The organism is Oceanobacillus sp. CAU 1775, from assembly GCF_054482815.1.
In genome coordinates this window covers 114,574-167,411 of the sequence record NZ_JBTLRO010000007.1, presented here as the reverse complement: position 1 = coordinate 167,411, position 52,838 = coordinate 114,574, and the positions used below count along the sequence as shown (strand labels likewise).

General features: G+C 36.6%; 51 protein-coding genes (1 of these 51 running past the window's edge). 11 read left to right on the top strand and 40 right to left on the bottom strand.

What is annotated here, in order from left to right:
- Positions 1-325: 325 nt before the first annotated feature.
- The 15 genes from ACXYMZ_RS13175 to ACXYMZ_RS13105 form a co-directional block, all read right to left on the bottom strand.
- Complete coding sequence (locus ACXYMZ_RS13175; protein ID WP_458948871.1) at positions 326-811, bottom strand: competence protein ComK; 486 nt, start codon at positions 809-811, stop codon at positions 326-328.
- Positions 812-1,026: 215 nt separating this feature from the next.
- Positions 1,027-2,760 carry an ABC transporter ATP-binding protein gene (locus ACXYMZ_RS13170; protein WP_458948870.1) on the bottom strand — a complete coding sequence of 578 codons (1,734 nt, stop codon included), beginning with the start codon at positions 2,758-2,760 and terminating at the stop codon, positions 1,027-1,029.
- Between the two features lie 69 nt (positions 2,761-2,829).
- Complete coding sequence (locus ACXYMZ_RS13165) at positions 2,830-3,630, bottom strand: DUF4097 family beta strand repeat-containing protein (RefSeq protein WP_458948869.1); 801 nt, start codon at positions 3,628-3,630, stop codon at positions 2,830-2,832.
- The gene (locus tag ACXYMZ_RS13160; protein ID WP_458948868.1) at positions 3,623-4,183 is read right to left on the bottom strand and encodes an HAAS signaling domain-containing protein; all 561 of its coding nucleotides are present in this window, start codon (positions 4,181-4,183) and stop codon (positions 3,623-3,625) included. The genes ACXYMZ_RS13165 and ACXYMZ_RS13160 overlap by 8 nt, the downstream gene beginning before the upstream one ends.
- Position 4,184: 1 nt before the next feature.
- Complete coding sequence (locus ACXYMZ_RS13155; protein WP_458948867.1) at positions 4,185-4,505, bottom strand: PadR family transcriptional regulator; 321 nt, start codon at positions 4,503-4,505, stop codon at positions 4,185-4,187.
- A 179-nt stretch (positions 4,506-4,684) separates the two neighbouring features.
- A complete protein-coding gene (gene htpX / locus ACXYMZ_RS13150) occupies positions 4,685-5,557 on the bottom strand; it encodes a protease HtpX (RefSeq protein WP_458948866.1) in 873 nt (290 codons plus the stop codon).
- 101 nt (positions 5,558-5,658) lie between these two features.
- Entirely contained in the window at positions 5,659-6,258 is a 600-nt protein-coding gene (locus ACXYMZ_RS13145) for a response regulator transcription factor (protein WP_458948865.1), read from the bottom strand.
- Complete coding sequence (locus ACXYMZ_RS13140; RefSeq protein ID WP_458948864.1) at positions 6,255-7,391, bottom strand: sensor histidine kinase; 1,137 nt, start codon at positions 7,389-7,391, stop codon at positions 6,255-6,257. The genes ACXYMZ_RS13145 and ACXYMZ_RS13140 overlap by 4 nt, the downstream gene beginning before the upstream one ends.
- 123 nt (positions 7,392-7,514) lie before the next feature.
- Complete coding sequence (desA, locus tag ACXYMZ_RS13135) at positions 7,515-8,555, bottom strand: Delta(5) desaturase DesA (RefSeq protein WP_458948863.1); 1,041 nt, start codon at positions 8,553-8,555, stop codon at positions 7,515-7,517.
- 109 nt (positions 8,556-8,664) lie between these two features.
- A complete protein-coding gene (locus ACXYMZ_RS13130; protein WP_458948862.1) occupies positions 8,665-9,861 on the bottom strand; it encodes an MFS transporter in 1,197 nt (398 codons plus the stop codon).
- Positions 9,862-9,875: 14 nt separating this feature from the next.
- Entirely contained in the window at positions 9,876-10,283 is a 408-nt protein-coding gene (locus ACXYMZ_RS13125) for a MarR family winged helix-turn-helix transcriptional regulator (protein ID WP_458948861.1), read from the bottom strand.
- Between the two features lie 122 nt (positions 10,284-10,405).
- Positions 10,406-10,939, bottom strand: a complete 534-nt coding sequence (locus ACXYMZ_RS13120; RefSeq protein ID WP_458948860.1) for a DUF1648 domain-containing protein — start codon at positions 10,937-10,939, stop codon at positions 10,406-10,408.
- A 97-nt stretch (positions 10,940-11,036) separates the two neighbouring features.
- Positions 11,037-13,094, bottom strand: a complete 2,058-nt coding sequence (locus tag ACXYMZ_RS13115; RefSeq protein WP_458948859.1) for an ABC transporter permease subunit — start codon at positions 13,092-13,094, stop codon at positions 11,037-11,039.
- Entirely contained in the window at positions 13,091-13,597 is a 507-nt protein-coding gene (locus tag ACXYMZ_RS13110; RefSeq protein WP_458948858.1) for a hypothetical protein, read from the bottom strand. Before ACXYMZ_RS13110 ends, ACXYMZ_RS13115 begins: the two co-directional genes overlap by 4 nt.
- A 44-nt stretch (positions 13,598-13,641) precedes the next feature.
- Positions 13,642-14,529 carry an ABC transporter ATP-binding protein gene (locus ACXYMZ_RS13105; protein ID WP_458948857.1) on the bottom strand — a complete coding sequence of 296 codons (888 nt, stop codon included), beginning with the start codon at positions 14,527-14,529 and terminating at the stop codon, positions 13,642-13,644.
- Between the two features lie 276 nt (positions 14,530-14,805).
- Between ACXYMZ_RS13105 and ACXYMZ_RS13100 the strand changes: the two genes are divergently transcribed.
- The 5 genes from ACXYMZ_RS13100 to ACXYMZ_RS13080 all read left to right on the top strand — a co-directional run bounded on the left by ACXYMZ_RS13100 (position 14,806) and on the right by ACXYMZ_RS13080 (position 18,838).
- Positions 14,806-14,961 (top strand): hypothetical protein, encoded by a 156-nt coding sequence (locus tag ACXYMZ_RS13100; protein ID WP_458948856.1) that lies wholly within the window; start codon positions 14,806-14,808, stop codon positions 14,959-14,961.
- 13 nt (positions 14,962-14,974) lie between these two features.
- A complete protein-coding gene (locus ACXYMZ_RS13095; RefSeq protein WP_458948855.1) occupies positions 14,975-15,442 on the top strand; it encodes a cytochrome c oxidase subunit II in 468 nt (155 codons plus the stop codon).
- 15 nt (positions 15,443-15,457) lie between these two features.
- Positions 15,458-17,137, top strand: coding sequence for a cbb3-type cytochrome c oxidase subunit I (locus ACXYMZ_RS13090; RefSeq protein WP_458948854.1), 1,680 nt, complete (start codon positions 15,458-15,460; stop codon positions 17,135-17,137).
- 511 nt (positions 17,138-17,648) lie between these two features.
- Entirely contained in the window at positions 17,649-18,284 is a 636-nt protein-coding gene (locus ACXYMZ_RS13085) for an SCO family protein (protein ID WP_458948853.1), read from the top strand.
- Positions 18,284-18,838, top strand: a complete 555-nt coding sequence (locus tag ACXYMZ_RS13080; protein ID WP_458948852.1) for a hypothetical protein — start codon at positions 18,284-18,286, stop codon at positions 18,836-18,838. The genes ACXYMZ_RS13085 and ACXYMZ_RS13080 overlap by 1 nt, the downstream gene beginning before the upstream one ends.
- A gap of 64 nt (positions 18,839-18,902) precedes the next feature.
- Here the strand turns inward: ACXYMZ_RS13080 and cyoE are convergent, their stop codons facing one another.
- The 4 genes from cyoE to ACXYMZ_RS13060 all read right to left on the bottom strand — a co-directional run bounded on the left by cyoE (position 18,903) and on the right by ACXYMZ_RS13060 (position 22,049).
- Positions 18,903-19,808 carry a heme o synthase gene (gene cyoE, locus ACXYMZ_RS13075; protein WP_458948851.1) on the bottom strand — a complete coding sequence of 302 codons (906 nt, stop codon included), beginning with the start codon at positions 19,806-19,808 and terminating at the stop codon, positions 18,903-18,905.
- 101 nt (positions 19,809-19,909) lie between these two features.
- On the bottom strand, positions 19,910-20,392 hold the full coding sequence (mobB, locus tag ACXYMZ_RS13070; protein WP_458948850.1) for a molybdopterin-guanine dinucleotide biosynthesis protein B: 483 nt from the start codon (positions 20,390-20,392) through the stop codon (positions 19,910-19,912).
- Positions 20,393-20,396: 4 nt separating this feature from the next.
- Positions 20,397-21,686: a molybdopterin molybdotransferase MoeA gene (locus ACXYMZ_RS13065; RefSeq protein ID WP_458948849.1), complete on the bottom strand. Its 1,290-nt coding sequence runs from the start codon at positions 21,684-21,686 to the stop codon at positions 20,397-20,399.
- 123 nt (positions 21,687-21,809) lie between these two features.
- Positions 21,810-22,049 carry a DUF2249 domain-containing protein gene (locus ACXYMZ_RS13060; protein ID WP_458948848.1) on the bottom strand — a complete coding sequence of 80 codons (240 nt, stop codon included), beginning with the start codon at positions 22,047-22,049 and terminating at the stop codon, positions 21,810-21,812.
- Positions 22,050-22,246: 197 nt separating this feature from the next.
- Between ACXYMZ_RS13060 and ACXYMZ_RS13055 the strand changes: the two genes are divergently transcribed.
- Positions 22,247-22,939, top strand: a complete 693-nt coding sequence (locus ACXYMZ_RS13055) for a Crp/Fnr family transcriptional regulator (protein WP_458948847.1) — start codon at positions 22,247-22,249, stop codon at positions 22,937-22,939.
- Positions 22,940-23,147: 208 nt separating this feature from the next.
- Here ACXYMZ_RS13055 and ACXYMZ_RS13050 read toward each other — a convergent pair whose 3' ends face one another.
- Positions 23,148-23,699, bottom strand: coding sequence for a hypothetical protein (locus ACXYMZ_RS13050; protein WP_458948846.1), 552 nt, complete (start codon positions 23,697-23,699; stop codon positions 23,148-23,150).
- A 257-nt stretch (positions 23,700-23,956) separates the two neighbouring features.
- Between ACXYMZ_RS13050 and ACXYMZ_RS13045 the strand changes: the two genes are divergently transcribed.
- From ACXYMZ_RS13045 to ACXYMZ_RS13035, 3 genes are all read left to right on the top strand, one after another.
- Entirely contained in the window at positions 23,957-24,319 is a 363-nt protein-coding gene (locus tag ACXYMZ_RS13045) for a PadR family transcriptional regulator (protein ID WP_458948845.1), read from the top strand.
- Positions 24,306-25,307 carry an HAAS signaling domain-containing protein gene (locus tag ACXYMZ_RS13040; protein ID WP_458948844.1) on the top strand — a complete coding sequence of 334 codons (1,002 nt, stop codon included), beginning with the start codon at positions 24,306-24,308 and terminating at the stop codon, positions 25,305-25,307. The genes ACXYMZ_RS13045 and ACXYMZ_RS13040 overlap by 14 nt, the downstream gene beginning before the upstream one ends.
- A 98-nt stretch (positions 25,308-25,405) precedes the next feature.
- The gene (locus ACXYMZ_RS13035) at positions 25,406-27,580 is read left to right on the top strand and encodes a DNA topoisomerase III (RefSeq protein ID WP_458948843.1); all 2,175 of its coding nucleotides are present in this window, start codon (positions 25,406-25,408) and stop codon (positions 27,578-27,580) included.
- Positions 27,581-28,110: 530 nt separating this feature from the next.
- Here ACXYMZ_RS13035 and mnhG read toward each other — a convergent pair.
- The 14 genes from mnhG to ACXYMZ_RS12965 form a co-directional block, all read right to left on the bottom strand.
- A complete protein-coding gene (mnhG, locus tag ACXYMZ_RS13030) occupies positions 28,111-28,479 on the bottom strand; it encodes a monovalent cation/H(+) antiporter subunit G (protein ID WP_458948842.1) in 369 nt (122 codons plus the stop codon).
- Positions 28,466-28,741 carry a Na(+)/H(+) antiporter subunit F1 gene (locus tag ACXYMZ_RS13025; protein ID WP_458948841.1) on the bottom strand — a complete coding sequence of 92 codons (276 nt, stop codon included), beginning with the start codon at positions 28,739-28,741 and terminating at the stop codon, positions 28,466-28,468. The genes mnhG and ACXYMZ_RS13025 overlap by 14 nt, the downstream gene beginning before the upstream one ends.
- Positions 28,741-29,217: a Na+/H+ antiporter subunit E gene (locus ACXYMZ_RS13020; RefSeq protein WP_458948840.1), complete on the bottom strand. Its 477-nt coding sequence runs from the start codon at positions 29,215-29,217 to the stop codon at positions 28,741-28,743. Before ACXYMZ_RS13020 ends, ACXYMZ_RS13025 begins: the two co-directional genes overlap by 1 nt.
- 5 nt (positions 29,218-29,222) lie before the next feature.
- Entirely contained in the window at positions 29,223-30,707 is a 1,485-nt protein-coding gene (locus tag ACXYMZ_RS13015) for a Na+/H+ antiporter subunit D (protein WP_458948839.1), read from the bottom strand.
- On the bottom strand, positions 30,700-31,038 hold the full coding sequence (locus ACXYMZ_RS13010; RefSeq protein ID WP_458948838.1) for a Na(+)/H(+) antiporter subunit C: 339 nt from the start codon (positions 31,036-31,038) through the stop codon (positions 30,700-30,702). The genes ACXYMZ_RS13015 and ACXYMZ_RS13010 overlap by 8 nt, the downstream gene beginning before the upstream one ends.
- Positions 31,038-31,472, bottom strand: coding sequence for a Na(+)/H(+) antiporter subunit B (locus tag ACXYMZ_RS13005; protein ID WP_458948837.1), 435 nt, complete (start codon positions 31,470-31,472; stop codon positions 31,038-31,040). Before ACXYMZ_RS13005 ends, ACXYMZ_RS13010 begins: the two co-directional genes overlap by 1 nt.
- The gene (locus tag ACXYMZ_RS13000; protein WP_458948836.1) at positions 31,469-33,886 is read right to left on the bottom strand and encodes a Na+/H+ antiporter subunit A; all 2,418 of its coding nucleotides are present in this window, start codon (positions 33,884-33,886) and stop codon (positions 31,469-31,471) included. The genes ACXYMZ_RS13005 and ACXYMZ_RS13000 overlap by 4 nt, the downstream gene beginning before the upstream one ends.
- Positions 33,887-34,298: 412 nt before the next feature.
- Positions 34,299-35,693 (bottom strand): NCS1 family transporter, encoded by a 1,395-nt coding sequence (locus ACXYMZ_RS12995; RefSeq protein WP_458948835.1) that lies wholly within the window; start codon positions 35,691-35,693, stop codon positions 34,299-34,301.
- Between the two features lie 230 nt (positions 35,694-35,923).
- Positions 35,924-37,279 carry an allantoinase AllB gene (gene allB, locus ACXYMZ_RS12990; RefSeq protein ID WP_458948834.1) on the bottom strand — a complete coding sequence of 452 codons (1,356 nt, stop codon included), beginning with the start codon at positions 37,277-37,279 and terminating at the stop codon, positions 35,924-35,926.
- A 338-nt stretch (positions 37,280-37,617) separates the two neighbouring features.
- Positions 37,618-38,667 (bottom strand): ureidoglycolate dehydrogenase, encoded by a 1,050-nt coding sequence (allD, locus tag ACXYMZ_RS12985; protein ID WP_458948833.1) that lies wholly within the window; start codon positions 38,665-38,667, stop codon positions 37,618-37,620.
- A gap of 263 nt (positions 38,668-38,930) precedes the next feature.
- Positions 38,931-39,980, bottom strand: a complete 1,050-nt coding sequence (allD, locus tag ACXYMZ_RS12980) for an ureidoglycolate dehydrogenase (RefSeq protein ID WP_458948832.1) — start codon at positions 39,978-39,980, stop codon at positions 38,931-38,933.
- Between the two features lie 121 nt (positions 39,981-40,101).
- Positions 40,102-40,878: a (S)-ureidoglycine aminohydrolase gene (allE, locus tag ACXYMZ_RS12975; RefSeq protein WP_458948831.1), complete on the bottom strand. Its 777-nt coding sequence runs from the start codon at positions 40,876-40,878 to the stop codon at positions 40,102-40,104.
- A 30-nt stretch (positions 40,879-40,908) separates the two neighbouring features.
- Positions 40,909-42,150: an allantoate deiminase gene (allC, locus tag ACXYMZ_RS12970; protein WP_458948830.1), complete on the bottom strand. Its 1,242-nt coding sequence runs from the start codon at positions 42,148-42,150 to the stop codon at positions 40,909-40,911.
- A 304-nt stretch (positions 42,151-42,454) separates the two neighbouring features.
- On the bottom strand, positions 42,455-44,125 hold the full coding sequence (locus ACXYMZ_RS12965; RefSeq protein WP_458948829.1) for a PucR family transcriptional regulator: 1,671 nt from the start codon (positions 44,123-44,125) through the stop codon (positions 42,455-42,457).
- A 215-nt stretch (positions 44,126-44,340) separates the two neighbouring features.
- On the opposite strand from ACXYMZ_RS12965, the gene ACXYMZ_RS12960 reads away from it, so the two are divergent.
- Entirely contained in the window at positions 44,341-45,672 is a 1,332-nt protein-coding gene (locus ACXYMZ_RS12960) for an allantoinase (RefSeq protein ID WP_458948828.1), read from the top strand.
- Positions 45,673-45,722: 50 nt separating this feature from the next.
- Here ACXYMZ_RS12960 and ACXYMZ_RS12955 read toward each other — a convergent pair whose 3' ends face one another.
- On the bottom strand, positions 45,723-46,103 hold the full coding sequence (locus ACXYMZ_RS12955; protein WP_458948827.1) for a RidA family protein: 381 nt from the start codon (positions 46,101-46,103) through the stop codon (positions 45,723-45,725).
- A gap of 106 nt (positions 46,104-46,209) precedes the next feature.
- On the opposite strand from ACXYMZ_RS12955, the gene ACXYMZ_RS12950 reads away from it, so the two are divergent.
- Complete coding sequence (locus ACXYMZ_RS12950; RefSeq protein ID WP_458948826.1) at positions 46,210-47,070, top strand: alpha/beta hydrolase; 861 nt, start codon at positions 46,210-46,212, stop codon at positions 47,068-47,070.
- A gap of 606 nt (positions 47,071-47,676) precedes the next feature.
- Here the strand turns inward: ACXYMZ_RS12950 and arcC are convergent.
- The 5 genes from arcC to ACXYMZ_RS12925 form a co-directional block, all read right to left on the bottom strand.
- The gene (gene arcC, locus ACXYMZ_RS12945) at positions 47,677-48,615 is read right to left on the bottom strand and encodes a carbamate kinase (protein WP_458948825.1); all 939 of its coding nucleotides are present in this window, start codon (positions 48,613-48,615) and stop codon (positions 47,677-47,679) included.
- Positions 48,608-49,513 (bottom strand): oxamate carbamoyltransferase subunit AllH family protein, encoded by a 906-nt coding sequence (locus tag ACXYMZ_RS12940; protein ID WP_458948824.1) that lies wholly within the window; start codon positions 49,511-49,513, stop codon positions 48,608-48,610. The genes arcC and ACXYMZ_RS12940 overlap by 8 nt, the downstream gene beginning before the upstream one ends.
- Positions 49,514-50,776 (bottom strand): YlbE family protein, encoded by a 1,263-nt coding sequence (locus ACXYMZ_RS12935; RefSeq protein WP_458948823.1) that lies wholly within the window; start codon positions 50,774-50,776, stop codon positions 49,514-49,516.
- Positions 50,777-50,877: 101 nt separating this feature from the next.
- The gene (gene fdrA, locus ACXYMZ_RS12930; RefSeq protein ID WP_458948822.1) at positions 50,878-52,620 is read right to left on the bottom strand and encodes an acyl-CoA synthetase FdrA; all 1,743 of its coding nucleotides are present in this window, start codon (positions 52,618-52,620) and stop codon (positions 50,878-50,880) included.
- Between the two features lie 97 nt (positions 52,621-52,717).
- Positions 52,718-52,838 carry the 3' portion of a uracil/xanthine transporter gene (locus ACXYMZ_RS12925; RefSeq protein WP_458948821.1) on the bottom strand. The gene runs 1,232 nt beyond the window's last position, so 121 of the gene's 1,353 nt are visible here — the last part of the coding sequence; its start codon lies off the right edge, out of view; the stop codon is at positions 52,718-52,720.

Below are 52,838 nucleotides of genomic sequence, written 5' to 3'. Positions count from 1 at the left end.
GCTTCCAGCTTCCTTCAGATTCCAAATCACTTCGGACACCCTTGCCTTTAGCTAACAGTTCCTACTGCAAAGCCTGTAGTGGACTTTCACCACCAAGTTATAGCCCATGCTGGGCGCACAAGAAAAAAGCCGCACCTCATATTGGCGCAGCTTTGTAATTTATATTCTTTTAATTATCTTTAAGACTGGACTTTCTTTGGAGCGATGAGTTGATAAATTAGTCCTTTATATTTTATATCTAAGAAAAATGCGATAATCAATGCAATAATTGAAAGAAAGCCTACTAAGTTTTTCATTTCATCCCCTGCCTTTTCTCTATTTTACCTCATTCGTTTGCAGTTTGCATTTTTATATCAAACATATTCTTGCAGACCGCTGTTTTATAAAATTGTTGTTGTAAAATATAATGGGAGATATCAAGTTCCAAACTTGTGCCATTGATAAAATGAATAATTGATTTTGAGGGATTCTTTTTCCGATCTTCCTCCACACCTTTGATATGATGATAAAACAACCAAACACAATCTGGACTTACTGGTGAAATAGTGGGAAAAGAAAAGATATTTCTACTCGTGCTTATTGGTATAGGAACTTTATTTTTAAAGTTTGTTAATTTTTGAACAGCATTCTTCCTGCCTTCATAAGTTACAAATTCTTCGAGACATGATTTCTTGATAATTTCAAAAGGAGTCTGCTTTACATAAACCTTGCCGAGAGTAGTTAAAGCTACCGTATAGAAGTCAACTTTTTTTACTGGAATCAATGCAATCGTATTTTTTTCAATAATATAATTCAATTGGATTTGCTTCATTTCATCGTTTCCCTTCAACAATAATTTATAGAACTTATTGCAGATAGTACTAATTACCTTTCAAAACATATTATGTAGGTAAATAGATTTATTTTCAAGGGATAACTTACAAAATTATTAGTTATTTGGTATTTTTTATTAAATTACAAATATTAATGGATGTTGCCTATAAAATACCCCATCAAGCAGCATAACTTGATGGGGTACTTCGTAGATTAACTCAATTGTTGTTCAGCAAATTTCTGATATAGTTCATGTGTCTCAACTAATTCTTCGTGCGTTCCGGAACCAGTTATTCTTCCATTTTCTATAAAAATTATTTTGGTTGCATCTACAATTGTAGATAAACGGTGGGCAATTACAAATGTCGTTCTTCCCTTCATTAACCGAGACAATGCCTGCTGTACAGCATGTTCAGACTGACTATCAAGACTTGCTGTCGCTTCATCGAGCATTAAGATTTTTGGATCCCTCAGAAATGCACGGGCAATGTTAATACGCTGTCTCTGACCTCCAGAAAGTTTAACGCCACGCTCCCCTACCTCTGTATCTAGTTCTTTAGGAAAATCTCGAATAAATGAAGCGGCATATGCCATTTCCGCCACTTCCCACAGCTGATCATCGGTAATTTCCTCTGTGTTTTCTAATCCATACGTAAGATTATCTCTTATCGTACCAGCCATCATTGCACTTTCTTGTGAAACATAGCCAATTTGGCTTCGCCATGAATGTAGTGATAAATCACTTATTGGCGTATCTCCTATTCGAATTTCACCAGCCGATGGTTCGTAATATCGCTCTAGCATACCGAATAGCGTTGTTTTACCTCCACCACTTGGGCCAGCAAAAGCAATCATATCTCCTGGATTAGCAGTTAAGCTAACATCAGTGAGAACTGGCTCCCCTTCATCATAGCTAAACGACAAGTTGTCCACGTAAACTATTTCATTAGAGATATCTTTCTTTAAGCCATCCTGACCAGCTTCTTCTTTAATTTCAAGAATATCAATAATTCTCTCTGTCGCTCCTTTTGCTTTTTGTAATTCAGTAAAGAACATAGCAAATGAAGTGATTGGGAAAATAATTTGGAATAAATATAAAAGGAAAGCAACAAGCGATCCCGTTGACATTGTTCCTTCTGCTACACGAATTCCACCGTAGCCAATAATGATAACGATAACAAGCATCATTACTGTGTAAATCAAAGGACCGATTAAGGCAAAAATCTTCGCTTCCCTTAGACCATATCGATAAAGTTTATCAATTCCTTTATTGCCTTGCTCCTCTTCTACTTTTTCTGCTGTAGAAGACTTCATCAAGCGAATTTCACCTAATGTTTGTTGAATATCTCCTGTAAATACTGCCGTTTCATCCTGTAGCCCTTTAGATATTTTTGCCATTCTTGACCCCAACGGCATCATAATAATAAATGTTACCGGCACTGCAATAAGCATCAATAAAGTCATTTTCCAATCCATAATAAGTAAAATTATAATTGCACCAATAATCGTGATGATTCCTGTAATAAATTGTGGGAACTGATTAGATATCAAATCTTTTACTATACCCGTATCATTTACAACTCTACTCACCGATTGCCCACTAGGCGTTTTATCAAAAAAACTTACAGGTAAACGAATCAGTTTGAACCACATTTTCTCACGTAAGCGTGCAACAATCTTTTGTCCTACTGCCGCTAAAATATAAGTAGAGACCCCATCTATCACTGCTTGTAGAATAAAAACAACAACAATAATGATTATGAGTGTAACACTTAGCGCTTCTAGAGAGAAGCCATCAACAAGCTCTCTTGTTAATAATGGAATTGCTAAATTCACAAGCATTGTCAGGATACTTCCGACCAGTCCTGCAGCAAGTGCCCACTTCGAAATATTAGTCGAATAAATTAATCTTAAAAATGGTTTTATACCAACCTTTTCTTCTTTCATGTCTGTACTCCTTGTCTGTTAACCAAATGAAACACTGGAACAGTTTTTTACTATTCCAGTGCTCCATTCTTAATTTTCAACAGTTATACTACCATTCACTGTCTTTAAGTTAATTTTAATTTCACCATTACCAGTTGTACTTTGATTGCTTTTTATGCCGAATATTTTTGATGAATCATTTACAACTTCTGCTCTTATCTCGGCATTTTCTGGAGTTTCATCAACCTGAACCTTAATTCTACCATTGACCGTCTCAAAATCAATAGGATAATTAAGTCTATCCGCATTTAATTCAATTCGTCCATTAGTAGTTCTCGCTTGTAAATCACCAAAAACTGCTTCAAAATTGATTTGTCCATTTTCGACTTCTGTTACAATTTGTTCCGTATGAAGATTTTGCATGATAAGACTTCCATTTGTAGATCTAGCATTAATCGCTTTAACAAATAAATTTTCTATATGCACCGTACCATTTATTGTTTTCGCGTGTATTGAATCGTAGGAGTCCTCTGGCAAATATACTTTTGTAATGATTGGCTTCCAGTTAAAATCAAAATTGAAAAACTGAAGAATTTTTTCCTTAACCTTTACTTTTAAAACTCCATTTTCGACTGCCGCTTCAAGATTATATCTCGATTTTTTATTCGTATCTATCTCAAATACTACATCTGTTGAATCATTCATGGAAGGTAGAATTTCAATTTTTGCATTATCAGATTCTACTTGAAGATCTGTGATCACCTCGCGAAAGGTAAATTCTTCGAGTGCTGGTTCCGAGTTGGCATAAGATGAATAGGTAAAAATTGCTCCAACAATACCTATGATGGGAAGAAAAAATGCAATTATAGAAACTCTTTTTATATTAAACATTCTCCATTCCCCCTTTTACCATTCGAATATTAAATTTAAAGTACTTCACAAAAAGATTTTTCATCCAATTTGTTATGTGTAGCATGATGATTCCTATGAATAACCCAGCCCCTGCAAGTACTAGGGAAGTGAACAAATTAAAAGGCTCGAATATTTCTGGATACATTGCAGTATTAATCAGAACTCCAATTGGCGATAGGGTAAAGAAGACTGCCACTGCCCAACCAGCAATAATTATTGCTGCCAAAGCAATGAATGGACCTAGTACAATAATCAAATTGAAGAAACCTAGACCGATTACTGCCCATAATGCGCGAAAGAAATTCCCCATCGACGCACTATCCTCAACCGTTTCCACATGGTAGGTCACACTTAAATCTCTACCTAACTGTTCTGGCGTTCCAAGTGATGCTGCAATTTCTTGCTCTGTTTTTCCGTCTTGTATGCCAATCATAAAATACTCTTCATAATCACTTAAAATATCATTCTGTTCTTCTATAGGAAGGTTTCTCAATGCATTCTTCAATTCGTATAAAAACTGTTTCTTTGTCATCTTATTCTTCCACCTCATTTTCTATCAAATTATTAACACCATTTGTGAATGTTTTCCATTCAGTAAGTAATTCCTGAAGATAGATTTCTCCATCGGTTGTTAACTTATAGTATTTTCTTGGTGGTCCTTCTGATGACTCTTGTAAATAGGTTGTTGCCATACCTTCTTTTGTTAGACGACGAAGCAATGGATACACTGCCCCTTCTGAAATTTCAATTTGATTTGAAATTTGTTGGACAAGCTCATAACCATAAAGTTCTTTTCTTCCTAAAAGTACTAGCACACAAAGTTCAAGCACCCCTTTTTTAAATTGTATATTCAAAGTTTCCACTCCTTCGATGTCTGTTCACTATTATTCATTATATAGTACCGGTCTATAAATAATACCAGTTAATAAAATATACTTAGCAAAAATATACCATAGCTACAGTACGACAACAATACGTCTTGAGGCGTATATCAAAAAAAGAGACAGCCGATCAATTCGACTGTCCCTTCGTATTATACTAAACGTTTAATTCTATCATCCAAATCTGGGTGCGTAGAGAAAATGCTTGATTTACGTTTACCACTGATTTTCAGAGTAGCAATTGACGTATCATCCTCACCCTTCATACGATGTGAGTATGCTTTTAATGATTCTAAGGCGTGGCGCATCTTATCTTTCCCAGCTAAGTCTGCTCCACCTTGGTCTGCGTGATATTCACGGTGTCTTGAGTATGCGAAAACAACTAAGCTTCCCAGGATTGAAAAGACAATTTGGAAAACGATAATTGCTATAAAATGCACGATTGGTGCCATTTCTTCTCTAACAAAACGCGAAGCAGCAAATGCTACGATTCTTGCCAAGAATACTACAAATGTGTTTACAACACCTTGAAGTAATGTCATCGTCACCATATCGCCATTTGCTACGTGAGCAACTTCATGTGCGATAACACCTTCTACTGCATCATCATCCATCTCTTGAAGAAGTCCAGTTGAAACTGCAACAAGCGAACGCTTCTTAGAAGGCCCTGTTGCAAATGCGTTTACCTCAGGAGAATCATAAATACCAACCTCTGGCATATGCATAAGACCTGCTGTTCTAGAGAGACGGTGTACTTTCTCAACGACTTGACGCTCATACTCTGAACCTGGTCTATCAGGATCAATGACACGAACACCCATCATGCGTTTCGCCATCCAACGAGACATCGCTAAAGAAATAAATGATCCAGTGAAACCAACAACAGCACTAAACACTAATAACTGTGTAAAGTTAATTTTGCCTCCATCAATATAACCAAACCCTCCTACTAAGGAGAGAATAATACTAATTGTTGCTAAAACGAGTACGTTTGTTAATAAAAAATAAAAAATTCTTTTCCCCATGATGAACACCCTTTTTCTATATAAAATGCTTAGTATTTATTATAAAGGCAAAAGAACCCTCTCACAAGTGAGAAGGCTGGATTTATAATACTTGCTTCTTTTTATTTGTACCAACCTTTTTCTTCAAACCTTGTAATGGCCTCAATTCGATTGCTTACGTCTAATTTTACTAATATTGCAGATACATAATTCCGAACGGTTCCATTTGAAAGGTAGAGTTCCTGAGCAATTTCTTTCGTTTTCTTTCCTTCTGCAATTAACTTTATCACTTCTATTTCTCTTGCTGTCAGTGGGTTACTTTCTTCAAAAGCCATATCAACAAGCTCTGGTGCATACACTTTTCTACCAGCCATTATAGAACGAATTGAACGTGCCAACTCTTCACTTGGACTATCTTTTAACAAATATCCACTTACATTTGCTTGCCTTGCTCTGTCAAAATAACCCGGTCTAGCAAACGTTGTAAGGATAATGATTTTACAAGCATCCTCCTTCAACTCTTCGGCTGCATCTAGGCCAGTTTTTATAGGCATCTCAATATCCATGATACAAATATCCGGTTGATGCAAGCGTACAAGTTGTATCGCTTCTTCCCCATTCTTTGCCTTACCGACAACTTCCATATCTTCTTCTAAATCTAATAAAGAACCAAGCGCGCCAAGTAATAAACTTTGGTCTTCTGCGAGTACAATTCGAATCAAGACAACCCCTCCTGTTCTGGTCGCCCAGTTATTTTTGGTACTTGAATAATAACTGTAGTCCCATCCCGTTTTTTAAGTTCTAAACTTCCATTTACAAATTCCAATCGTTCTCTCATTCCTTGTAAACCATTGGAATTATTTATTGATAAATTATTATTTAAACCAATACCATCGTCTTCAACTTCAATTCTCCAACGATCAGGAAATTGTTGGATTCGTATATTGCACATCGTGGCTTTACTATGCTTTACAACATTCGTCACTGCTTCTTTTAAACACATACTGAGTATATGTTCAATATATAATGGAATGTCTTTTAATTTGGTATCTCCCTCGAACTGATATTCAATTTCTGCGGCTTCCATTAATTGAGTCACTAGAATGGATTCTTCTTCTAATCTTAAACCCTTCATATTGGAGACCAATTCACGAACTTCTTTTAAAGCAGTCCTGGCTGTCTGTTGAACATCCTCTATTTCAACGATTGCTTCGTCTGGTTTAATAGGTACTAATCTTTTCGCCAAATCACTTTTCAATCCAATAAGTGAAAGCTTTTGGCCCAGTGTATCATGCAAGTCACGGGCAATTCTTTGCCTCTCCTCTACGACAATGAGCTGTGAAATAATTTCATTTGCATCATCCAATTGATGCTCTAATTTTTCATGCCTATTTCTATTGTACATATTGAAAGGAAGAAGAATAACTCCAATAATCGTAATGATGATGAAAGGAAATTGGGTAATGAAAATTTCATTCTGTGTAAAGAAGAAAATAGTTATCGCTACAATCGTCGTTATCAAGTGAACAATATAAACTGTGAAAAATCCAACTTTATGTTTGATATTACCTATAAAAAACGCTAGGAATAAAGAAAAATAAATATAACCATAAAAGACAGTCATTCCAATGCTTATAGCCATTTCAATTCCTACAGATACATATACGGTCCATCCCTTTTTAATAAAAGAAAGACGGTAAGCGGTAAAGAATAATATAATCAATGCTATTCCAATAAATACTTCTACTAAAGAAGAAAAACGAAAAACAAAGTAAAATGGTAATAGACAAAATGCAATCCATGCAAAAATACTAAGATAGGGGTTTTTCGGGAATAGCTGATACCACTGATGCATAGTATACCTACTTTCTAAAAGCGAGTTATTGCTTCAGTATAGCAAATCAAAGGATGAAAAACCCCTCAATTTTTAATATTGAAGGGTTGTAGGACTTTTACTGTTCATTCTGATTCGTTCACTTTATTTTTCTTGAACGCTTGGTTGTTTCACTTTTAGTTGTCTACTCGTCATCAATTCTTTATATTCTCTAAAGCTCACAAAGCTTCTCGTTGCTTGATCATAAAGACGAAATCGTATGGATTCCAGACTTGTTTTTAATGTGATAGTTGTTGCTTGATGAAGTGGTGGTGTTGTTTCATGCGCTTGCTCCAAATTATAATTCGGTACCCTTGGGCTCAAGTGATGCACATGGTGGTAACCAATACTACCTGTAAGCCACTCTAGAACTTTAGGCAGCTTATAATAAGAACTTCCATCTACTGCAGCTTTAACATAATCCCATTCATCTTCATTTTCAAAATAAGAATCCTCGAATTGATGTTGCACATAAAAGAGCCAAATCCCTGCCGCACCAGCAATAAATAATATTGGTAATTGGACGATAAGGAATGCTTGCCAACCAATTGCCCAGATTAATAATGCGTAGATCGCAATAATTGAAATATTAATTAAGTATGTGTTGTTACGTTCCTTTTTCTTTGCACCTTTTCTGTTAAAACGATTGGAGATTAGGAAAAGGTAAATTGGTCCAAGTCCAAATAAAACAATCGGATTACGATACACACGATAAGCCAGCTTTCCCCAGAATGAAGCTTCTGCATACTCGTCAACTGTCATTACCCATACATCCCCAGTACCACGCTTATCTAAGTTACTACTCGTTGCATGGTGAATGGCATGGTCACGTTTCCATTTTTCAAAGGCGAAATGCGTGATTATTCCTGTAATCGTACCGACAACTCTATTTGCCTTACCATTTTTAAAGAAAGACATATGTGTACAGTCATGGAAGATAATGAAAGTTCGAATCACAAATCCAGCTGCAACTACAGATAAAGCTAATGATAAGAAAATAGAAATGGACAAGGCTTGATATGCCAAGAACCATAGAATGAAAAACGGTATAATCGTATTAATGATTTGGATAATACTTGCCTTCGTGTCAGCCGTAGCAAATGGTTGGACACTTTTTCTTAACTGCGCTTGTTTTTCTCTACTCATAATAGCCTCCTGAATACCTTGTTTATTATCTCTATTTTAGGCTAAATACAGTTGCTTTATAAGTAGTAAATGTCATGAAAAAAACATGACATTTGTCATGTTTTAAAGTTTAATATGTTAAGTGATCTGGCAGACCTTTGGTGACTACATTTCTGCCATGGAGGAAATAATAAATGGGAATCGCGACAAATGCGATAGCTGCCATGACAAGATAAAGGTTTCGAAAACCAGTTAGTGGAATAAGATATCCGATTAGAAGTGGACCTAAGCCCATCCCTATATCATAGAGCGTATAAAATGTGGAGGTTGCTAAACCTACTCTATTATGTGGAACTTGGCTCACAGCAATTGTTTGTGCACTAGATTGTAGGGTTCCAAAGCCGACACCAATAATCGCCCCTGCTAAAAGCAGTAAAAATGCATTACTTGCTTGACTGAGCACGATTAAACCAATTCCAAACAAAAGAAGTGAAGGATACATCACACTGTTCTCTCCTTTTGAATCATACAATCTTCCTGTAAATGGACGTGACATTAATAAAAACACGGCATACATAACAAAGAAAAAACTTGCTGCATTTACAAGATTAATATGAATCGCATAGGAACTAATGAAAGATAGTATACTTGAATTTGCAACTCCTACAATCATCATAAAAATAGCTATCGGCATTACTGTACGTTCAAAGAAATCAATAAGTTGAGGTTTTTTCTTTACTTCCTTTTGACGTTTCGGAAGCTCAGGTACATTCATGGCTAGGGCAGTAACCAAAGCAATTACCGCAAGAACTGTTGTCACGATAAATATTACATGATATTCAAGATATTGCATGATAATTAGCCCAACGAAAGGACCAATAGCCATGGCTAGATTATTACTTGTTGCAAAGTAACCCATCCCCTCACCACGTCTGCTTGCAGGAATTACATCAACCACGATTGTTCCCGTTGCAGTAGTAGAAATTCCAAAAGCAAACCCATGAATAAAACGGAAAAATAAAAGCCATCCAATACTATCAATCGGGAAATAGATAACAGAACCAACTAGAAATATGGTCAACCCAATGATTAGTAGCTTTTTCCTTCCAATCCTCTCAATTAAATTCCCTGCAAATGGGCGAATTAAAACAGCACCAAGTACGAAAATACTCGATGCCAGTCCAGCAGTACTATTCGAAACTTTAAATTGCTCAATGGAGTACACTGCAAGAGTTACCATCAACATGTAAAACGAAATAAATAAAAGGAAGTTAGATGTGGACACCATCACAAAATCCTTTGTCCATAATTTTGGCTTACTACTCATCTAAATTCTCCTTTTTAAAGCTTCTCTTTTAATTTTTCAATTGTTTTTAATGTGATCTCCATATCTCGTTCTGAGATAGTCTGTACAAGATTCGCTTCATATTGTGCAACAATTTCTTGCCCCTCTTTATAGCTTTCTTCACCCTTCAGCGATAGGCGAATAAGTCTTTCGCGTTTATCTTCACTAGGGATTGTTTCAATTAAATTCTGTTCTTCTAACCTTTTGACTGTTCGACTAATTGTTGGCTTCTCAACATCTAGGTAATTGCTGATTTCAACAAGTGTTACAGGTTGCATTCGGTTGATGCAATAAAGAACTAGCCATTGCGTGTGAAATAAATCAATCGCTGTTAGTCTTTCGTTTAGTTGTTTTTTAAATGAACGTGAAAATTGTAGGTGTTGGTGAAAAAATGTTGTATTCATAAAATCTCATTCCCCTTTATAGTTACCTAAGTAACTATATCAGCTATTAAGTTTTCCGTCTAAAGAAACGCATAAAAAAGTCTTTAAACGAACTACTTCGCTCAAAGACTTTTCTATTACTCTTAATTACCTTTAACATCTGTATACGTTTTACGAACATAATAAAACGATGGAGCAAGTACTAATACGAGTAATACACCAACCGTGGTACCGATATCTGTGGGATTACCTAGCCCTGCCTGCACAATACTATAATAAAGTGTTGCAAATAATACACTAATCATTAAATTTGTCACAGCTAGCGCACGTGCCCCGTTTCTTTTCACAAGAAATACTTGTTCCTTAGTCAGCTTGTCTTTATTAATAAATGGGATGTTGACATAGGCTAAGCTCTCTTTTTTATCCTCTGGCTTTATGATTAAAAAATAATTCAGTACAAAACATAACACAACTACATGAATATTAATCAAGATCATAGCAAAGATTGCGTTCTTGCCACCCCAGTCATCCGCTTCCCCTGCCATATTAAAATGGATTGGAATTTCATCTGGCAATCTTCCAAAATAAAACAAACAATAAGCAATCATTCCAACCATAATTGCAAAAGTTAAAACATCTACCCCCGGTGGATAATACCTCTGAATCTTCTCTCTCATTCCATCACCCTTTAACAACTAGTCTGCTACTCTTTAAAATAGCATATAAGAGATATGGAAACAATTGATTCAGTATTAAAATACATTACTTAACATTTTACTTTCTCAAAGACTTAAGCCCACCTGCTACGAGAAGTATCACAATCGCTCCTATAAGAGAAAGTATCCCCATTGATGTTGTTATCCCTTCATTTCCAAGCACCGCTGCCATCTGTCCATTAGCGATTTTCCCAATATCTAGATAAGTAAAAGGCAACCACCTTGCAAATGCAGAAAAAGTTTCAAGGGTGCTTAAAACATAGCCACCCGCTGCGACAATAATGGTTGTTACGAAAACAGTCATCGTATTTTTAAAGAATAGAGAAAGAAATAAAGAGAGTGCGAGTAAAAATAGAATACCAGCTAAAAACAAAGCTCCTGTCCCCAGCAAAAAATCACCCATATACATAAAGTGAAATCCGCCCTCGTCTGCTACGAAGCCTGTATAGCCTTCAGTACCCACCAAGCTTGGTGGATCATAATGAACAATTGGAAACTTCCAATCTCCAAAACGATTTACAAGTGTTCCAATTAAGACCATTGAAAGTACTGATAAGGATGCAATTATACCTGTGATTAGCATAGATACGAAGGTCTTACCAAAATATATGTTTTTCAATCTAAGAGGTTGAGTTTGTAGTAAAGCAATCGTTCGCCTGTCGCTCTTCTCTGTTGCCATCCCAGCTCCTAAAATAAAAAGTAGTAATACATAGAGTATTAAATAACTAGGCGTAGTAAAAAAAGTATAGACATAGAATAAACCCGTATCACTTACCTTTCGTGTATCCTGGTTCCATTGAAATTGATCAATCGGACTAATGTATTCATCATAGATTGTCCAAGTATATGGTGTATAATTTTTGATGAATACAGGCTCTATTTGATGTTCATTTAGCCAGTCTTTTTCCTTCACACTTGCAAGATAAGTGAAATCGCTCTGCCCACCATCAATTTGTTTGGTTGGTGTATTATCATTATATTGAGGATCCTCCCACCAAAGCATGAGTTCTTCAATCCAATAGTCATATACTGTTTTCCAGTCTTCTCGTTGATAAGCAGTCACTTCATGTTCTAATTTTTCGACCATAGTTACCATGAGGTTGGCAGAATCACGATTAAAAATAATACTGTTTTTTGCACTTTCAAGCAATAATTTTTCATTTTCTGACAGAGTAGTTGTTTTACTCTCCAGTTCTTGAACCACTTTTTCATTATTTTCCTTATTTTGTTCTCGCATAGATTTTAGTTCTAACATACCTGAAATTTGTTCTTGTTTGGACGAAATATAATGTTCCTCTAATTGATGTGTCTGAAATGCGATAACAACATATCCAACTACAATTAAAAATAAAATAATAATCGAAAAGCGCTTTACAATCCCTTCTCGAAGATACTTTCTCCATTCAAATATCGTTGTAATTGAGGAATATTTCTTACGTTTATGTACTGTCCCATTTTTAAATGGCGCATTGTTTTGTGTTTTCGTTGAATTTGCTCTTTTACGTTTCAACAGGAAGGAAGAAAGTATCACAATTAAAATTGCTACAACATAAGGAAGTATAATGAAGAAAGGATGTACAAGTTGTTCTCGATATTCTATTAACTGCTGAAACTGAAAATAATAGAATGGATTGATGACTGATTGTAAAAATGCAAATTGGGCGGTTACAGCGACTCCGCCGAATAAAGTAAGTAACGAGAAGAATATAACGGTTAATCGATCATTAAACAACACACTTAGAAGTAAAATAATGCTCAATAAAAACGAAGCTGCTCCAAAAAAGAGTAGTATATATAGCATTAAATATTCGCTTATTGGGATAAACTCAAATCCAGTGCTCGTATAGATAAGTTGTGGATAAGAAAAGTTACCTAGACTTCCGCCAAAAATCAAGGGTATCGCAAAACAAGCGATGACAATAATGATTAACATATAAATAATTGCAGAAATATTCCCTATCAGCTTACCAAATAAGAGACGGGAACTGGTTATCGGTTGTGTAGATAAAGTACGAATCGTTTGTTGTTCTTTCTCTCTCACCATACTGTCACCAAGTATTATAACTAGAAGACCTAATCCGAGGATACTAAGCATCTTTGTAAAAACAGTCTTCATAAAATTAGGAACTGCAAGTGAGAATTGCTCATCTTCATAAGGAGATTATTTTCTATTAAAATTTGATTTCTTTCCAAGGATTGTTCTAATTGTCCATCTAGGTAACCCCCATAATCCCCACCATATTCTATATGTTGAAGAACAGTTTCTATAAATGCCATTTCATTTTGCGGAACAAATTCCCAGTTCATTTCTGTAACAGAACTGAACCATTGATTAAAACGCTGTGACATTAAATTGACGTTTTCATACGTGGCGATAAAAGTTTCATCCAAATTTTCCGCTTCCACCTTTAGATCCATCTCATTATCATATTTATTTACGATTTGAGCAACCGTAGAACTATGTGATGCCATAGTTGCCACATTTCGATCGACAATATCATCTTGCGACCAATAACTTTGGAAATATAATACTGCGACTCCTATAATCGCAATGAATGTAAATAGTAAAAATTGCTTCCTACGCCAAAGTTTTTTTAGTTCGAATTTCCAGAGTTTCATGTCTTTACCCCCCTCTTGTTTTCACTGAAATATACCTTCAACTATTATTCCACCACACTCAACTGGTCCGAAAAGATCTTGCGGTAGCGGTCTTCGGAACCGAGGACTCTCTTTTCAATATCTAGTACAACAATAGCCTTCGAATCTAATAGTTGTAGTACTTCGTGAAGGGAGTGGTCTGCTCTATTGAGATAGATGCGTTGATTATCGTAATCGACAGTATATTCTTCTTCTATTAAAACTGTTTTAGCTTGTTCAAAATCATCGACTTCAATTTGATAGTGCACTTCTTCAAATTCTTTCATATCTTCTGGAATTAGATTGCCCTTTTTCAAGAACAATACGTTTGATGTTACTCTATCAATTTCTGCTAGATTATGAGAGGAAAGTAGAATTGCTGTTCCTTCTTTATTTAACGCTAATAATAATTCACGGACACGAATTGCACTTGTTGGGTCAAGTCCATTTAATGGCTCATCTAAAATTAATAACTTTGGATTATTAATGACAGCCATCGCAAGCAAGAGATGTTGCTTCATCCCTAAAGAATAATTCTTTACCTTCTTATTTAAATAATTTGTTATTCCAATGCGAGCGGCTGTTTCTTCAATATTTTTCTTAGACAGCTTTTGCACCTCTGCAATGAACTGAAGATGATCATAGCCTGTAAGATAATCATAAAGCACTGTGTTATCCTGCATAAAAGAAATCTCACGAAAGATATTCGGATCGCGATTATTTTTACCGAGTACCGTTACCTCTCCTTGATCAGCTTGCAACAAATTAGTGATGATGTTCAGTAACGTCGATTTCCCAGAACCATTCGGTCCGACAAGTGCAATAATTTGTGGTTCGGCAATTTCAAATGTAACCCCTTTCAAAACTTCTTCTTTTCCAAACAATTTGTAAATATTTTCTACGGATAAAATCATTTCATCATGCTCCCTTCAAATAATTTACTTTTATCTAAAATACTACCACCTAGGAAGCTGAATTTCAATAATATAGTGAAATATCAGTATTATTAAATTTTCATTTTGTTTCTTTCTTCACAAGTGACTTTCTCCCTTTTTATCACTCTGTCATCATTTCGTCACAAACTAACCCTTTCATGTCAAAAATCACTCTTTAGATGTGATTTACATCACACAGCTAGTGGAAACGATATCGTAAACTAAGAGTAAGAAAACACAAGGAGGTTGAATCTTATGGAATCAACAGAAAAATTAACGTTAGAAGAGCAAGAAAAGCAGCTTGACGAACAAACTCTGAAAGGTACATTGTTTTCTTCCCTAGTTTTTGTAGGTGGGGGAATTATCGCTTTTATTCTATTATTAGTTATCGTTTATATGGTCAGAATATAAGGAGGGAATTATTATGAAAATGCCACGTCAAGAAGAGATATGGCTCGTAATCAGTATCGGTGTTCTTGTACTTTCAATGGTTTTCACAGGATATCAGACCTTTGCTTTAGGAATGGGACCACCAAGTAATACAGAAACAATTGATCCACAAAAAGTTGATGAACATCCACTGTTTAGTGAACCAGGCGTTTACGAAGTTGGAGATAATAAATTTCAAGTCGTTATGACAACACAAATATTCAGTTTTAACCCAGGTGACTTTGAACTTCCAGTTGGAGCTGAAGTAGAATTCATCATGACATCAAAAGATGTTATTCACGGCGTACAAATACCAGGTACAAACATGAACGCAATGGTAACACCTGGACATATCCAAAAAATCACACAAACATTTAATGAACCAGGAGAATACCTCATTATTTGTAACGAATATTGCGGAGCTGGTCACCAAATGATGTATACAACGATTACGGTGAAATAGGAAGGAGGAAATATAATGGAAGCTACTAAATTTGAAACTTTAAAAGAAAAAACCAAACAAAAGTTAGGTGTTAATCCACAAGATGCAAAACTAACATTAACATATTTCTCATTAGCATTTATCGTATTATTCATTGGAGCATTTCTTGGACTCGTACAAGGACTTAACCGTGCTGGATTACTCGAACTTCCACATTGGTTTGATTATTATCAAGTATTAACGTCACATGGTATCTTGCTTGTACTTGTATTTACCACATTGTTTATGGTTGGTTATTTCTACGCAGGTATCTCGCATATGCACAAAGGACTTTTACCAAAGGTTCGTAAAATGGGTTGGATTGCATTTGGATTGTTAGTTCTAGCAGTTGTTCTCGTATTTATCCCAATCATTATGGGTGAAGCATCTGTTATGTATACGTTCTACCCACCAATGCAAGCACATCCAATGTTCTATATTGGTCTAGTATTCCTTGTACTTGGTATCTGGACTGCAGCTGCAGGTGTCTGGACAAGTGCAATTAACTGGAAAAGAAACAACAAAGGACAGCATCTGCCACTATTCACTTATTTCGCAGTAGGTGCATTTATCCTAACATTCTTAGGTAGTATTGGTGTTACAATTGAAGTATTTTATCTAATTCCTTGGGCATTAGGCTGGACAGAGACAGTAAACGTTATGTTAGCTCGTACACTGTTCTGGAGCTTCGGACACACGATTGTTAACGTTTGGTATCTAGTTGCTGTATCTGCATGGTATATCACTGTTCCAAAAATTATCGGCGGTCGATTATTTAGTGACACGCTTGCTCGTGTAGTTGTAGTTTTATCAGTAGTTCTAAACGTTCCTGGTGGATTCCACCACCAAATTATTGACCCTGCTTTCTCTGAAGGCTTGAAATTCATGCACGTATTTATGAGTCTATCAATCTCACTTCCATCTCTAATGACTGCATTTGCAATGTTTGCAGTTCTAACTAAAGTTGGCTATCAAAAAGGTGGAAAAGGTTTACTTGGCTGGATCAAAAAACTTCCTTGGGGCGACGCTCGCTTCTTAGCTCCAATGATTGCAATGATCGCATTTATCCCAGCTGGTGCTGGTGGTATTGCACAAACAAACAACCAATTAAACCAAGTCGTTCATAACTCTCTATGGGTTGTAGGACACTTCCACTTAACCGTTGGTACAACAGTAGCATTAACATTCTTTGGAGTAACTTACTGGTTAATTCCATATCTATCAAAACGTGTAATGACAAAACAAATTAACCGCTTAGGTGTTATCCAATCTATCGTTTGGGCACTAGGAATGCTGTTAATGGCAGGTTCTATGCACTGGGTTGGTTTACACGGATCACCAAGAAGAACTTCATTCAGTACGTATGGAGACAGTGCGACCGCACTCGCCTGGGACCCATACTTGATATTCCTAGCAGTTGGAGGAACATTACTGATGGTCGGTGCCGCGTTAATGGTTTATATCGTATTTAACTTAATGTTCTTTGCACCTAAAGGAGTTACTGAGTTCCCAATCGCCGAACCAGAAAACTTTGCACCACAAACTCCAAAATGGACAGAACGCTGGGGCTTATGGATTATCGTAGCAGTATTAATCATCTCAATGGGTTACCTCATCCCAGTAGTTGACCTAATCATGAACGCACCCCCAGGATCACCAGGATTTAAGACTTGGTAACATGAAAGGCGGAAGCGACCGGGTAGCGACGTACAAACTGGAGCACTTCGCAATGAGATAAAGGAAACACGGTGACGTAAGGAACCGATGTTGACTTATCGATTGGAGGAGGGCGAAGTTTGATAGTCGCTGGTCGCTGTAGCTAGACAAACCAAAAGCGGAAGTGCCCGTTTAGCAATTAACTTGGGTAAAAGATTTCATAAAGTTATTCTGCAAATTAAGCTTCGGAAATATACGGAGACTCCTGCGAGAGGTAAGGCTTTAATGAGATGCCGAAGACGCCTGCGTCGGAGGTAGCTCATTAGCCGCTCGCGGAAAGCGGAGTATATTTCCGAAGCGGGGGTCTCCTCTAAACAACAATGGATTTTGACAAAGCTTAAGACAAAAGAGATGTTCTGTGATGAATGCAAGAATGTCTCTTTTCTCCTTAAAAAACACCCATGCATCATGGAGAATTCATACTTCTTCTTTAACTCTCCCCAAAAATACATCTTTCTAGGACGTGATGAAAATGATTAAAAACAAAACTAATCTAATAGCTAGTATCATCGTCTTATTATTTGGAGCCATCCTTCTGTTCGTTGCGACAGATGGTTTCCAAGCATATACAGTAGAAACTGCCCGAGTAAACAAATTGATGGAAGAGAATCCTGTTTTCCCTGACGTTACTTTAGAAGATAGTAAAGAACGCGTCTACCCTTTCTCTGAATTCGCTGGAAAATACGTCATGCTTACATTTATTTATACGGCCTGTACAGACGTCTGTCCTGAACTTGAAATGAATTTAGCCGACGTTTATCGTTCAATACCCGAAGAATATATTGGTGAAGACATAGTATTTATGAGTATCAGCTTCGACGCTGAAGTAGATGATCCCGAAACATTAGAGAAATATCGTGCCTACTTCGGTAGTGATGGTGAAACTTGGCGAATGGCAAGAATTAATAATGATGAGGAATTAAATAGTTTATTAGATGAATTTGGTGTTATCGTTATTCCAGACGGCAACGGTCACTTCCAACATAACTCAGCATTTTATCTTGTAGACCGCAATGGAATCTTAACAGAAATCATGGATTATAAAGAAACTGAAGCAGCTAGCGAAAAGGTTAATTCCATTCTTGAAGAGGAAGCGAGGGATTCATAATGAAAAAATCAGTATATGGTTTAGTACTTTTCTTATTTTTAATCCTCCCTCCTGTTGCGACTTTAGCAGAATCAATTATGGCGATTCATATGCATATGCAAATGCCCTTATTTTTAATTTCAGGAATGCTAATGGCGCCATTCTTCCAAAAGAAATTTCCTAAGTTTTTTGAGAAGTGGAATGGCAACGGAATCCCAGGAATTCTCTTATTCATGATTATCGTAATCTACTGGATGATTCCTCGGACAATGGATGAAGCACTTACGATTCAAGCAGTAGAAATCTTCAAGTTCATAAGTATCCCGTTCTTAGCAGGTGTTCCTTTATGGGATAGTTGGAAAAAGATCGGACCAAAAATTCAAAATGCTGTTTTTATTGTAATCAGTGTAATGTTTGCTGCTTTAGCAGTTTTATATATCGCATCTCCTGTACAATTATGTAACAACTATTTGATGGTAGAACAAAGAACACTCGGTTGGGGATTCGTATTCTTCGCAGCATGTATTTTCTTCTACTTTATCCAAAGCTTATTTGTAAAGTGGGAAGAAGAATAATGATAAATTTAATTTCCATATAAAAAAGAGGAACTGGATATTACACCCGTTCCTCTTTCGTTATTTAAAATGTCACGATCATTGCTAAAACAAATACAATCATCAAATAATTTACAGAATAGATGAAATTGAACTGTGCCCATTTATAATTATCCTTAACTTTGAAACCTCTAATGATAATCACAAGCCAAATGATATTTAATACTGTTATCACAATAACGTAAAGCCAACCAAGTGAAAGCAAGAAAAATGGCATTGGGATTAAACAAATAATATAGAATAGCATCATGCGCTTTGTAACTTTTAGCCCTTTAACTACGGGGAGCATGGCTACATTTGCAGCTTTGTACTCATCAAATTTCCGAATGGCGATGACGTACGTATGTGGCATCTGCCAGAAAAACAGAATGACGAATAATGTAATTGGTACGATATGTAAGGTTGAATCAAATGCAGCCCATCCAATCATTGGAGTAACAGCACCTGATACACTTCCGATGATCGTATTCCAAGTATACTTTCGCTTTGACCACATCGTATATGGAAATACATAAGTAAACCAACCAATAAAGGAATATAACATTACTTCCCAATTAGTGAACCATAGTAATATGAACCCTACTAGCGAAGCAACCATCCCTATGATTAGCACACTTGGCAGTGACATATTTCCTGTAACAGTTGGCCTGGATTTTGTTCGATCCATTACAGTATCAATATCGGTATCATACCAATTATTAATAACTAGCGCACCACCGATTACTAACAAGCTTCCCCAGAATGTCAGTGAAATCAGCCCAATATTCCCTTGAATCGGGATATTATTTAGTTGAAGTACAAGCCATAGACCAGCGAGCACTGGCAATACATTCGCTACTAGAACTTTAAACTTAAATAATGATTTTAAATCCGAAATTAATGATTTCGGTTTATTCTTTTGTTCCATAAAACCATCCTCTACCCGAAGCATTCTTGATGTTTCCATCTTTTTTCATATAAATACAACTGTACCATATGTTAACCCTTGAGATAACCGTTTTGGACAAGTTTTCGATAATTATACTTATTTGATTATAACTTCTTTTCTTGTAACCAATGACATACTTCCAATAGCTCATCTCTTTTAAAAACAGGGAGCTTCTTCTCTATTTTCAAATCTGTAATAACGGCAATGACATTTGTAAGCTCATGTAATAATTGCTTCTCCAGCGTCTCATTAATAAGTACAATCTTTTGGTAATCCTCTTTTTTAAACCCTTCAATAAATAAAATTTCAACTCCAAGCATTTGATAGATTGGGATAACCTCATTCAGCTCCCAAGGCCCTGACCTTGAAAATTGCAAGATGCCTTCTCCAGTAACACCTGCAATTTCTGCACCTGCTTGCTGATGTTTCATACTATCTTTAGTTTCGAGCCCTTCGGGTATGCCGCCATGTCCATGGTGTTTAAAAGCTGCAACCCGTACGCCCGCCTGTGAGTAATAGTTTAATAAAGCATTTGTAACTGTTGTTTTACCGCTATTTTTATAGCCAACAATTTGAATAACTTTCATCCTATCACCTGTCTTCATTGCCTAGATTAAACTCGTCTATACTACTTCCTTCTTGTTCATTTAATAACAACACCTGCACATGCATACCTTTTTGGTAACCACTTTTGCCACTGTGGAAAATGATAAGAGCATTTGCCTTCGCTAATGAAGAGACGACACCTGATTTATCAAGGCCTGTTGGAGTAGCAACTAATTGACCGTTTTCATAGGTAATGAAGCTTCTTACAAAGCGGTCAAAAGGATTTTTCTTTGGGAAATCTGCTCCTAGAATTGCGGTTGTTGTTTTAAGATGGGGGTGCTTAAAGTGAAGCAATTTTCGAATAATTGGTCTAGTAAATAGCTCGAATCCGACATAACAAGCAGATGGATTTCCAGATAAAGCAAAAATTAATTTCCCTTTTTTCTCTGCCACCGTTGTTACACTTCCAGGGCGCATTGCAACTTTATTAAATAAAACATTTGCACTCATTTCCTTTAAGATTGCAGGCATATAATCATAATCTCCAACAGATACTCCTCCTGTTGTTATTAGAATATCTACCTCATTCAATACTTCGGTAACTTTATGTAAACAATCATCAAAATCATCATTTAATTTTCCATAAAAAACGGGATTCGATCCAGCTCTCATTGCTTGTGAATAAATCATATATCCATTACTATTTCTTATTTTCCCTGGTTCTAAGCCATCTGTCACTTCAAGTAGTTCACTGCCTGTTGCAAGAATACCTACTTTCGGCTTTTTACAAACAGCAACCTGGGAGTAACCAAAAGTAGCTAAAAGCGCAATAATTCCGGGATTAATCAGTTGTCCTTTTTCAGCTATGACATTCCCACGCTTTATATCTTCACCAGCAAATGAAATATTCGCATTTTCCTTCATCGGTCTACGCACATGAATATGAGGCTCTCCATTAACCACTACTTCCTTCACTGCTTCTAGCATCACAACTGCATTACAGTTTTCTGGAATCTGTGCGCCTGTCATAATTCTAACAGCTTCTCCCTCTTGAACTTCGCCTGGGAAAACAGAGCCTGCAGCAATTTCTCCAACAACACGAAGAACGGTCGGCGAATGTGTACTCGCTTGATTCGTGTCTTCCGCTCGAACCGCAAAACCATCATAGGGTGAACGATCAAATGGTGGAATATCATGGTCCGCAGTTAGGTCTTCAGCTAGAAATCTTCCATCACTAGCTATTAGTGATACGATTTCAGCTTCTGGTTCTCCACCAAATTCCATTAACTTAGAAAGCGCTTCACTTACTTTTATCGCTTTTCTTTTCGCTACCATTGTTCAACCCCCTTTCCCTAAATTATAGCATACTTAAAAGCATCCTCCATTGCGAAAAAAATAGACCCTAGTTACAGATTTGTACTTCTCCTCTGCCTAGCGTCTATTTAATAGATATGAATGTTAAATTTTCCCGATAATTACTCTCCATATGTCTGGGCCTTCCTCAAGATACTCCCATGTATACTCCCCTTCACGCTCAAACATAAATTGATAATATAATGGTTTTGGATCATGATCATTAGATAAATGCATAAATTCACCAGCTTCAAGCTTATCAAAACCTTGAAGTATTTTCACATGACGGAATTTAGGAGAAATATTTGGGGCGTGGATTTCTAATGTATAACTCACATCATTCATTTGGAAAACCTCCATCTACGTAGTATATTTTTACCTATCAATTAATATAATTCTTTATATACTTATCATAAACCATCCAACTTTGTTACGCAGTGAGCAAGAGCACTTGTAGGTGTGATTCTACTCACACATCGAAATTAATTCTGTGATAAACTAAAAGAAGTGAGTCTAGTGGATATGGTTAAAGGAGAGTTACAATGAATTCAAATTCGGTAAAGAACCTCTTACAGCGCTTTCCATTATTTAAAAACTTAACAGACATTGAAATGGAGCCTGTTTTAGAAATAGCAAGAAATCGAAAATACCGTCAAGGAACACATCTCTTCATGCAAGGTGATCCTCTTTCGAATGTATATTTTATCCTTAGTGGAAAAATTAAAATATATCGTACAGATGTCCAAGGTAAAGAACAGATTATTAATGTGCTAGGTGAAAATAGTATGTTTCCCCATCAAGGCTTTTTTAGAAACGACAATTATCCTGCACATGCTGAGGTTTTGGAGGAAGCTTCCTTAGTTTATATACCGATTCCTCTATTTGAACAATTCCTCATCACAAATCCTGAAGTTAGTGTAAAAGTATTTGGGGTTCTTGGAGATATGATCGTCGATTTACAAAATCGCCTCGAGGAACAGATTTTGAATAATACGTATGAACAAATTATTTTATTATTATTGCGGTTAGTCACAAGTCATGGTGAGGAAGTAAGTGAAAATCAGTATCGAATTACGACACAATTTACTAATAAAGACTTGGCAAATATGATTGGTTCTAGTAGAGAAACAGTGAGCAGAACGCTTACACAATTAAAGAAAAATAACCTTATTGTAAGTGATAAAAACGGCTATCTTTTCGTTGACCGCGATGCATTGCAAGATGAATTATTTTAAATAACATGTTCTTACTTCTTAGATGAAGTAAAAGCATGTTATTTTTTTAGGTAGGTTTGGTATTTTGATTCGTGCAGCGTGGGTGAATTGTGAACTTAGGCGACTGAGGTGTGAACTTTAGGCGAGTTGACTGTGAACTTGGGCGAGTTTCTGGTGAACTTCGGCGACTTTCCATTGAACATCGGCGACTCCACTAAAAAAACCGAAATTACTCTACCTTAAACTCAATATTTGCAGTCCACTCCCGATGATCTTCCCCATCATGAAACATTGCCGTAGCTGAAACAGTATAATAACCAATAGGGTAGTCATCGCGCGCTATAAAGTCTTCAATAAATTCTGCATAGCCGTCGGTCTCATCGTCAAACGTGTAGACGGCTTGTTTATCATAATCTACCCGATAAGGTTTACTTTTCGACAGTGTTGATTGTGCTCCAATTTCGCGAATTGCAGAGTAAATATGATAATCACGAATTTGGTCATGTAGTGTAAAATATAAAGCATATTCACTATGTGAAATTGTAACTTCGTCTTCCTCACCAGTGTAAATGATTTCGGCAAACATATTTACTTCATCGCCTTCTTTATAAACACTCTTCTCACTCGCTAAACGCAATGTAAAATCCCCTTGTACTACTTCATCAAACGTTTGTTTTACTTCATACTCATCCAATAAGTCCCGATCAATCGCGTTATTTGTGCCACAACCTGCGACAAATAGGAAAACACTCATAAAAATAATTTTATAAAGCTTCTTCATCCTATTCCCTCCATTTACGAAAAAATACAAATAATTACAATCTCTCTTTATATATAGACGTTTAAAACAGGCGGAAGGTTTCATTTATCTGTGAATAATTGTTTCACAAAGGATTCGTTACAATACATACTGTCAAAAATACACTTTCTCTAAATAAATGAATATTTTTCATACAAGGCTTCACTAACCCGAATTTAATGATGTGTCATTGACAATAGTGTATCACACACACTATATTATAGATAGGAGTTGATGAAATGAACCAAGGTAATGAAACGTTAGATAAATTAATGCAAGAACTCCGGCGTGGAACGTTGACGATTGCTGTACTGAGTCAACTCTCTAAACCTCAATATGGTTACTCGCTGGTAACGAAACTGGATGACATTAATATTCCTATCGAGCCCGGGACATTATATCCCCTACTAAGAAGGCTTGAAAAACAAGGAATTCTAGATAGTAAATGGGACACGAACGAATCACGTCCAAGGAAATATTATCTACTAAGTGAAAATGGGAAAGAAACTTATCGATTACTTGTACAAGAATGGAAGTCTATTGCTACAAGCCTTGAAAAAGTAATTGATAATGAAGGAGTTGATAATGATGGATCTCATTGAAAAATATATCTTTGCTGTGACACAGAAGCTTCCTGCAGCCCAAAGAAAAGATATCGCAGAAGAGTTACGCGGATTAATCGAAGACATGCTAGATGAACGCACTCAAGGAAAAAATGTTGAAGAAGCTGATATTGAAAATGTCCTTATAGAACTAGGAAACCCAAAAGAATTAGCACAGAAGTATCGTGGCACAAATACATTTTTAATTGGCCCTGAACTCTATGACTCATACATTACTGTTTTAAAGACTGTCATGATAACGATCGCAGCCGTGATTGGGAGTATTTTTGTCATTCAATTGGTTTTTAATCCAATTGGAATTTTAGAACATTTTATTGATTTGATTATTCATATTGTTACTTGGGTACCAACAGGATTTGGTTGGACGACAATAATATTCGCCCTCGCTGAACGTTTTACGGATATTAAAGCAAAGGATTTACAAATTGAAGATAAATGGAGTCCAAAAAACCTACCTGAAATCCCTGGGAAAAGAGGAAGAATTCATCGAAGTGAAGCTATACTTGGCATCATTATTTATACTGTTTTTCTTTTGTTTTTCACTTTTTCAACTGATTTCTTTGGTGTATGGTTAATTAATGAAGATTTTACAGAGACGATTCCATTTATAAATACAGAAATGCATACTCTTTTTATAATTGCTATTCTTATCATTCTTGGGTTTGGTGTTTTAAAAGAATCCTTGAAGTTGGTCCATGGTAGATGGAATACGCAGCTTGTTGTTTTTACACTCACTCTTAATATTATTTCGATTATCGTTGTTATCTTTATGATTACTCAGCCTAATTTTTGGAATCCCAATTTTATGGAAGAGTTAATTCAACACGGCCTACTTTCTAATGGTACGCAAGCATATGATATTGTAAATACAATCTGGATACAAACAACAAAGTTGATTCCTATTTTTCTTTTAGTTGGCTTAGTGTGGGATGTCATTGATGGGATAATAAAAGTAAAGAAAAAATAGAATATCCCACTACTACATTTATAATAGGTTGAAGTGCGCCACATCGCCAACTATGTTAGAGTTAACAGAGAAGATTTCACTAAAGAAAGGATTTTAACATGAGTAAAACACTAGTTTTAGCAGAAAAGCCTTCTGTTGGTCGTGATATTGCCCGTGTCTTAAATTGTAGTAAAAAAGGCAACGGTTATTTGGAAGGCTCTAAATATATTGTAACTTGGGCGCTAGGTCACCTCGTTACCCTTGCTGATCCACCGCAATATGATGATAAATATAAAACATGGAAGCTGGATGATTTACCAATGCTTCCACCCCATTTAAAAACAGTTGTTATCAAACAAACAAGTAAACAATACAGTGCCGTAAAAGCACAGCTAAATCGTAAAGATGTTACAGAAGTCGTAATTGCTACTGACGCAGGGCGTGAAGGCGAGCTTGTCGCACGCTGGATTCTAGAGAAAGCACGTGTAAACAAACCCGTGAAAAGACTTTGGATTTCATCTGTTACTGATAAAGCAATTCGTGATGGTTTCAAACAATTAAAGCCCGGAGCAAAATACGAAAATCTATATGCATCAGCTGTTGCTCGTTCGGAAGCTGACTGGTATGTAGGATTAAATGCAACCCGTGCACTGACAACAAAATATAATGCACAACTTTCTAGTGGAAGAGTTCAAACGCCGACACTTGGTATGATTGCCACAAGAGAACAAGAAATAAAAGACTTCAAGCCGAAAACGTATTACGGAATTCAAGCGAAAGTTTCTGGTAATGTGACATATACTTGGCAAGATGCGAAGAACAACACACGTATTTTCTCAAAGGAAAAAGCTGATGTACTTCATAAAGCCTTTGATGGGCAGTCACTTAAGATTGTTAAAGTCGATAAAACCGCAAAAAGGAAATATGCACCACAGCTTTATGATTTAACTGAATTACAAAGAGATGCAAATAGACTCTTTGGATTTTCTGGAAAACAGACGCTATCATTAATGCAAAGACTCTATGAACGCCATAAAGTTTTAACTTATCCAAGAACAGACTCTCGCGTTATTTCTAGTGATATTGTACCGACTTTAAAAGACAGACTTGACGCATGTGGTGTCGACCAATATGCGAAAACTGCTCAGACGATTCTTAGAAAGGGAATTCAAAAGCTGCCAAAATCAGTTGTCGATGATACAAAGGTGAGTGACCACCACGCCATTATCCCGACTGAAGAGCCAGTGAATTTATCTGACCTAGATGATAAAGAAAGAAGAATTTATGATCTAGTTATCAAAAGATTTCTAGCAGTATTAATGGAAGCCCATGAATATGAGCAAACAACCATCCTTGCCAAAATTGGAGAAGAAACCTTTACTGCAAAGGGGAAAACGGTAAAAATTCAAGGTTGGAAGACAGTATATGATCGCGGCTTTGAGGACGAAGATTCAGATGATCAGCAATTACCTACTGTTAAACAAGGCGACACCTTTACAAATATTCGCCCGCGCCTAACAGAAGGGCAAACTAAAGCCCCTGAACGATTCACAGAAGGAGCTTTACTCCAAGCAATGGAAAATCCTGGCCGCTACATGGAGTCGAAGGAAAAACATTTAGCTGGAACTTTGCAAAAGTCTGGTGGAATCGGAACGGTTGCTACAAGAGCTGATATCATTGATAAATTATTTAATAGTGAATATATGGAACTTAAAGGTAAGCATATTTTCATAACCTCTAAAGGCCGACAGTTGCTAGACTTAGCCCCCGAAGGCTTACGGTCACCTGCCCTCACTGCGGAATGGGAAGAAAAGCTAACACTCATCGCAGAAGGTAAATTAAATAAAAATAAGTTTATTGCAGAGATTAAAGATTACGCAAAAGAAATTGTACAAGAAATCAAAGCGGATGACCGCAAATTTAAGCATAATAATATGACGGGAACGAAATGTCCAGACTGTGGAAAGCTTATGCTTGAGGTCAATAATAAGAACGGCCGCATGCTTGTCTGTCAAGATCGCTCTTGTGGGCACAAGAAAAATATTGCAAGAAGAACGAATGCCCGCTGCCCAAACTGTCATAAACGTCTGGAATTACGTGGCGAAGGTGAAGGACAAATTTTCACTTGCTCTTGTGGGCATAGAGAAAAACTATCTAGTTTCAATAAACGTAAACAAAATGAGAAGAAGCATAATGTTTCTAAACGTGACGTAAATAAATACCTTAAAAGCCAAGACGACGGTTTTGCAAATAATGCTCTTGCTGAACAGTTGGCGAAGTTGAAGAACAAATAAAATAGCTGATTTTTGAAAGACCAATAATTCCTATAGGGGTTATTGGTCTTTTTTAGCTAAATGACTGACTCAGAGGAGGGAGTCGTAGCCAGTCTATCGGTCTGCAAAAGTGAGACTAGCATCCTTGATGACCGATGAAACCACTCTATCGGTCAACAAAAACGAGATTTCATTCCTTGGTGGCCGATGAAACCGTTCTATCGGTCAGCAAAAACGAGATTCCATTACTTGATGACCGTTGAAACCGTTCTATCGGTCAACAAATTCGAGATTCTATTCCTTGATGACCGATGAAACCACTCTATCGGTCATCAAACTCGAGATTCCATTACTTGATGGCCGATGAAACCGTTCTATCGGTCAGCAAAAACGAAATTCCATTCCTTGATGACCGATGAAACCATTCTATCGGTCGTCAAACTCGAGATAGCATTCTTTGATAGCCGATAGAATCTACCATATTTAAAACGATAACAAAAAATAGCGAGCATCCAATCATAATCGATTAGATACTCGCTATTATATTACATTCACTTCTCATTCTTCACCCTAGATTCAAGTTTACTCTTATACACTTCTTTCAAATCATCCTGTACCGTATTTTTTTCCAGTGGAACACCGAATCTATATGCAGACCGATTAATCATAAGTGCTGATAATGGTGCTGTCATGAAGACGAATAATATAGCTAGCAGTAGCTTCACATTAAAAACACCTTCAGGAATAAAGTATATAAAAGCCGCAATAATTAAGGATATTACTCCAAATGTCGAACTTTTACCTGCAGCGTGCATACGAGAGTATACATCTCTTAAACGAATGACTCCGAGTGCACTTAAAAGTGTGAAGAAAACCCCGACTAAAACAAAGAAAGATACGATGATTTCAATCGTCGTCAAAAATAGCACCCCTTTCAATAAACTTCGTCAGAGAAACAGTTCCAACAAACGAAAGGATACTTAAAACCAAAATAACATCCGAATAGGCAATTGTATCTTGCAGAATCATGACGACTCCAATGAAACCGACTAATGTTACTCCGAAAGCATCTAATCCCATAATCCGATCAGAAACTGTAGGGCCAATTAATACACGGATAAGGAATGTCAGTAATGCAATACTAATTAATACGAGTGCTACGATCATAATCGTTTGAAACATTACTCTGTCACCTCCAGAATTGCACGCTCAAAGGAGTTTTGAATATCATCTCTGAACTCTTCTTCGTCATCGACATCAATTGCATGAATATATAGTGTCTTATTATCATCAGAAAAATCCATCGCAATTGTTCCTGGAGTTAAGGAAATTAACGCTGCCAAAAGTGAGATTTCAAGTTCAGTTTTTAATCTTGTTTCTACTGCAATAATCCCTGGTTTGTGATTAAGCTTTGGTCGCATAACAACCCTAACCATATCCACATTAGCTTTCGTTAGTTCGACTGCAAATAGAATGCAAAGCTTAATAAATGCCCAAACACGACGCATATAGAAATCAAACTCAAAAAAGTAGCGGAGAACAAATAATAGGAATATCCCTATGAGGTAACCGAAAATAAAGCTACCTACAGTAAAACTACTATTTAAAAACATCCAGAGAATCGCGATTAATAGATTGATTAAAGTTTGAAATGCCATATCAACTACTCCTTCAGAACAGAATCAATATAAATGGATGGATCCATTATTTGTTCTGCAATCTCTAATGAATATTGGAAAATAGGCTCGGCACTTAATCCCATAATAATCGTTAGAACGACTAGTGGAGCAATAGGTGCTAATAATTTTCCGATTGGAACTTTCGCCTGCTCTTCTGTATGCTTTTGTTTGCCCCAAAAAGCATATCCAAAAATCTTCATCATCGAAAATAGTGTTAATAAACCAACTAATAGTGCGACTCCTGATATTACATATTGCTGTTCTTGGAAACCAGCAAGAATCATCGGAAACTTACTAAAGAACCCGCTGAAAGGTGGAATACCTGCAAGTGAAATTGCAGCAATGAAGAACATCCAAGCAAGTGCTGGATGTGTTTTTAGTAAGCCACCCATTTGCCTTAAATCGCTCGTGCCCGTAACTTTTTTAGCTGCTCCCTCAAACAAGAATAACCCTGTTTTAACAATCATATGGTGAGCAATATAATAAATTGCCCCAGCTACGGCAAGTGGAGTGAAAATACCTAGTCCCATTACCATGTAACCTACCTGACTAATGATGTGGTATGAAAGAATTCGCTTAAAATCAAATTGCGACACAGCTCCAAGTACACCGAACAACATCGTAAACCCAGCGACCGTAACAATAATCCCTTTATGTGTATAAACAACATCATGGTAAAAAATTAACGTGAACACGCGGATAATTGCGTAAATCCCTACCTTTGTCAGCAATCCACCGAATAATGCTGCAATTGCTGCTGGTGGACCGAAATAAGATTTAGGAAGCCAGAAGTAGAGCGGGAATAAGGCACCTTTTGTCGCAAATACAATGAAAAGCATCATTGCGATAACATTAATAACCCCAGTTTGTTCAAGCTCAGCTACTCTCTCTGCAATGTGTGCCATGTTCAGCGTACCCGTTACAGAATATAACCAGGCAACTGCAACAACAAATAAAGCTGAAGTAAAGACATTAATCACAACATATTTAAATGATTCACGAAGCTGATACTTTGTTCCACCATGAACGATTAGTCCATATGAGGATAATAATAATACTTCAAAGAATACGAACAGGTTAAATATATCCCCTGTAATAAACGCTCCGTTTACACCAACTAATAAGAAAAAGTAGAAAGCATAGAAGAAGAACTTTTCACGCTTTGGTGTAATTGTCTTGAATGCAAAGAAGAGGCAGGCTGTACTGATAATACTTGTTAAAAGTAACATCAATGTCGCTAGCATATCAACGACAAGAACAATACCAAATGGCGCTGCCCAATTTCCTGCTTCTAATACAAGAATCCCATCTTGATAAACAATAACTGCTAAGTATATTGATACGAAAAGCATAATAAATGAAGCTACTCCACTGACGACTCGTTGGAGCTTATGATGCTTTGCAAAAATAATTAATATGGCTCCGACAATAAACGGAATGATTATCGGAAGGATAACTAAATTATTCATCGGCAGAACCCCTTAACTGTTCTAGATCCTCTGTTTGATGCTCTTGATATGTTCGATACGCCATTGTTAATAATACGGAGGTTACTCCAAAAGCAATAACAATCGCTGTTAGAACAAGTGCCTGTGGCAGTGGATCTGTATAACTTTCTGATGGTTGATTTAATAAAGGGGGCCCCCCTCTTTGTAATTCAGACATTGTGATTAACATTAAATGCACACCATGAGATAAAGTTAACGTTCCTAAAATAACGCGAACTAGATTTCGTGACATCATTAAGTACACACTAACTGTAAAAACAATACCTATAACAACTGACATTAATATTTCCATTATGCATCATCCCCCGCAATCGCTAGTATTATAGTCATTGCTGCTCCAACAACAACGAGGTAAACTCCTAAATCAAAGGGTAATGCTGTCGTTAATTCAACCTCACCAAAAATTGGGAATTGGAAATAATCGAAGTACTGTGTAAGAAACGGATCTTCAAAAAAGATACCTATTATCCCAGTAGCAACTGCAAATAATAATCCGACTCCAATTATTGTAGTGAAATTGAAGGATACTGTTTTATTGACGATTTTCTTATCAAAAGCTAAATATAAAAGTAAGATCGCACTTGCAGTCATTAGACCACCGATAAATCCTCCACCAGGGTTATTATGACCTGTGAAGAATAAATAGATTGAAAAAGCAAATACGATAAACGTAATAATTTTAATTCCTGTTTGTAGCATCATATTATTAGGCTTTAAATCCCTCACACGTCCTCACTCCCTTTTAGACGAAGTTTCACCATTGTGACGACCGAAATTGCCGCAATAGCAAGTACAAGAATCTCTAGCATAGTATCTAGTCCACGGAAGTCAACAAGAATTACGTTTACAATGTTATATCCCCCAGCTTCTACCTTCGAATTGGCAATAAAGTATTCTGCAATCGAATCAAAGCCAGTATCACTACCTAAAGCAAATGCACTTAAAGATACTAGAGTTATCATAACACCCACGGCAATTGATACTGTTAGCCTTGCAGCTTTAGCCGGTTTCTTCTCTTCATCCTTTTTCAACTTAGGTAAGTGTGCAAATACAAGCATAAACAGAATAACCGTCACTGTCTCAATCAATAACTGTGTTAAGGCTAAATCAGGTGCACGGAAAATTGTAAACATAAGTGCAACGAGGAAGCCCCCAACGCCTGCTACGACGATTGCTGTAATTCGATTATTAATAAACGGAATCGCAACGATGGAAATAACAAACATGCTGACAACTACCCACATGAATGGTTCAATCGGCGATAAGTTTGTCGTATTAATTGCAAATGCATCGTAACGGAACATCGTATAAATCATTAATAAAACGATAAATGTACACATATAAAGGAAGTAATCACGCATTCTTCCTGTCATTTGCGCTCTAGTTATAACCTGTGAGCCCTTAATTAATCCATCATAACCTGAATCATATACATAGTTGAAAATGTCACGTTCTTTTTTATAAAATCCTGACTGTGACCATTTGTTCATAGACATGTATAACAACGTTCCAACAACAATCACACCAACTGTCATCCATAACTGTAAATTGAATCCATGCCAATGTGTAATGGATACTGTGAATTTCTCCCCTGTCTCTAATATTCCTGGCAAGATAGATGCCATTGCAGGCTCAATTAAAGAATAAGCCAATATATTAGGAAACAGGCCAAATAATACAACGAGCACACCTAGAATAATTGGACTAATGAGCATGCCAATTGGTGCTTCGCGAACTTTTTTAACCTCTAGCTTTTTCACTTCAAATTTTCCAGTGAATGTTTTAAAGAATAAAATTGCTGAATAAAGGAAAGTAAAGATACTTCCTACCCAAGCTACGATCGGTAACAGTACACCCCATGTATCTAAGTTAAAGAATCCAAATTGTGAAACGCTAGCCATTGCAGTAAAGAATAATTCCTTACTTAAGAATCCATTAAATGGAGGTAAACCAGCCATTGCAGCAAGTCCTATCAAGGAAATCGTTGCCGTAATTGGCATAACTGTCATTAGTCCACCAAGTTTACGTATATCACGTGTACCTGTTTCATGATCTACAATACCTGCAGCCATAAATAGGCTTCCTTTAAAGGTCGCATGGTTAATCAAATGGAAAACTGCTGCAAGAATTGCTGTTGTATACAATGCATGATCACTGCCACTGTAATAATATGCTGCTGAACCCACGCCAAGTAGGGATACAATAAGACCCAACTGACTCACCGTTGAGAAGGCGAGAATTGCTTTTAAATCCTTTTGCCTTACAGCTGATATGGAGCCCCATAGGAGAGTGGTTAGACCCACAACAGTTATAATCCAAAACCACTCAGCTACACCACCGAATATTGGTGTAACTCTAGCGATCAAATAAATACCCGCCTTCACCATCGTTGCTGAATGGAGATATGCACTAACAGGTGTTGGCGCTTCCATTGCATCTGGTAACCAGATATGGAATGGGAATTGAGCAGATTTAGTAAACGCCCCTAACAGAATTAATATCATTGCTGGAATAAATAGAGTACTTGAACTTACTAGATCAGCACTTGCAATAATCTCTCTAACACTAAATGTTCCTGTCATTACATAAAGTAAGGAAATTCCACCTAGCATCGATAATCCACCGAAGACCGTTATGTACATAGACTTCTGCGCACCATAAACTGACTTTTCTCTTTCATACCAATAACTAATTAATAAAGCTGAGGAAATACTAGTAATTTCCCAGAAAACATAAAGCACAACGAGGTTATCAGATAATACTACACCTAGCATCGCACCCATAAAGAGCAATAAATAAAAATAAAAGTTGTTCAGCTTTTCATTTTTTCCAGCTAAGTAATATACAGAATAAAGAACAACTAAAATACCAATACCAGTAATTAAAAGAGCAAAGAGTAAGCTTAATCCATCGACGTAAAGGTCAAAATAAATATCAAGTGATGGCACCCAAGCAAAGCTCTGCATCACAGTATCTCCAGCCATTGTTACTGGTAAATATGTTAGAAAATAAATAAACAAAACTGTTGGGATTAGTAAGACAAACCATCCCGTATGTATTCTACGCAAATACTTATAAAGAAATGGAATGAGAAAGGCTAACAAAAAGGGAGAAATTGTTGCCCAATGTAAAACTGTCACATAAAATCCTCCTTTTCAAATTCAAATAAAGTAATGTTAATTCCTTATGTATATGTTATTTACAAATACTGCATTTAAGTGGACTAAGGTGAATATTCAGAATCTAACGCTAGCCATATCCTCTCCTTTAACTGCTTAAGCGAATAAAAAAACCTATCAATTAGGACATACTTATCCCTTGGTGACAGGCTCCTCCGTAAAACAAAGTAATTATTTAATTGTAGCTTTACTAAAATATAACTTCTCAGAAATAGTGTATAGTTAAAGACTTAATATCAGAATACTATCATTTCCTTCTCTATACTGTCAAGGAATTTTCCTATATAAAGAAAGATTTAATAGTCATCTGATATATTATTTACCAGATTTAAAAACAACCGACCATTTAACAGGCCGGTTGTTTTTAAAATAATTATTTTTCTTCGTAAATGGTGCCTTTCTTGAACTTCGATCCTTTGAATGCGTTCTTCATTAGGATTGGGTAAAGAATTGCAGCAGCGACGAATCCAATAATCCATGCTAAGTCTACGAAGATGAATGCTAATCCTGCAGCTATTATCATTGCAAAGATTGCAGCTTTATTTAGACCTGAGAACTGTCCTTCTTTCTTATAAAGCTCATCCACATCAATTTTCTGTTTTCTTAACAGGTAGTATTCAACCAATAGGATTGCTACCATTGGCCCTAAGAATGCAGAGTAGATTAGTACGAACATGTCTAACCCTTTTGCATTATCATCTTGAACTAGTAACCAAGGGAATGATCCCATTGCAAGTATACCTGTAATTGTTACAGCAACTTTATAGTTAAGTTTTGTAAATAACTGGATAACATATGTTGGAGTGATAATATTCGCTACCATGTTTACAGCGATTGCTCCAAATACGATAAATACTGCAATAAATAATTCGATATACACGTTATCAAATAGTGCTGGTAAGCCTAGCGCTGGGTTTGTGAACCCTGTAGCACTTGCTAGCATTGCACCAACTGCAATTACTGAACCATATGAAACAACGATCGGAATGAAATATAGTAATCCGCGTTTCGTATCACTGTAACCTGTTTTTAATTCTCTTGAATAGTCAGCAGCACTTAAGAAAATTGCTGCGTAGTTACCTAGGAATACCATGACAAAGCCCCAGAACGGGATTCCCCATGAACCTGAAGTATTTACCCATGTATCTCTAACAGCATCACTGTGGTCTTTAACTAAGATTACAAACACTGTAATAACAATACCCATTAATACAACGGATGCAACTGATTCCACCCATTTGATACTATGGAAACCTTTCATAGAAAGTAGAATCTGAATTACGATTAAGATTAAGAATGCTATTACAACGTTATCTAAAGCTCCATTACTAACTATCTTAAATATTTCGTTTAAAGCCGTACCACCAATCCAACTTTGAATTCCGTACCATATAACGGCTGGAACTGCACGAAGAAGTGAAGAAACCAGTGTACCTTTTTCACCAAACGACATTTTTAATTGTGAAACATATGGAATACCTGTACGGTAACCTGCGCGGTCATTTAATGCAAAAATAGCTGAAATAATTCCAATTGCGATTAACGCAGCTGCCATTGTTTGCCAGATATTTAAAGTTGCAACTCCATAAGCGATAACACTAGCACCTAGCGTCATGTTACCCATGTTTACACCGTCACCAACCCAAAGTGCTCCATAACCAAAAGTTCCTAATTTTCGATCCTCGGGTCCTAATGGCCTTAGCGAGTCTGTTTGTGCTGCGGCGTCTAGATTTTCTACTGGTAAATTACCATCTTTATTGTCGGACATTTTGTTCAACTCCCGTTTTCATGAATGTAGTAAATCATACTATATTCGTTAAATTTATATTGCTAAATTCTATTTAGCTTGCTACGACGAATTACTGCGACTGTTACAAAATGAGTATTAGAATAGAATTTATTCCTTTTTTTTCCTAGTCTATCTATAGTATACTAGTTTGTCTATGGAATAGCTTGTCTACTTTAAAAAATTAGTTAAAGTAGACAATACTATAATCCTTACTTCGTCATTAATTCACCGATAGGTTCGCCAACAATACCTTCTTGTAAATCAAAAACAACATTTCCTCTAACGATTGTTTTTGTTACACGACAATCAATTTTTCTACCTTCATAAGCACTATGCTTGTTTTTGTAATATAAATCTTCTCTTTTCACTGTGTAAGATTGATTCGGATCTACAAAAATAATATCAGCATCTTTTGTTACTGCAATTTCACCTTTGTTCTTTAAGTTAAATCTTTTTGCTGGTGTTGTAGCGATCAGTTCAACAAAGCGTTCGATTGGTAGGTTACGTTGTTTTACTGCTAAATCAAACATAAGGTCTACGTTATTCTGTGCTCCACTGATACCACCCCAAGCCTCAAAGAGGTTATTCGCATCCGTCTTCAAATCTTCTGTACATGGTGAATGATCTGAAGTTAACCAATCAATATTACCAGCTAATAATTCTTCCCATAGCTTATCATGGTCTTCTTTTTTACGGATTGGTGGCTGACATTTCGCATATGCACCAATTTCTTCAACATCTTCAGCAGACATTGCAAAATAGTGTGGGCAAGATTCAACTGTAACATCTAAACCATCTAAACGTGCTTCTAAAATAGCTTGTACAGCTTCAGATGTACTGATATGAACGATATGCAGACGGCAACCTGTTTCTTTTGCGAACAGTAAAGCTTTTTGTACGGCGTCTACCTCAGTGAATACTGGACGTGCATCTGGGTAATCCATCGCAGAAGTCTTTCCTTCACGGATAAACTCAGCTTCTAATTTTGAAGTAACGTCTGGATTCTCAGCATGTAAGCAAAGGATTTGATCAAATTCCGCTAACTTTTTCATACCCTTATACAATGTATAATCATCAATGCTTTCAAAGTCATCTGGAATATCACTTCCGACATTGGATAAGAACGCTTTAAATGCTGGTACTCCTGCATTATGAAGTTCTTCCAAGTCATCAATATTTCCTGGGATAAGTCCACCATAGAAAGCATAGTCAACGTAATTTTGTGTTTTTGCAGCTTCGAGTTTTAAATCAAGTGCCGCTTTATTTGTTGTTGCTGGAAGTGCATTTAAGGGCATTTCCACATAGCTTGTTGTTCCTCCAGCTGCTAGAGCTTTGGATCCTGTCTCGAAACCTTCCCACTCTGTTCTTCCTGGCTCACTAATATGTACATGTGTATCTACCATACCTGGTAATACATATTGTCCGCCTGCATCAATTACTTCTTTTGCTTCTTCGGTAATTTGTTCAGCTATTACAGAAATCTTTCCATTTTTAATACCAATTTCAACTTTTTTCGGACCATCACTTAATACGACTTCACCATTTCGAATGATTAAATCTAACATCGTGATTCCTCCTCATTTTAAATATATCTTTATTTAGTCATATATTAGATGACTAAGGTCTTGAAGCGCTTTCAATATGAGTTCATTATATAATGATTCTTTTCAAAAGTCTTTATCCAGTATGGATAGTTTTCACACCCTAAATAGCGTTAATATAGTAATTAAATATAAATATAGTTAATTCTATATCAATAAACAGTAAAAGTAATGTAGCATACTTCTAAATATTGTATATAATTATCTTTTTGTTTATTTTATACCAAAGGGAGATAAAAATACTGGATAAAAAACTTTTTCCTTCTATATAATAGAGTGATTTTTATAGTTATTTAAATTCTTTACTTTGCAAATGGATCTTTATTATCGAATTTATTAAAATGTACAGCATCTGATGTTAAGTACTCATAAATATCATCAACAATTTCTACACCAGATTCCATTGCTTTTTCAGCTCTTTTTTCACTTCGTTGCCCAGGATAAGAAACTTGGTCATAACCCTTAGCAGGTTTTAATTCATTAAGCTCTTTCATTGTTTGTGTAATATTCTCTTTAAAAAGTTCTGCAGATGTAAAGTATGCTGGATCAATGACAATATGAAGTTGACCAAGCTTACGAGATTCTGTCAAATCTTCGTACATGGAAGTTACATGTTTTCCAAATGGAAGGCCAAGAAGAACACCTGATAGAATGTCTACCATCATCATTAAACCATAGCCTTTCGGACCTGCGATTGGGAGAAGTGCTTTTACTTTAAATGGATCTGTTGTCGATTCTCCATTTTCGTCCACCGCCCAACCTTCTTCGATCGCTTCCTCTTTTGAACGAGCATGTAGTATCTTACCCCATGCTTGAACCGTTGTCGCCATATCAAAGATGATTTTTTCACCTGTACTGCTTGGTGCTGCGAAAGCGATTGGATTTGTTCCATAGTAAGCTTCTGCTCCGCCAAATGGAACAACCATTGGATCTGATTGACAGACAGAGATTCCAATTAGACCTTCTTCAGCTGCTTGGTTTACGAAGTATGATAAAGAGCCACTATGACTTATATTTTTAACGCCTACAACCGCAATGCCACTTTCTTTTGCCATTGTAATTGCTTCTTTCATTGCTTCTTTTGCCATATAGTGACCAACGCCATTGTCGCCCTCAAATATAGCTGATGCAGGACCTGTTTTTTCGAATTGAATTTCTGGATTTGTGTTAATTCCGCCTTTTGCAATTCTTTCTGCATAGTATTCTACACGCATAGCACCATGAGAGTGATATCCTCTTGCATCTGCATGTACAAGTACGTCTGACACTACCTCTGCATGCTCTTGTTTTAATCCAGCTTTTTCTAGCTTCGTACTAATTAGTTCATGTAATTTTTCTATTGTTACGTTCATGGTGTATACCAACCTTCCTAATGTGACTTCATTCTATTTATTTGGTTTTATTATAGTTTGGCTTTGTTATGGTCAAACGTTATTTCGGGGTAAAACCCGCTTCGGAAATATACTATGCGTACTCTAAGGCAGCTCAACAGTTGATTTGTATATCCCTCTAAAACAAGAAGAAGGGCATCTCTTTAAACGTTTAAGTTACTCCGAATATATTCAGATACTTTTTGTTCAAAGTGATGCCCTTTTCATACATAGTTTAAAACATATTATTTTGCGAAAGGATCTTTGTGGTCATAGTTATTATTATGAATAACATCTGACTCTAGATATTCGTAAATCTCATCTACAATTTCAATGCCTTCTTTTTCATAAATCTTAGACTTAAGAATTTCTGGTTCACCTGGATACATTACACGATCAAAACCTTTTGCTGGTTTGATTGATGTTAGTTCTTCCATTGTTTGTTTTACATTATCAAGGAAGCGTTCTTTATCTCCAAAGAACTCTGGATTGATTACAATGTGAAGTTGTCCAAGCTTACGATATTCTGTTAGGTCTTCATACATAGAAGATACTTGCTTACCAAATGGTAGGCCTAGTAAAATTCCTGATAATACGTCAACCATCATCATTAATCCGTAACCTTTTGGTCCAGCAATTGGAACTAGTGATCTTACTGCAAATGGATCTGTTGTCGGCTCTCCATTTTCATCTACTGCCCAAGTGTCATCAATAGATTCATTTTTAGAACGTGCATGGAGTACTTTACCCCAGGCTTGTACAGTTGTTGCCATATCAATAATGATACTATCGCCCGTGCTGCTTGGTGCTGCGAAAGCTATAGGGTTCGTTCCATAATACGCTTCTGCTCCACCGAAGGGAACAGCCATCGGATCTGATTGGCACAGAGAAAGAGCTACTAACTGCTCATCTGCTGCTTGTTGAACAAAGTACGAAAGCGCTCCGCTGTGGCTCATGTTTTTCACGCCTACAACAGCCACTCCAGTTTCTTTGGCCATTTTAATTGCTTCTTCCATCGCATTTTTTGCTAAATAATGCCCTACTCCACCATCGCCATGTAATACAGCAGAAGCTGGTCCTGTTTTTTCAAACTTCACATCTGGGTTTGTGTTGATGCCGCCTTTTGCAATTCGCTCAGCGTAGTACTCTACACGCATTGCACCATGTGAATGAATACCTCTTAAGTCAGCATGAAGTAATACATCTGCAACCGCATCTGCATGTTCATCATTTAATCCTGCCCGCTTAACTTTCTGCTTCATCAATTCTTTTAATTTAACCTTATCTACTCTCATCACTAACACCTGCTTTTCTCGTATTTTTTAATACTATTGAAAAAGGAGGGTATAAAGGACTGATTAAGGAAAACTGAACTACACCTGTTGATGTGCCATTTTACCTTCCTTTAATTCACTCTTATAGATCAGCGTCTCGGTTACAATCCTTCGAATAAATATAAGATAATTTTTCTCTACCCACAGCGTAGCATGCTTGTTGTACGTATGGTCCCATGAAGATATAGTCGTTCTTCTTAACTGGTACCCACTCATTATCTAAATTATAAACTCCTTCACCTGATAACAGATATGCTCCGTGTTCTTGTACATGTGTTTCAATGAACGGATGTCCTGCACCTGGATCGAAAGTTAAAATATGCATATTCATATCAAATGCGAAATCAGTTGGAAGTAAGTCTTTAATACGCATTTCTTTCGTACCGTCGTATTCAATTTCTTCAACATCATTTACGTTTCCTGTTACTAACCAAGGCTTGTCAACGCCTTCTAACTCTTTATATTTTTGTTTATAAAGGAAGATTTTCGAATCTCCTTTATTTACGTTTTCCATAAACATTTTCGTTCCAGGCGGGCAGTAAATATAGCCACCTTGTGTAAAATTATGCTCTTTATCTTCAGCAGTAACCTTCACTTCACCGTCTACAACGTACAGAAAAGTTTCCACATCTGCTTCACCACCGAAGCCTCTTTCTTTGTTATGTCCACCTTCGTACATGGTAATAATGTAATCTACAAAGCTTGCGCCAAGTCTTGGAGAACCTAGAATAGATACATAACTGTTCTCAAATCCTGGTACTGTGTTATTTACAAGTCCTTCTGGTGTCATTAAAGCATAAAGACCTTGTTTGATGATTGAACGTGATTGAAGTAAGTTATCTGGGAAACCGTTTTTCAATTTACATCTCTCCTTAAATTTTTTATATAATTATTCTTTATATGCTAGTTCGTAAAATGCTGCAGCCATTGCTTTAGCACCTTCTAATAAATCCTTTGGTTCCGTGTACTCTGCTGGGTTATGAGAAATCCCATCACGACTTGGAACAAATAACATTGCAGTTGGATAGAATGGGGCAAGTATTTGTGAATCATGTCCCGCTCCACTATGCATTAATTTATAATTTAAACCTTGTTCTTTACAGCTTTCTTCAATGAGGTTTACTATATTCTCATCCATTGGAACTGGATCTTCGTCCATCCACATATCTATTGTAATTTCTACATTGTCATCTGCAGCAATCTGTTTCATTGTCTTCTCCATAGAATCAGTAAACGTTATAAGTGCAGCCTTATCTGTATGGCGAGTATCAATTGTAAGTAATACTTTACCAGGAACAACGTTAACAACGTTTGGCATAACCTCAATTTTACCAAAGGTACAAACGAGTGGATCGCCAATTCTTTTTGCTTCTGTCAGTACTTCGGAAATAATTTTGCTTGCAGTAAACACAGCATCCTTACGTAGCCCCATTGGCGTTGTACCAGCATGGTTTGCTTGACCAGTTAGTTCCACTGTGAAACGGCGTTGACCAACAATACTATGGACAACTCCTACAGATTTACCTTCCTGTTCGAGAACATTTCCTTGTTCATTATGAATTTCTAAAAATGCTTTAATATCTTTTCTTGGTTCTTTTGTTTCATCTCTAAAATCAAAGCCAGCTTTACGCATAGCAACTTCAAATAGTGTGCCATCATTAAATGCTTTAATCCCTTCAACTTCTTCACGTTTTGCAGTTCCAACAATATTCTTAGAACCCCAGAACGCATAAGGGAATCTACTGCCTTCTTCTTCAGCCATAGAAACAACTTCTAGGTTACGAAGTGGCGCGCCGTATTCCTCTTTTAAGTATTTAATTGCTAAGAATGCTGTAACAATTCCAAGCTGCCCATCTAAGTGTCCTGCATTACGAACGGTATCAACGTGTGAGCCTGAGAGAATTGTTTCATCTGGGTATTTGCTGCCTTCTAATCTACCAAACAAATTCCCAATTTCATCGAAGGATGCTTTTAGCCCTGCTTTTTCCATCTCTTCTTTTAAAAAATGTTGCGCTTGTACCCATTCCTCAGAATATAAAAACCGAGATATTCCCCCTTTGGGATCTGCTCCACGCGAACCAAGCTGATCTAACATGTCTACAATTACTTTTTCAGTTAGTTCCAAATTCATCTTCCTTTCTCCTACAAGAATAGAGGTTGTTCACAACTGATCCAAAAGGTTACTAGAGCTTCAGCATGAACACACAATTGTGATATCATCTACACTTATTGTAACCCTTTCCAACCCCTCCTATCTATATAAAAAAAGGATAAAAAACAACCGTTTATTTATCCTTTATTGATAACTTCGCCCAAAGTTTCACATATATTGTTTATTATTCCCTACTTTTAGAAAACCAATCCTTTTCATCACGTAAAATTTCGTTAATTTTGTTTATCAGAAATTAAGTTAGAATCTTGATTATTTAACAATCTTAATAATCATTTTTTTCCAAGACGTCTATAATTCGTAATCCAACTTGAACGGAAAGCATTTCTTCTGGATCTTCTAAATTCATTCCGGTAATTTCTTTAATTCGTTCTAAGCGATAGGTTACTGTTTTATAGTGTACATAAAGTAATTGAGCTGATTTTGCAATGTTTTGCTGGCATTGTAAAAACACATAAAGCGTTTCAATTAGCGCATCTTTATTCGACTTTTGATAATTCAATAGCTTTTGCAAACTTTGTGGAATAAAATCTTTCAATTGGTTGAGGTCATCAAATTTATACAACATACGATAAATTCCTAAATCATTAAAAGAAATTGTAAAGTCTTCTTGATTGGAATTTTGACCAATATTTAATGTATCTTGCGCTTCATTATAGCTCTGTGCTACATCAAGAATCGTTTTAGAAATATTTCCTACTCCGACCTGAACAGCATAATCTTTCACTGATACTTTGAACTTTCCTCTGATATGATTCACTGTTTGTTTAATTTTTCGAAGTTCAAGACGTTCATCAATATTCTTCGCATTAACCTTCCAAAGAACGATGATTTCATCTACACGATCTCGAATAATGGCACCACTTAAATAGAAATCAATTGAATCCGCTAATATTTCATAGTATTTCTGCATTCTCTGATGGATTTCCATATGCTGTTCTTTTTTCAATGCAGGTTTTAGCGATTTTAAATTAAATATAACGACAGCGTAATTTGCTTTTGTATCAATATTCGTAATCGCAGCACGGTCATAAATAGTGTTCATCGATTTGATTTTTCCAGATATTAAATCGTCAATTAAGTCGTTCTTAAATTTCTTCTCTACTTCTGAAATCGCAATTTGTTTTATTAATTCAAGAGAAAGTGCTGTAGCCGCATTTTCAATCGCGATAAAATCAAACTCCAATACTTCTTTATTAACGGCACTTACAACTAAATTGATTTTCGTCTGGTTGATTGTCTTAATCGGGACGAGAATTTGTTCTAGTTCTCTTTCCTCAAGCTTTGGAAAGATAACTTTTCTACGAAATATCGGGAATTTCGTATCGTAGTTCTGCTCTTCAACAACTTTTTTATCCATATCATAAAATAATTCAACATCTTCATTCGTTGATGCTATCTTTTGAAAGGATTCATTATAGATAGCAACAGGATTTCCAATAAGCTCGTCCAGTGTTTGAATGATCACATCACTACCAACATTTTGTAAAGATAACTCTGTAAAACGACTGTGTATCTCTTTAAAGTATTTTAACTTTTCTACTTGTCTGTTGAATAATTGTCCCATTACTGGATAAGTTATTTCAATAAAAGGAACATCTTCAGGTATTTTAATAATTGGTATCGAGCGTTTTTTACAGACGTCTAGAATCGCAGGAGGAATTTCAGAGAATACAGCACGAAGTTTTACAATTAGTGCACTAATCTTTTTATCAGCTAAAAGATTCATCCATGCACCCATTTCTTCTGGAGACATGCTTTTAATCGGGAAAAAACTCGTGACGATAGCTTCTCCACCTTGAATCCATGAGGAAATATCTGGGGATTCAACCACAGTTATTCCTGTTATGTCATTTGATAGTTCTGATTTATCTCCAATAAATTCTGCATTTTTACAGGCATCAATTTTTAATAAATCCTCTATTGTATATTTCATTTTTTAACCACTCCACTTAATCGTTTCGGTTTTATTATTCGATAGAAGTTGTAAATTTAAACAGTTGAAAACCAATCTCATCGTTTCATTTTGATTATTCTAGGGAAATATAATAGTTAATGTTGTTTTGTTTTTATTATAACATCATTAAACGCTATTATATAGCAATAGTAGTGTTAGAATAGTATAGAGAAGAATATTAAGGAGGAATAAAAATGAGTACTTATGATTTAATTATCAAAAATGGAAAAATTGTAACGAATGAAGCTGTATTTAATGGCGATATCGCTGTAAAAAACGGAAAAATTGTTGAAGTATCTGAATCAAGCCTAACTGGTGATGCGACAAAAGTAATTGATGCAAATGGTTTACATGTTTTCCCTGGTGTGATTGATACGCACGTGCACTTCAATGAGCCTGGAAGAGCAGAGTGGGAGGGCTTAGCTACTGGAAGTAGAAGTCTTGCAGCTGGCGGGGCAACCTCTTTCTTTGATATGCCTCTAAATAGTACACCTCCAGTCGTTAATAAGGAAAGTCTAGAAAATAAAAAAGAACTAGCAAATAAGAAGTCCGTCGTAAATCCATATTATTGGGGTGGACTTGTACCACAAAATATTGCTGCTTTAAAAGATTTACATGAGAATGGTGTTATCGGATTCAAAGCATTCATGTCGCCTAGTGGAATTGACGACTTTGATAATGCAGATGATGAAACACTATATAAAGGAATGAAAGAAATTGCGAGCTTCGACTCCATCCTTGCTGTTCATGCAGAGAGCACTGTAATTACTACACAGTTACAAGAGGAAAAAATTGCAGCAGGAAAAACAAGTGCGAGAGATTTCGTTGAATCTCGTCCGATTGTTTCAGAAATTGAAGCTGTGAGAAGAATTATTTCTTATGCTGAAGCGACTGGCTGTAAACTTCATTTAGTACACGCAAGTAGTAGAAAGGTTTCTGACCTTATCAATGACGCGAAAAAACGTGGCGTAGATGCTACTGTAGAAACTTGTGCACACTATTTATCATTAACTGTAAAAGATCTAGAAGAAAAAGGCGGACTTGCAAAATGTGCTCCTCCACTTCGCGATCAAGAAGAAGTCGATGATCTTTGGGAAGCACTTGCAAACGATGAAATTGACATGATCGCATCCGACCACTCGCCAGCACCCGGTGATATGAAAACTGTAACGGACAACTATTTCGAAGGCTGGGGTGGGATTTCTGGAGCACAGTCTACATTAAATGTTCTTTTAACAGAAGGTTATCACAAACGTAACCTACCATTAGAAAAGATTGTTCAAGTAACTGCAACAAATCCTGCGAAGCGCTTTGGTTTAGAAGGTAAAGGTGCATTAGCTGAAGGTTACGACGCTGACATTGTATTGGTTGATTTAGATGAAAGCTTTGAATTAAAAGCAGAAGATCTATTTTATCGTCACCAACATTCACCATACGTTGGCAAAACATTCAAAGGTAATGTGAAAACAACCATCGTTAATGGAGATACTGTTTTTCATAACGGAGAAATCGTAAACGATAAGTAAGCTAGTAAAGTGAAAAACCCAGCCTTCATAGACTGGGTTTTTCAACTTCTTTATCTTTTCGCGATAATTTCAATTTCAACATCTGCACCGAGGGGCAATTCATAAACTGCCACACATGTTCTAGCTGGATATGGAGCTTGGAAGAAGTCTTCATAAACTCTATTCATCTCATCAAAGTGTTTCATACCTGTTAAATATACATTTACTTTAACAACATTTGCTTCTGTTAAACCAGCTTCTTCCATTACAGATTTCAAGTGTATGAAGCATTGTTTTGTTTGAGAAGCAATATCCTCATTTTCTGGAACATCTTCAGGATTCAAGCGATTCATTGGTGTCTGTCCTGAAAAGTATACATATTCTCCTGCATCAACTGCATGTGAGTATGGACCTGATGCAGATACGTCTTTTGCTGTATATGTTTTACGCATTTGTATTACCTCTTTCTCATTTTTATTTTTATCTACTTTTGCTATAGGAACGAGTAATTTTACTCGCTATTATTATAACGATACTATTTTTTACTGGAGGAACCTAATGACTACAACTTTCACTTATAAACAGATAAATGATTTAGAAATCAATGCAGATCTTTATAAAACTGAAGCCCTACATGCACCATTAATTATCTATATCCATGGTGGCGGTTTAATCTGGGGCACTCGAAAAGATATTAACCAAGAACAGGTAAAGCTTTTTAACGACAGTGGCTATCATGTTTTATCAATTGCTTATCGTTTAGCACCAGAAACTAAGCTGCCAGAAATACTGAAAGACATTGAGCATGCCATGGAATGGGCAGTTAGTGATTTAAAGGAACATCTTGATTTTAACCATGAAAAAATTATTGTTATGGGTAATTCAGCAGGTGGCTACCTTTCACTTATGTCAGGCACTTTTGAATTTAAACCGCAAGCCATCGTGTCCTTCTACGGATACGGAAATATTCTTGGCGATTGGTATCATACACCAAGCGATTTTTTCAATAAAATGCCTCAGGTAGACAAAACTTTGGCGACCCAACTAATCAGAAATAACGAAATTGCCGAAGCACCAATTACAACGCGCTATGCGATATATTTATACTGTCGACAGCAAGGAGTATGGACAGATTTCGTAACGGATCCAATGACTACAACACCAGAGAGCCTTCTAGATTACTGTCCCGCTCACCTAGCAGATTCGAATTTCCCACCAACATTGCTTTTGCATGGCGATGATGATGAAGATGTTCCATATGAAGAATCAGTAAACATGCATGAAAAGCTAGTGAAGGAAAATGTCGATTCTAAATTGATTACGATTCCAGGCGGCAAGCATCAATTTGATGAAAAAATGGATGATCCGACTGTTAAAAATGCATTGGAACAAGTTATAGAATTTATGAATGGTATTTAATTTTTTGTTTTGTGGTTTTATCGGTTACTAAATCGAGATACTCCCTGTTAGCGACCGATAAATTGATTTTATTGGCCCCTATTTCGGGATGCTCACTTTTTGCGACCGATAAAGTGGTTTTATCGGCTCCTATTTTGGGATGTACACTTTTTGCGACCGATAAAGTGGTTTTATTGGCTTCTATTTCGAGAATCTTGATTTTGTTGACCGATAGAACTGCATTATCGGCTTCCTATTTCATCATTCTTGATTTTGTCGGCCGATAGAGCAGCTTTATCAGCCACCTATTTCGCGATTCTTAATTTTGTCGACTGATAGACCGGCTTTATCGGCTACCTATTCCACAATCCCTGAATTTGTCGACCGATAGAACCACTTTATCGGCTACCTATTCCACAATCCCTGAATTTGTCGGCCGATAGAACGGCTTTATCGGCTTCCTATTCCGCGATTCCCGCAATTGTCGACCGATAGAACTACTCAATAATGAAATAATAGAAAAAACGCACATAAACCTTAGAAGGCGAAGTGCGTTTTTTCTAAAACAAGCGAGGCATTCGCACTCACTAAATGAAGTTTATCCTTCAATCTAATTCGCTTAAAGAATTAACCTACAATATGCGTACCTGATTTACCTTGCATTGCTAGGTCAGCTTTGTCTAATGAACAAATAATTGCACGTCCACCAGTTTGCGCGAAGTTCATTGCAGCTTCCATTTTAGGACCCATGCTTCCTGCTGAGAATTGACCTTCATCAACGTAGCTTTGCGCTTCTGCTAATGAGATTTCAGTTAAAGCTTTTTGTTCTGGCTTGCCATAGTTTACATATACGTTTTCAACGTCTGTTAAAATCATGAATGTATCTGCTTTGATTTCTTCCGCTAGTTTGAAACCACTGCGGTCTTTGTCGATTACTGCTTCGATGCCTTTGTATGTTCCATCTTCTTGTTTAACAACTGGTACTCCACCGCCACCACCTGCAACAACGATTGAACCAGCATCTGTTAACTGAGCAATTGCTTTTGAACCAAGGATTGTTTGAGGCTCTGGTGATGCTACAACACGACGATATCCTCTTCCAGCGTCTTCTTTAACAATCCAGCCTTTTTCTTCAGCTAGCTTGTTTGCTTCTTCTTCCGTATAGAAAACACCGATTGGTTTTGACGGATCTTGGAAGTCTGGATCATCTGCAGAAACTTCTGTTTGTGTTAATGTAACAACAACAGGTTTTTCGTTTTTCAATTTAAGTAATTCATTACGTAATGTTTGCTCAAGCATGTAACCGATAAACCCTTGAGACTCAGCACTACAAACATCTAAAGGCAATGCAGGAACAACATGCTTTGCTTCTTCATTCTGTCTTAAGATATTTCCAACTTGTGGACCGTTACCATGTGTTACAACAACAGTATGTCCATTGTCGATAATACGTGCAATTACTTCAGCACTTTTACGAACGTTTTCTAATTGATTCTCATAAGTTGCTTCTTGACCTGGTTGTAAAATCGCATTTCCACCTAAAGCTACTACTACTTTGTCACCCATTAATTTTCCTCCTCATCGTCAAGAGTCCTAGCATGATACCAAACATTGTATCAAGTCCTGAACTATGGCCCATTGACAATAAATTATTTGTTTTTTCCTGCACGATCTCTGCATCATCATTTACCATTGCAGCAATTAATTCAAGTACAGGTGAACCGAATTGGTTCTTTAAAGCATATTTTAAGTACTCAATACTTACATCTGTCGTTATTTTTTCATTTTTAATCAATCTTGATAGTACATTTGGAAATAATTCATTCCAAGGAGTTGCTACAGCATAGAGTGCCATTAAACCGACAATATGATCGTCACCTGTTGGTGTACCACCCTTGCCTCTTCCAAGAAAATATCGTAAGACACGCTCTACTTCTACTTCATCTTCTGAATAAAGTACGTCCATCAAATCATAATAAGGATCATAGTTATTGCCTGTTTTCTCTTGATAGGTGACATAATGTTCCATAAAGTCATTAATATCAAGATTCATTCCAGTTGGCTCGTCATTTGCAGCTAAAGTCATCAAAATAATTTCAAGATGACTAACTAAAGTTGCTTCACTTCCTGGAAGTTTATCTAATTTATTATCATATGGTCTACCTTCTAAAAACAAAATATCACATCTCTCATCTATCGTTAGGATTCCTTCTTTATGATTCCATAAAACGGGAGCATTCATGTCAATTTTTTTCAATAATTCATGAACAGCGTCAAGCGGAAGAATTAATGAGAATGGAAGCTGTCCACCCTTATCACTACCGATGAAAATAAGATTTGTACCTATTTGTATATTGAAGCCATTATTAAACTTACTATGGACACTACCATGTACATCTTGAGATAAAAGAAGAGGAATATTACGATTATATTCCTCTACTTTATAAAAATCCTTAGCTATCATTTAGATTAGGCCTAATTTAATTGCATATGCTTCGATTGCTTTTTCGAAACATGCGCGTGGTGCACGAACTGTACCAGCACCGATTTGACCTACTCCCGCTTTTTTATGTGCAATACCTGTGTTAATAATTGGCTCAATACCAGTTTCAACTACTTTACGTGCATCAATTCCAAGTGGAGTTCCTTTAAAGTCCCAAGTAGGGATTGTAAAGTTACTGTTATGACCAATAACAATCTCAGCCATTTCATTACTTGTTTCTAATGCATCTTCGAATCCACCCGCACCTACGAAACGAGTAACACCAGGTGCAGCAATCATTGCCATTGCTCCAACACCAAATGTTTCTGTAATTGCACTGTCTCCAAGGTCAGGGTTTGCATCTTCTTGTGAATAACCAGTGAAATATAAACCTTGTGGTGTGTTAACTGGAGCTGTAAACCACTCATCACCCATACCACTAATACGAATACCTACGTTCTCACCATTACGGCAAATTGCAGTTACAATCGTACCTTCTTCAATTGTTCTTGCACCATCCATAACAGCTTTTGCAGCAGCCATCATGATGTTCAAGAAGAACTGATCTGTATCAGCTAAGAATTGTACAACGTCTTGACGATCTTGATTATCCATATCAACTTTTAAGATGTACGGAGTAATTTCTTTTAAGAAAATTAATGAAGTTGCAATGTTACGTTGGTGGAATTCATCCCCCATAGTAATACCTTTTGCAATCATAACGTTAACGTTCAGACCATCATCTGTTAATTTCAACGCTTTAGCAATTGTTGGGCCTAAAACATCTCTCATCCACTGTAGACGGTTGATAACCTCATCAGAGAAAGCACCGAAACGTAATACTGCTCCAATACCTTCATTTAAAGTACAGTAAGCTTCATTTCCTTCTGTACGGTTTTCTACAACTAGAACTGGCATGTTAGCTGAAGTAATTCCACCCATTGGTCCTACCGCACGAACATGGTGACAAGGCATGAAGTCAACTTCACCATTTGATAGCATTTCTTCTGCATCTTTCTCATTATCTGCCCAGCCTTCAAATAAAGCTGCACCGATACATGAACCTTGCATAGGTCCAGTCATATTTTCCCATTTAATTGGTGGTCCAGCGTGTAATAAAAGTTTACGTCCTTCAAACTCTTTGATTCTGTCTTTTGCTGGAACAACGTCGACTAAGAATGGTGCTGATGTTGTTACTTTTTCTACAACGGCCTGGTTCGCTTCATCAATTGAATTATATTTCATCATATATTCCTCCTTGAATTTAAACGTACATTTTTATAAAATAAGTCAAATTGCTTGGAAAAGAAGGGGCAAAAAGCGCCCCATATATTTTTTCAGGAAAATTATTTTAATAGGCTTAGAATCTTTCTCATTCTTGCATCTCCGCCTGCGATTGGTCTCCAGTCATACTGTACAACTGGTACGTTGTTCGCTACGATTGCATCTGTAAAGCTCTTCAGACCAATGTTTACAATTCTTGGACGTTCGTTTATTAATTCTAAAATTGGTTCAGGTACAGTTAATTCAAGGCTCGTCTTCTCAGCATCCACGTATTCTTTCTCAACATCGTTTACAGCTAATCCTGTGATGTCTAAAGCTGTACGGAAAGCTTCGTCGTTGGTATCTTTTACAATAACACCAGCTTCTTTTAGACGTTTAATATGTCCTTGGTAATCTTGAGGATCGTTATTTGTACCACATACTGAAGCTACAACATAAAGCTCTCTGCCTTCAGATTTTGCATGCTCAATGCCTTCTTTAATAGAAGGAAGCAATGCACTTGCCATATCATCATGAGAACCATAGCCTAGTACGAAATCAAGTACGATAACTGCAGTTTCTTCATTTTTAGCTGCTTCTTTAATAAACTTCGCACGTGTTTCCGGATCAATCATCGGGTGTGGCTTTCCTTGTGTGTATTGGTCATCTCCAAGGTCAACGACAACATGATTATCTTTGCGGAATACATATCCGTCTTCGTTTGTAATTTCAGATCCTAGACCAAGTGCATCTGATAGTAAAACTGCAGCTTCAGAAGCAAGCGTTCCACCAGAGTATAGTCCGTGGATTCCTTTTTGATTTTCTTTAAGGTTTGCACCTTCATATTTATAATCGCCAACGTAACCATCTGTACGAACTTCATTCCCACGAGCAAGGTCTACAGCGATATATGCAGTTTCAGCTAATGTATATGCATGGTAAACATTACCTTCAAATTTAGTTGGTTTTTCACCTAAGAAAATTGCAACTACAGGCTTGCTAACACTGTGAAGTAATTCAACAACTTGGTCACGCACTTCTTTTGCAGGTGGTTTAGAAATAATTGCAATAACATCTGTTTGTGCATGTTGTTCTAAAGCTTTGATTCCGTTCATCATTGTGATTGCGCCGATTTCATCTTTCAAATCACGGCCACCAGTACCAATCGCATGACTTACACCTTCACCTAGACGGTCAATGATTGCTGATACTTCTTGAATTCCCGTTCCAGAAGCTCCAACAATTCCGATTCTACCTTTGTTTACTGAGTTCGCAAAAGCCATCGGTACACCATCAAGGATTCCTGTACCACAGTCAGGACCCATGAAAAGTAGTCCTTTTTCATTTGCTTTTTGTTTCAATCTTGCTTCGTCTTCTAAAGAAACGTTATCACTGAACATGAAAACATGTAAATCATTATCTAAAGCTTTCTCACCTTCTTCAGCAGCATATTCCCCAGGAACTGAGATAAGTGCTACGTTAGCATTTGGTAAGGTTTCCGTTGCTTTATTCCAAGTACGTACTGTTTTAAAGGATTCAGCTGCACTACTTATTGACTGATCTTGTAAATATTGCTCTGTCTTTTCATTTACTTCGTCAACCTTAGATTCGTCATCTGTATCTACAACAATTGCCATATCACTCGATTCAGCTGCTCCTAATTCATCCGTGTAAAGACCAGCATCTTTGAATAGGTCTTTGTTCGAAGGAGTTGCCATCATAACTTGTACTTTATTCACGCCTTCAATTGTTGAAACTGCATTCGTTAAAAGCATTAGGTTAATGGAATCCTGATACGAGTTCTTTTTAATAATTGTGTATAACATACCTTCACCTCATAGTTTATTTTTTATTTCTAAATCTAATATCTTAAGAATGCACATATGTCTTTTTTCAAATTGTACATTCAAATGATTTCTAAAATTATAGGTTCTTATTGGTTGTTTTGCCTGTCACAGGACTGGCTGAACCAATTTTATCCCAATCTACCACTGCCTCAAATATAATGGACAGCGTCGTTCCCATTAGCAGTCCATTGGAAAGC

Excerpts from the sequence above, each read along its gene's own strand:
- ACXYMZ_RS13175 (WP_458948871.1), bottom strand. The coding sequence starts at position 811 with ATGAAGCAAATCCAATTGAATTATATTATTGAAAAAAATACGATTGCA.
- ACXYMZ_RS13170 (WP_458948870.1), bottom strand. The coding sequence starts at position 2,760 with ATGAAAGAAGAAAAGGTTGGTATAAAACCATTTTTAAGATTAATTTAT.
- ACXYMZ_RS13165 (WP_458948869.1), bottom strand. The coding sequence starts at position 3,630 with ATGTTTAATATAAAAAGAGTTTCTATAATTGCATTTTTTCTTCCCATC.
- ACXYMZ_RS13160 (WP_458948868.1), bottom strand. The coding sequence starts at position 4,183 with ATGACAAAGAAACAGTTTTTATACGAATTGAAGAATGCATTGAGAAAC.
- htpX (WP_458948866.1), bottom strand. The coding sequence starts at position 5,557 with ATGGGGAAAAGAATTTTTTATTTTTTATTAACAAACGTACTCGTTTTA.
- ACXYMZ_RS13140 (WP_458948864.1), bottom strand. The coding sequence starts at position 7,391 with ATGCATCAGTGGTATCAGCTATTCCCGAAAAACCCCTATCTTAGTATT.
- desA (WP_458948863.1), bottom strand. The coding sequence starts at position 8,555 with ATGAGTAGAGAAAAACAAGCGCAGTTAAGAAAAAGTGTCCAACCATTT.
- ACXYMZ_RS13130 (WP_458948862.1), bottom strand. The coding sequence starts at position 9,861 with ATGAGTAGTAAGCCAAAATTATGGACAAAGGATTTTGTGATGGTGTCC.
- ACXYMZ_RS13125 (WP_458948861.1), bottom strand. The coding sequence starts at position 10,283 with ATGAATACAACATTTTTTCACCAACACCTACAATTTTCACGTTCATTT.
- ACXYMZ_RS13120 (WP_458948860.1), bottom strand. The coding sequence starts at position 10,939 with ATGAGAGAGAAGATTCAGAGGTATTATCCACCGGGGGTAGATGTTTTA.
- ACXYMZ_RS13115 (WP_458948859.1), bottom strand. The coding sequence starts at position 13,094 with ATGAAGACTGTTTTTACAAAGATGCTTAGTATCCTCGGATTAGGTCTT.
- ACXYMZ_RS13110 (WP_458948858.1), bottom strand. The coding sequence starts at position 13,597 with ATGAAACTCTGGAAATTCGAACTAAAAAAACTTTGGCGTAGGAAGCAA.
- ACXYMZ_RS13105 (WP_458948857.1), bottom strand. The coding sequence starts at position 14,529 with ATGATTTTATCCGTAGAAAATATTTACAAATTGTTTGGAAAAGAAGAA.
- ACXYMZ_RS13100 (WP_458948856.1), top strand. The coding sequence starts at position 14,806 with ATGGAATCAACAGAAAAATTAACGTTAGAAGAGCAAGAAAAGCAGCTT.
- ACXYMZ_RS13095 (WP_458948855.1), top strand. The coding sequence starts at position 14,975 with ATGAAAATGCCACGTCAAGAAGAGATATGGCTCGTAATCAGTATCGGT.
- ACXYMZ_RS13090 (WP_458948854.1), top strand. The coding sequence starts at position 15,458 with ATGGAAGCTACTAAATTTGAAACTTTAAAAGAAAAAACCAAACAAAAG.
- ACXYMZ_RS13085 (WP_458948853.1), top strand. The coding sequence starts at position 17,649 with ATGATTAAAAACAAAACTAATCTAATAGCTAGTATCATCGTCTTATTA.
- ACXYMZ_RS13080 (WP_458948852.1), top strand. The coding sequence starts at position 18,284 with ATGAAAAAATCAGTATATGGTTTAGTACTTTTCTTATTTTTAATCCTC.
- cyoE (WP_458948851.1), bottom strand. The coding sequence starts at position 19,808 with ATGCTTCGGGTAGAGGATGGTTTTATGGAACAAAAGAATAAACCGAAA.
- mobB (WP_458948850.1), bottom strand. The coding sequence starts at position 20,392 with ATGAAAGTTATTCAAATTGTTGGCTATAAAAATAGCGGTAAAACAACA.
- ACXYMZ_RS13065 (WP_458948849.1), bottom strand. The coding sequence starts at position 21,686 with ATGGTAGCGAAAAGAAAAGCGATAAAAGTAAGTGAAGCGCTTTCTAAG.
- ACXYMZ_RS13060 (WP_458948848.1), bottom strand. The coding sequence starts at position 22,049 with ATGAATGATGTGAGTTATACATTAGAAATCCACGCCCCAAATATTTCT.
- ACXYMZ_RS13055 (WP_458948847.1), top strand. The coding sequence starts at position 22,247 with ATGAATTCAAATTCGGTAAAGAACCTCTTACAGCGCTTTCCATTATTT.
- ACXYMZ_RS13050 (WP_458948846.1), bottom strand. The coding sequence starts at position 23,699 with ATGAAGAAGCTTTATAAAATTATTTTTATGAGTGTTTTCCTATTTGTC.
- ACXYMZ_RS13045 (WP_458948845.1), top strand. The coding sequence starts at position 23,957 with ATGAACCAAGGTAATGAAACGTTAGATAAATTAATGCAAGAACTCCGG.
- ACXYMZ_RS13040 (WP_458948844.1), top strand. The coding sequence starts at position 24,306 with ATGGATCTCATTGAAAAATATATCTTTGCTGTGACACAGAAGCTTCCT.
- ACXYMZ_RS13035 (WP_458948843.1), top strand. The coding sequence starts at position 25,406 with ATGAGTAAAACACTAGTTTTAGCAGAAAAGCCTTCTGTTGGTCGTGAT.
- ACXYMZ_RS13025 (WP_458948841.1), bottom strand. The coding sequence starts at position 28,741 with ATGTTTCAAACGATTATGATCGTAGCACTCGTATTAATTAGTATTGCA.
- ACXYMZ_RS13020 (WP_458948840.1), bottom strand. The coding sequence starts at position 29,217 with ATGGCATTTCAAACTTTAATCAATCTATTAATCGCGATTCTCTGGATG.
- ACXYMZ_RS13015 (WP_458948839.1), bottom strand. The coding sequence starts at position 30,707 with ATGAATAATTTAGTTATCCTTCCGATAATCATTCCGTTTATTGTCGGA.
- ACXYMZ_RS13010 (WP_458948838.1), bottom strand. The coding sequence starts at position 31,038 with ATGGAAATATTAATGTCAGTTGTTATAGGTATTGTTTTTACAGTTAGT.
- ACXYMZ_RS12995 (WP_458948835.1), bottom strand. The coding sequence starts at position 35,693 with ATGTCCGACAATAAAGATGGTAATTTACCAGTAGAAAATCTAGACGCC.
- allB (WP_458948834.1), bottom strand. The coding sequence starts at position 37,279 with ATGTTAGATTTAATCATTCGAAATGGTGAAGTCGTATTAAGTGATGGT.
- allD (WP_458948833.1), bottom strand. The coding sequence starts at position 38,667 with ATGAACGTAACAATAGAAAAATTACATGAACTAATTAGTACGAAGCTA.
- allD (WP_458948832.1), bottom strand. The coding sequence starts at position 39,980 with ATGAGAGTAGATAAGGTTAAATTAAAAGAATTGATGAAGCAGAAAGTT.
- allC (WP_458948830.1), bottom strand. The coding sequence starts at position 42,150 with ATGAATTTGGAACTAACTGAAAAAGTAATTGTAGACATGTTAGATCAG.
- ACXYMZ_RS12965 (WP_458948829.1), bottom strand. The coding sequence starts at position 44,125 with ATGAAATATACAATAGAGGATTTATTAAAAATTGATGCCTGTAAAAAT.
- ACXYMZ_RS12960 (WP_458948828.1), top strand. The coding sequence starts at position 44,341 with ATGAGTACTTATGATTTAATTATCAAAAATGGAAAAATTGTAACGAAT.
- ACXYMZ_RS12955 (WP_458948827.1), bottom strand. The coding sequence starts at position 46,103 with ATGCGTAAAACATATACAGCAAAAGACGTATCTGCATCAGGTCCATAC.
- ACXYMZ_RS12950 (WP_458948826.1), top strand. The coding sequence starts at position 46,210 with ATGACTACAACTTTCACTTATAAACAGATAAATGATTTAGAAATCAAT.
- arcC (WP_458948825.1), bottom strand. The coding sequence starts at position 48,615 with ATGGGTGACAAAGTAGTAGTAGCTTTAGGTGGAAATGCGATTTTACAA.
- ACXYMZ_RS12940 (WP_458948824.1), bottom strand. The coding sequence starts at position 49,513 with ATGATAGCTAAGGATTTTTATAAAGTAGAGGAATATAATCGTAATATT.
- ACXYMZ_RS12935 (WP_458948823.1), bottom strand. The coding sequence starts at position 50,776 with ATGAAATATAATTCAATTGATGAAGCGAACCAGGCCGTTGTAGAAAAA.
- fdrA (WP_458948822.1), bottom strand. The coding sequence starts at position 52,620 with ATGTTATACACAATTATTAAAAAGAACTCGTATCAGGATTCCATTAAC.